The sequence below is a fragment of the Lentibacillus daqui genome (assembly GCF_027186265.1).
Taxonomy (GTDB): domain Bacteria; phylum Bacillota; class Bacilli; order Bacillales; family Amphibacillaceae; genus Lentibacillus_C; species Lentibacillus_C daqui.
Map to the genome: position 1 here is coordinate 1,556,339 of NZ_CP114176.1, position 57,671 is coordinate 1,614,009.

56 protein-coding genes, 1 other RNA gene, 1 pseudogene and 2 other annotated features (2 of these 60 running past the window's edge) are annotated in these 57,671 nt (G+C 40.7%); of the genes and pseudogenes, 51 read left to right on the plus strand and 7 right to left on the minus strand.

Annotated elements, in window-relative coordinates; translation table 11 throughout:
- The 3 genes from O2S85_RS07815 to dtd form a co-directional block, all read left to right on the plus strand.
- Positions 1-341: the 3' portion of an adenine phosphoribosyltransferase gene (locus O2S85_RS07815; RefSeq protein ID WP_269412103.1), read on the plus strand. 172 nt of this gene lie to the left of the window's left edge; the window shows 341 of its 513 coding nt (coding positions 173-513); its start codon lies off the left edge, out of view; it ends in the stop codon at positions 339-341.
- Between the two features lie 184 nt (positions 342-525).
- Positions 526-2,730, plus strand: coding sequence for a RelA/SpoT family protein (locus O2S85_RS07820; protein ID WP_269412104.1), 2,205 nt, complete (start codon positions 526-528; stop codon positions 2,728-2,730).
- Between the two features lie 62 nt (positions 2,731-2,792).
- Positions 2,793-3,239 carry a D-aminoacyl-tRNA deacylase gene (gene dtd, locus O2S85_RS07825; protein WP_269412105.1) on the plus strand — a complete coding sequence of 149 codons (447 nt, stop codon included), beginning with the start codon at positions 2,793-2,795 and terminating at the stop codon, positions 3,237-3,239.
- Positions 3,240-3,280: 41 nt separating this feature from the next.
- Here the strand turns inward: dtd and O2S85_RS07830 are convergent, their stop codons facing one another.
- The gene (locus O2S85_RS07830; RefSeq protein ID WP_269412106.1) at positions 3,281-4,000 is read right to left on the minus strand and encodes an N-acetylmuramoyl-L-alanine amidase family protein; all 720 of its coding nucleotides are present in this window, start codon (positions 3,998-4,000) and stop codon (positions 3,281-3,283) included.
- A gap of 90 nt (positions 4,001-4,090) precedes the next feature.
- Here O2S85_RS07830 and O2S85_RS07835 point away from each other — a divergent pair, with 90 nt between their 5' ends.
- The 4 genes from O2S85_RS07835 (at position 4,091) to ssrS (ending at position 8,038) form a co-directional block, all read left to right on the plus strand.
- Positions 4,091-4,264 (plus strand): sigma factor-like helix-turn-helix DNA-binding protein, encoded by a 174-nt coding sequence (locus O2S85_RS07835; RefSeq protein ID WP_269412107.1) that lies wholly within the window; start codon positions 4,091-4,093, stop codon positions 4,262-4,264.
- Between the two features lie 86 nt (positions 4,265-4,350).
- Positions 4,351-4,633, plus strand: a binding site (T-box leader).
- A gap of 49 nt (positions 4,634-4,682) precedes the next feature.
- Positions 4,683-5,966: a histidine--tRNA ligase gene (gene hisS / locus O2S85_RS07840; protein WP_269412108.1), complete on the plus strand. Its 1,284-nt coding sequence runs from the start codon at positions 4,683-4,685 to the stop codon at positions 5,964-5,966.
- Positions 5,966-7,738 carry an aspartate--tRNA ligase gene (aspS, locus tag O2S85_RS07845; RefSeq protein WP_269412109.1) on the plus strand — a complete coding sequence of 591 codons (1,773 nt, stop codon included), beginning with the start codon at positions 5,966-5,968 and terminating at the stop codon, positions 7,736-7,738. The genes hisS and aspS overlap by 1 nt, the downstream gene beginning before the upstream one ends.
- 112 nt (positions 7,739-7,850) lie before the next feature.
- A non-coding RNA gene (gene ssrS, locus O2S85_RS07850) (6S RNA) lies at positions 7,851-8,038 on the plus strand.
- Positions 8,039-8,088: 50 nt separating this feature from the next.
- Here ssrS and O2S85_RS07855 read toward each other — a convergent pair.
- Both O2S85_RS07855 and O2S85_RS07860 read right to left on the minus strand, forming a co-directional pair.
- Positions 8,089-8,760 carry an RsfA family transcriptional regulator gene (locus O2S85_RS07855; RefSeq protein ID WP_269412110.1) on the minus strand — a complete coding sequence of 224 codons (672 nt, stop codon included), beginning with the start codon at positions 8,758-8,760 and terminating at the stop codon, positions 8,089-8,091.
- A gap of 101 nt (positions 8,761-8,861) precedes the next feature.
- Complete coding sequence (locus tag O2S85_RS07860) at positions 8,862-10,142, minus strand: replication-associated recombination protein A (RefSeq protein WP_269412111.1); 1,281 nt, start codon at positions 10,140-10,142, stop codon at positions 8,862-8,864.
- 372 nt (positions 10,143-10,514) lie between these two features.
- On the opposite strand from O2S85_RS07860, the gene cymR reads away from it, so the two are divergent.
- The 22 genes from cymR (at position 10,515) to O2S85_RS07970 (ending at position 32,576) form a co-directional block, all read left to right on the plus strand.
- Entirely contained in the window at positions 10,515-10,934 is a 420-nt protein-coding gene (cymR, locus tag O2S85_RS07865) for a cysteine metabolism transcriptional regulator CymR (protein ID WP_269412112.1), read from the plus strand.
- Positions 10,935-10,998: 64 nt separating this feature from the next.
- Entirely contained in the window at positions 10,999-12,141 is a 1,143-nt protein-coding gene (locus O2S85_RS07870; protein WP_269412113.1) for a cysteine desulfurase family protein, read from the plus strand.
- A gap of 17 nt (positions 12,142-12,158) precedes the next feature.
- Positions 12,159-13,271: a tRNA 2-thiouridine(34) synthase MnmA gene (gene mnmA, locus O2S85_RS07875; RefSeq protein ID WP_269412114.1), complete on the plus strand. Its 1,113-nt coding sequence runs from the start codon at positions 12,159-12,161 to the stop codon at positions 13,269-13,271.
- Between the two features lie 25 nt (positions 13,272-13,296).
- A complete protein-coding gene (locus O2S85_RS07880; protein ID WP_269412115.1) occupies positions 13,297-13,965 on the plus strand; it encodes a tetratricopeptide repeat protein in 669 nt (222 codons plus the stop codon).
- 18 nt (positions 13,966-13,983) lie between these two features.
- Positions 13,984-16,353, plus strand: a complete 2,370-nt coding sequence (recD2, locus tag O2S85_RS07885; protein ID WP_269412116.1) for an SF1B family DNA helicase RecD2 — start codon at positions 13,984-13,986, stop codon at positions 16,351-16,353.
- 122 nt (positions 16,354-16,475) lie between these two features.
- A complete protein-coding gene (locus O2S85_RS07890) occupies positions 16,476-16,670 on the plus strand; it encodes a YrzR-like zinc ribbon domain (protein ID WP_269412117.1) in 195 nt (64 codons plus the stop codon).
- Between the two features lie 45 nt (positions 16,671-16,715).
- Complete coding sequence (locus tag O2S85_RS07895) at positions 16,716-17,792, plus strand: AI-2E family transporter (protein WP_269412118.1); 1,077 nt, start codon at positions 16,716-16,718, stop codon at positions 17,790-17,792.
- 37 nt (positions 17,793-17,829) lie between these two features.
- Positions 17,830-18,045: a binding site (T-box leader), on the plus strand.
- 52 nt (positions 18,046-18,097) lie between these two features.
- Positions 18,098-20,734: an alanine--tRNA ligase gene (alaS, locus tag O2S85_RS07900; RefSeq protein WP_269412119.1), complete on the plus strand. Its 2,637-nt coding sequence runs from the start codon at positions 18,098-18,100 to the stop codon at positions 20,732-20,734.
- A 123-nt stretch (positions 20,735-20,857) separates the two neighbouring features.
- The gene (locus O2S85_RS07905; protein ID WP_269412120.1) at positions 20,858-21,124 is read left to right on the plus strand and encodes an IreB family regulatory phosphoprotein; all 267 of its coding nucleotides are present in this window, start codon (positions 20,858-20,860) and stop codon (positions 21,122-21,124) included.
- 3 nt (positions 21,125-21,127) lie between these two features.
- Positions 21,128-21,544: a Holliday junction resolvase RuvX gene (gene ruvX / locus O2S85_RS07910; RefSeq protein ID WP_269412121.1), complete on the plus strand. Its 417-nt coding sequence runs from the start codon at positions 21,128-21,130 to the stop codon at positions 21,542-21,544.
- A gap of 147 nt (positions 21,545-21,691) precedes the next feature.
- Positions 21,692-21,979: a DUF1292 domain-containing protein gene (locus tag O2S85_RS07915; protein ID WP_269412122.1), complete on the plus strand. Its 288-nt coding sequence runs from the start codon at positions 21,692-21,694 to the stop codon at positions 21,977-21,979.
- A gap of 159 nt (positions 21,980-22,138) precedes the next feature.
- A complete protein-coding gene (gene mltG / locus O2S85_RS07920) occupies positions 22,139-23,254 on the plus strand; it encodes an endolytic transglycosylase MltG (protein WP_269412123.1) in 1,116 nt (371 codons plus the stop codon).
- A gap of 401 nt (positions 23,255-23,655) precedes the next feature.
- The gene (locus tag O2S85_RS07925) at positions 23,656-24,327 is read left to right on the plus strand and encodes an O-methyltransferase (RefSeq protein WP_269412124.1); all 672 of its coding nucleotides are present in this window, start codon (positions 23,656-23,658) and stop codon (positions 24,325-24,327) included.
- Entirely contained in the window at positions 24,309-24,950 is a 642-nt protein-coding gene (gene udk, locus O2S85_RS07930) for a uridine kinase (RefSeq protein ID WP_269412125.1), read from the plus strand. Before O2S85_RS07925 ends, udk begins: the two co-directional genes overlap by 19 nt.
- Positions 24,951-25,107: 157 nt before the next feature.
- Positions 25,108-25,584, plus strand: coding sequence for a transcription elongation factor GreA (greA, locus tag O2S85_RS07935; RefSeq protein ID WP_269412126.1), 477 nt, complete (start codon positions 25,108-25,110; stop codon positions 25,582-25,584).
- A gap of 205 nt (positions 25,585-25,789) precedes the next feature.
- On the plus strand, positions 25,790-26,518 hold the full coding sequence (locus O2S85_RS07940) for a YrrS family protein (protein WP_269412127.1): 729 nt from the start codon (positions 25,790-25,792) through the stop codon (positions 26,516-26,518).
- 26 nt (positions 26,519-26,544) lie between these two features.
- Entirely contained in the window at positions 26,545-27,234 is a 690-nt protein-coding gene (gene mtnN, locus O2S85_RS07945; RefSeq protein WP_269412516.1) for a 5'-methylthioadenosine/S-adenosylhomocysteine nucleosidase, read from the plus strand.
- 73 nt (positions 27,235-27,307) lie between these two features.
- Entirely contained in the window at positions 27,308-27,535 is a 228-nt protein-coding gene (locus tag O2S85_RS07950; protein WP_269412128.1) for a YrhC family protein, read from the plus strand.
- Between the two features lie 380 nt (positions 27,536-27,915).
- Positions 27,916-28,677, plus strand: coding sequence for a hypothetical protein (locus O2S85_RS07955; protein WP_269412129.1), 762 nt, complete (start codon positions 27,916-27,918; stop codon positions 28,675-28,677).
- Positions 28,677-29,918, plus strand: a complete 1,242-nt coding sequence (locus tag O2S85_RS07960; protein WP_269412130.1) for a glycosyltransferase family 2 protein — start codon at positions 28,677-28,679, stop codon at positions 29,916-29,918. Before O2S85_RS07955 ends, O2S85_RS07960 begins: the two co-directional genes overlap by 1 nt.
- Positions 29,919-29,973: 55 nt before the next feature.
- Entirely contained in the window at positions 29,974-30,894 is a 921-nt protein-coding gene (locus O2S85_RS07965; RefSeq protein ID WP_269412131.1) for a hypothetical protein, read from the plus strand.
- Positions 30,891-32,576 carry a polysaccharide deacetylase family protein gene (locus tag O2S85_RS07970; protein WP_269412132.1) on the plus strand — a complete coding sequence of 562 codons (1,686 nt, stop codon included), beginning with the start codon at positions 30,891-30,893 and terminating at the stop codon, positions 32,574-32,576. Before O2S85_RS07965 ends, O2S85_RS07970 begins: the two co-directional genes overlap by 4 nt.
- A gap of 136 nt (positions 32,577-32,712) precedes the next feature.
- On the opposite strand, the gene sigK is transcribed toward O2S85_RS07970, so the two are convergent.
- Positions 32,713-33,420 (minus strand): RNA polymerase sporulation sigma factor SigK, encoded by a 708-nt coding sequence (gene sigK / locus O2S85_RS07975; protein WP_269412133.1) that lies wholly within the window; start codon positions 33,418-33,420, stop codon positions 32,713-32,715.
- Positions 33,421-33,696: 276 nt separating this feature from the next.
- Positions 33,697-33,837 (minus strand): sporulation histidine kinase inhibitor Sda, encoded by a 141-nt coding sequence (locus O2S85_RS07980; protein WP_269412134.1) that lies wholly within the window; start codon positions 33,835-33,837, stop codon positions 33,697-33,699.
- Positions 33,838-34,306: 469 nt separating this feature from the next.
- Here O2S85_RS07980 and O2S85_RS07985 point away from each other — a divergent pair, with 469 nt between their 5' ends.
- The 11 genes from O2S85_RS07985 (at position 34,307) to O2S85_RS08035 (ending at position 43,320) form a co-directional block, all read left to right on the plus strand.
- A complete protein-coding gene (locus tag O2S85_RS07985; RefSeq protein ID WP_269412135.1) occupies positions 34,307-34,822 on the plus strand; it encodes a YqeG family HAD IIIA-type phosphatase in 516 nt (171 codons plus the stop codon).
- Between the two features lie 2 nt (positions 34,823-34,824).
- Positions 34,825-35,925, plus strand: a complete 1,101-nt coding sequence (gene yqeH / locus O2S85_RS07990; RefSeq protein ID WP_269412136.1) for a ribosome biogenesis GTPase YqeH — start codon at positions 34,825-34,827, stop codon at positions 35,923-35,925.
- Positions 35,926-35,940: 15 nt separating this feature from the next.
- Positions 35,941-36,789, plus strand: a complete 849-nt coding sequence (aroE, locus tag O2S85_RS07995) for a shikimate dehydrogenase (RefSeq protein WP_269412137.1) — start codon at positions 35,941-35,943, stop codon at positions 36,787-36,789.
- Between the two features lie 2 nt (positions 36,790-36,791).
- The gene (gene yhbY, locus O2S85_RS08000; RefSeq protein ID WP_269412138.1) at positions 36,792-37,082 is read left to right on the plus strand and encodes a ribosome assembly RNA-binding protein YhbY; all 291 of its coding nucleotides are present in this window, start codon (positions 36,792-36,794) and stop codon (positions 37,080-37,082) included.
- 69 nt (positions 37,083-37,151) lie between these two features.
- A complete protein-coding gene (locus O2S85_RS08005; protein WP_269412139.1) occupies positions 37,152-37,721 on the plus strand; it encodes a nicotinate-nucleotide adenylyltransferase in 570 nt (189 codons plus the stop codon).
- Entirely contained in the window at positions 37,708-38,280 is a 573-nt protein-coding gene (yqeK, locus tag O2S85_RS08010; RefSeq protein ID WP_269412140.1) for a bis(5'-nucleosyl)-tetraphosphatase (symmetrical) YqeK, read from the plus strand. The genes O2S85_RS08005 and yqeK overlap by 14 nt, the downstream gene beginning before the upstream one ends.
- A 2-nt stretch (positions 38,281-38,282) precedes the next feature.
- Complete coding sequence (gene rsfS / locus O2S85_RS08015) at positions 38,283-38,642, plus strand: ribosome silencing factor (protein ID WP_269412141.1); 360 nt, start codon at positions 38,283-38,285, stop codon at positions 38,640-38,642.
- A gap of 3 nt (positions 38,643-38,645) precedes the next feature.
- Positions 38,646-39,401 carry a class I SAM-dependent DNA methyltransferase gene (locus O2S85_RS08020; protein WP_269412142.1) on the plus strand — a complete coding sequence of 252 codons (756 nt, stop codon included), beginning with the start codon at positions 38,646-38,648 and terminating at the stop codon, positions 39,399-39,401.
- A gap of 170 nt (positions 39,402-39,571) precedes the next feature.
- Entirely contained in the window at positions 39,572-40,171 is a 600-nt protein-coding gene (locus O2S85_RS08025) for a helix-hairpin-helix domain-containing protein (protein ID WP_269412143.1), read from the plus strand.
- Between the two features lie 285 nt (positions 40,172-40,456).
- On the plus strand, positions 40,457-41,008 hold the full coding sequence (locus tag O2S85_RS08030; RefSeq protein ID WP_269412144.1) for a ComE operon protein 2: 552 nt from the start codon (positions 40,457-40,459) through the stop codon (positions 41,006-41,008).
- A gap of 20 nt (positions 41,009-41,028) precedes the next feature.
- On the plus strand, positions 41,029-43,320 hold the full coding sequence (locus O2S85_RS08035; protein ID WP_269412145.1) for a DNA internalization-related competence protein ComEC/Rec2: 2,292 nt from the start codon (positions 41,029-41,031) through the stop codon (positions 43,318-43,320).
- A 270-nt stretch (positions 43,321-43,590) separates the two neighbouring features.
- On the opposite strand, the gene O2S85_RS08040 is transcribed toward O2S85_RS08035, so the two are convergent.
- A complete protein-coding gene (locus O2S85_RS08040; RefSeq protein ID WP_269412146.1) occupies positions 43,591-43,725 on the minus strand; it encodes a YqzM family protein in 135 nt (44 codons plus the stop codon).
- A gap of 285 nt (positions 43,726-44,010) precedes the next feature.
- Here O2S85_RS08040 and holA point away from each other — a divergent pair, with 285 nt between their 5' ends.
- The gene (holA, locus tag O2S85_RS08045; protein WP_269412147.1) at positions 44,011-45,042 is read left to right on the plus strand and encodes a DNA polymerase III subunit delta; all 1,032 of its coding nucleotides are present in this window, start codon (positions 44,011-44,013) and stop codon (positions 45,040-45,042) included.
- 100 nt (positions 45,043-45,142) lie between these two features.
- Here the strand turns inward: holA and rpsT are convergent, their stop codons facing one another.
- A complete protein-coding gene (gene rpsT / locus O2S85_RS08050) occupies positions 45,143-45,406 on the minus strand; it encodes a 30S ribosomal protein S20 (RefSeq protein WP_269412148.1) in 264 nt (87 codons plus the stop codon).
- Between the two features lie 240 nt (positions 45,407-45,646).
- Here rpsT and gpr point away from each other — a divergent pair, with 240 nt between their 5' ends.
- From gpr to prmA, 10 genes and pseudogenes are all read left to right on the plus strand, one after another.
- Positions 45,647-46,750: a GPR endopeptidase gene (gpr, locus tag O2S85_RS08055; protein WP_269412517.1), complete on the plus strand. Its 1,104-nt coding sequence runs from the start codon at positions 45,647-45,649 to the stop codon at positions 46,748-46,750.
- A 164-nt stretch (positions 46,751-46,914) separates the two neighbouring features.
- Complete coding sequence (locus O2S85_RS08060) at positions 46,915-47,226, plus strand: hypothetical protein (RefSeq protein ID WP_269412149.1); 312 nt, start codon at positions 46,915-46,917, stop codon at positions 47,224-47,226.
- Positions 47,227-47,347: 121 nt separating this feature from the next.
- Positions 47,348-48,645: pseudogene (locus tag O2S85_RS08065) on the plus strand (IS91 family transposase).
- 359 nt (positions 48,646-49,004) lie between these two features.
- The gene (lepA, locus tag O2S85_RS08070) at positions 49,005-50,813 is read left to right on the plus strand and encodes a translation elongation factor 4 (protein ID WP_269412150.1); all 1,809 of its coding nucleotides are present in this window, start codon (positions 49,005-49,007) and stop codon (positions 50,811-50,813) included.
- 97 nt (positions 50,814-50,910) lie between these two features.
- Positions 50,911-52,077: a radical SAM family heme chaperone HemW gene (gene hemW / locus O2S85_RS08075; RefSeq protein ID WP_269412151.1), complete on the plus strand. Its 1,167-nt coding sequence runs from the start codon at positions 50,911-50,913 to the stop codon at positions 52,075-52,077.
- A 76-nt stretch (positions 52,078-52,153) separates the two neighbouring features.
- Complete coding sequence (hrcA, locus tag O2S85_RS08080) at positions 52,154-53,185, plus strand: heat-inducible transcriptional repressor HrcA (RefSeq protein WP_269412152.1); 1,032 nt, start codon at positions 52,154-52,156, stop codon at positions 53,183-53,185.
- Positions 53,186-53,470: 285 nt separating this feature from the next.
- Positions 53,471-54,055: a nucleotide exchange factor GrpE gene (gene grpE / locus O2S85_RS08085; RefSeq protein WP_269412153.1), complete on the plus strand. Its 585-nt coding sequence runs from the start codon at positions 53,471-53,473 to the stop codon at positions 54,053-54,055.
- 29 nt (positions 54,056-54,084) lie between these two features.
- Positions 54,085-55,923 (plus strand): molecular chaperone DnaK, encoded by a 1,839-nt coding sequence (gene dnaK / locus O2S85_RS08090; protein WP_269412154.1) that lies wholly within the window; start codon positions 54,085-54,087, stop codon positions 55,921-55,923.
- Positions 55,924-56,097: 174 nt separating this feature from the next.
- Entirely contained in the window at positions 56,098-57,222 is a 1,125-nt protein-coding gene (dnaJ, locus tag O2S85_RS08095) for a molecular chaperone DnaJ (protein WP_269412155.1), read from the plus strand.
- 127 nt (positions 57,223-57,349) lie between these two features.
- A protein-coding gene (gene prmA / locus O2S85_RS08100; RefSeq protein ID WP_269412156.1) for a 50S ribosomal protein L11 methyltransferase crosses the window boundary here: on the plus strand, positions 57,350-57,671 show its start. 614 nt of this gene lie beyond the right edge of the window; the window shows 322 of its 936 coding nt (coding positions 1-322); it begins with the start codon at positions 57,350-57,352; its stop codon lies beyond the right edge, outside the window.

Here is a 57,671-nt window from a genome sequence, read left to right on the forward strand (position 1 = left end):
GAGGATTTATTATCGGTTGTCCGGTTTCGTATGCCTTGGGGGTTGGATTTGCACCTGTTCGAAAGGAAGGAAAGCTGCCACGTGAAGTGATTAAGGTGGACTATGGGCTGGAATACGGTAAAAATGTTCTGACCATCCATAAAGATGCCATTGAACCAGGACAGCGTGTATTAATAACAGATGATCTACTTGCCACTGGTGGTACAATAGAAGCAACGATTAAATTAGTTGAAGAACTTGGCGGGGTTGTTGTAGGCTGTGCCTTTTTAGTTGAACTTACCTATTTAAATGGACGGGATAAGCTTACCGGCTATGAAGTTTTGACTTTGATGGAATATTGATAGGTGTTTTTGAAGATATAATAGGTCTGGCGATTGTTATACATTTTCGTCAGACTTCTTAATTTATAGCTCGTGTTCAAAAAGGAGGGCTTGTACAGGACACAGGACGCGGCCGGTTTAGCGGAAGTTCCCCCTTTATACAACCTCTAAAAAGAATGCTAAAGCAGCGAATAAAGGTGATTACATGGCAAAAGAAACAATAATGACAGTGGAGAATGTGATAAGTGAAGCGGAAAAGTATCTTGATGAAGAAGATATTGCGTTCATCCGCCGTGCATACGAATTTGCATACGAGGCGCATCGGGGCCAATTTCGCAAGTCAGGGGAGCCGTATATTATTCACCCGGTTCAGGTTGCTGGGATCCTTGTTGGTTTGGAAATGGATCCGGAAACGATTGCCGGTGGGTTTTTGCACGATGTGGTAGAGGATACAACGATTACGCTTGATCAAATTGAAGAAGCGTTCAATCATGAAGTCGCCATGCTTGTTGATGGTGTAACGAAGCTTGGCAAAATAAAATATAAATCAAAAGAAGCACTTCAAGCCGAAAATCACCGTAAAATGTTCGTAGCCATGGCAAAGGATATACGTGTTATTCTAATCAAATTGGCGGATCGGCTGCATAATATGCGGACATTAAAGCATTTAAAACCGGAAAAACAGCGTCGTATCTCGAATGAAACGCTGGAAATTTTCGCACCGTTGGCCCATCGATTAGGAATATCTACCATTAAGTGGGAGCTGGAAGATACTGCTTTACGTTACTTAAATCCGCAGCAATATTATCGGATCGTTCAATTAATGCGGCAAAAAAGAGACGAACGTGAAAAGTATGTCAAAGAAGTAATGGATGAGGTGAATGAACAGCTGGAGGATGTGCATATTAAAGCGAATATTTCCGGCAGACCCAAACACCTGTATAGTATTTACCGAAAAATGGTTAAACAAAACAAACAATTTAACGAAATTTATGATTTGCTTGCCGTCCGTATCATTGTAAATAGTATTAAGGATTGTTATGCAGTATTGGGTATTATTCATACCTGTTGGAAACCTATGCCGGGCAGATTCAAAGATTACATTGCCATGCCCAAGCCAAATCTATATCAGTCATTACACACAACGGTTATCGGGCCAAAAGGAGATCCGTTGGAAGTACAAATACGAACGAAAGAAATGCACGAAATAGCTGAATATGGTATTGCTGCACATTGGGCCTATAAGGAAGGCAAACAGGTAAACAAAAATAAACAGTCATTTGAAAAAAAATTAACCTGGTTCCGGGAAATTCTCGAGTGGCAAAATGAAGCGCATGATGCCGAGGAGTTCATGGAATCCTTAAAGGTCGATTTGTTTTCGGACATGGTATATGTTTTTACCCCAAAAGGAGACGTTATTGAATTGCCATCTGGTTCTGTTCCGCTGGATTTTGCCTATAAAATCCATACAGAAATCGGCAACCAGACAATTGGTGCAAAGGTTAACGGGAAAATGGAGCCGCTTGATTATCAGCTAAAAAACGGCGACATTGTTGAAGTGATGACTTCGAAACATTCCTATGGACCTTCACAAGACTGGCTAAAGGTTACCCAAACATCGCAGGCTAAAAACAAAATCAAACAGTTTTTTAAAAAGCAACGCCGGGATGAAAATATTGCCAAAGGAAAAGAATTAGTTGCCAAAGAAATTAAGGCATTGTCGTATGAGCCAAAGGATGTATTAACAACAGAAAATCTTCAACGTGTTTTTGAAAAATTTAATTTCGCGAATGAAGATGATATGTATGCTGCAGTTGGTTATCAGGGGATAACGGCAGCACTCATTGCAACACGGCTGACGGATAAACTGCGGAAAGAAAAACAAAAGGAGCAGGAACTTTCGCAGACACTTGAAGAGGTGAAAGCGGATGTAAACCAGAAGAAGCCTGCACGCAAACGGGATTCAGGTGTCAAGGTAGAAGGCGTCGATAATGTCTTAGTGCGGTTGTCCAAATGCTGTAATCCGGTTCCGGGTGATCCGATAGTCGGTTATATTACGAAAGGTCGCGGTGTCTCTGTTCATCGTGCAGATTGTCCCAATGTACAGACAGAGGAAGCGAAACAACGTTACTTGCATGTGGAATGGGAAAATCATCAGGTAGACAAAAAGCAGTATCATGTGGATTTGGAGATATCCGGATATGATCGACGAGGCTTGTTAAATGAAGTATTACAGGCAATCAATGAAACAAAAACCAATATTACACAGGTTAATGGTGGCTCAGACCGCAACAAAATAGCTAACTTTACCATTACCATTTTGGTCCATAATACAGCTCATTTACGGAAAATTGTCGAACGAATTAAACAAATCAAAGATATTTATACAGTGACTCGAACATTACAATAGGTGAAGTAAAGTGTTCCAGGTCGGACTTTTGGAACATCTTTGCAAAAGGGGGAGCACAATCGTTGAAGGCTGTAGTTCAACTGGCACATCGAGCGAGTGTCTCGGTGAATAGAGAAATAATTGGCGAAATAAAAGAAGGGTTGGTCGTTTTCCTGGGGGTGACCCACGGGGACACAAAGGCAGATGCTGAATATCTCGTTCGTAAAATTGTTCATATGCGTATCTTTGAAGATGAAGATGGAAAAATGAATAAATCGCTAAAGGATGTTTCCGGCGGGTTACTGTCGATATCCCAATTTACCTTATACGGAGATACGAGAAAGGGAAGAAGACCTAATTTCATGCAAGCGGCAAAACCGGATCAGGCAAACGAGCTATATCATTATTTTAATGAGCTTGCAGGTGCAGAAGGTGTTCTCGTTGCCACTGGTCAATTTGGTGCAATGATGGATGTATCATTTACCAACCCCGGCCCTGTAACCATGATTATTGATAGCAAAGACAGGTAGCAAAGGGATGATGGTGGTAACGCTATTCCTTTGCTCAAGGATCAATCGGTTGCGTGTTCTTTTGAGAAAAATGTAAGTAATCCTTTCGTGATTCCGTCAACCATCAGCTGCTGGTAGTTTTTGTCCAGGAGCTTTTGTTCTGTTTCTTGATTGGATAAAAACCCTAGTTCCAAAAGAATGGCAGGTTTTATGTTATCCCTAAGGACCTGAAAGTCAGCAAAGGAAATTCCTCGGTCATTCGCCTTTGTTTCCCCAATAATGTTTGTTTGTACTACTTCAGCCAGCTGTTTGTTTGCTTTATCATAATAAAAAGTACTAATCCCTGTTACTTCAGGCAACTCTTGTACACTGTTATAATGAATGCTGATGAAAGCATCTGTTTCATTCATATTGGCAAGATTCGCCCGGGTTGCCAACGTTATATAATCATCATGTTCCCTGGTCATGATAACGTCTGCACCTATTGTAGTTAGGATCTTTTTTAATAATGAGGCAGTTTCATATGTCAGGTCTTTTTCAAAAACTCCGGAAGTACTAATAGCCCCCGTATCCGTTCCGCCATGACCCGCATCAATTACGATCGTTTTGTTCCTCATTCGTTCATCTGTCTGTGAAGGATTATCGTTTGTGATTTTCGGTGATGGCTCATTGGTATTCATGTCAGTTTCTTGTTTGCTTGTTTCTATTCGATAAAAATAAATAATAAAGGCTAAACCGCAAACAATTCCAAAACAAAACACAAGCTTTAACCAAGTGCGCAAGTAGATTCCTCCTTGTTTAAGCTGTTAGTATGCCATTTTCATTCATAAAAAATGCATTAATCGGCAAAACTAATTGCAGGAGGAATGAGTATGCGATATGCCGATAAGCATTGGAATGCACAACAGAACAAAGATATATATGGAGTGGATCTTCATCGGTTCATGGAGTTGGAGAATAGTTTGAACCATCTGGAAATAGCCCAGGAGTTGGGAATTTCACTAGGTGAGGTAAAAATGTTAAAGAAGAAGATCATTCGCGCTTGACTTTCTATTTCACACCGCTTATGATTATAATCATTCGAAACAATATCGGAGCATGAATTCGTGATTTACGGACAATTTCTAATTAATACACACCGCTCGAGGGAAAGAGTAATTGAAAACCAGGTGAACAGAGAGAAAATGCCAGTGGCTGAAAGCATTTTTACATGATGGTCCAATGAAAGACATTCCTTAGGTTCGGTATCGAAATGAATAAATCCGTTCGGCCAAATATGATATAAAATTGATATATGGTGAAAAGACAGGATTTATTTAGTAGGTATGGACGTTTTGCAGGCGTTAACTGTGAAAGGTGGATGCATAGGTTTGCATCAATCAGGGTGGCAACGCGGGTTAGCTCTCGTCCCTTTTATTTAGGGACGGGGGTTTTTATATTATGTCAGGATTTGGAGGTATAACCATGAGTATGAAAGCACCGAGGGGAACAAACGATATTCTTCCTGAAGATGCAAAGAAATGGCAATACGTTGAAAAGGTAATCAAAAACATTTGTGATCGATTCCATTATGAGGAAATTCGTACGCCATTATTTGAACATACCGAGGTATTCCAACGCGGGGTTGGTGATACTACCGATATTGTGCAAAAAGAAATGTATACGTTTCTTGACCGGGGCGGGCGAAGTATCACTTTACGTCCGGAGGGTACAGCAGCAGTCGTACGAGCATTTGTTGAGCACAAACTATATGGTTCAGCAATCCAACCGGTAAAATTATTTTATTTTATGCAAATGTTTCGTTATGAACGGCCACAGCAAGGTCGGATGCGGCAATTAAATCAATTTGGTGTAGAGGTACTTGGCAGTGCTGATCCAGCAGTTGATGCCGAGGTGATATCACTGGCCATGACTTGTTACCAGGAGCTTGGATTAACATCGCTTAAGCTGGTTATCAATAGTTTAGGGGATAAGGAGAGTCGCGATCATTATCGACAAGCGTTAGTTGATCATTTCACACCACATAAGGATGAACTTTGCACAGATTGTCAAACACGCCTGACCCAAAATCCATTACGCATTCTGGACTGTAAGAAAGATCGGGATCACCCGGCAATGAAAACAGCCCCGTCCATACTTGATTATTTAAATGAGGAGTCGGCAACTTATTTTGAACAGTTGAAAGACTACTTAACAAGAATGGGAATTTCATACACGGTTGATAAAAATCTTGTTCGCGGATTGGATTATTACAATCATACTGCATTTGAAATTATGAGTGATGCAGAAGGATTTGGTGCGATTACAACATTATGTGGTGGCGGCAGATATAACGGCCTTACCGAGGAATTAGGCGGACCTGATACACCGGGAATTGGTTTCGGTATGGGGCTTGAGCGATTGCTGCTGGCGATGGAGGCGGAACACATCGAGATTCCCATTGATAATGATTTGGATTGTTATCTTGTTGCGGTTGGGGATCAGCCTAAAAAACAGGCAGTTTCACTTGCTCATGAGCTAAGGAAACAAGGAATCCAGGTGGATCAGGATTATCAAGGGCGAAAAATGAAAGCACAATTAAAATCTGCTGACAGGTTGCACGCAAAATTTGTTCTGATTCTTGGAGAAGAAGAATTGGCAAAGCAGGTGATAACGGTTAAAACAATGAAAACCGGTGATCAACAAGAAATTGCACTTTCCCGGTTAGCTGACGAAATGAAAGATTTGCTTGAGGGAGGAAGTAACTAATGCATGAACGGGTTCAAGCAGGTACATTAACAGAGAAGCATATAAATTTTGATATTTTATTGAAAGGCTGGGTACAAAAACGACGGGATCTGGGTGGTTTAATCTTTATTGACTTACGGGATCGTTCAGGTATTGTTCAGGTTGTGTTCAATCCCGCAGTTTCTCAGGATGCACTCGCCGTTGCAGAGGATGTACGTAATGAATATGTAGTTGAAATAACAGGAAAAGTAGTAAAACGGGATGAATCAACGGTAAATGAGGCGATGGCAACCGGGCATATTGAGGTCCTTGCCTCCAGCCTGGTTGTGCTAAATAAGGCGAAAAACCCACCATTTATGATTCAGGATGAGACAGATGTGAGTGAGGATTTACGCCTGAAGTATCGGTATTTGGATTTACGCAGGAATACATTGCAAAAGACTTTTAAGCTAAGGCATCAGACAACTCAGACAGTAAGGAACTTTTTGAACGATGAAGGTTTTTTGGAAATGGAGACACCTATTTTAACCAAGAGTACACCAGAGGGGGCTCGAGATTATTTAGTACCAAGCAGGGTACATCCAGGCGAATTTTATGCTTTGCCGCAATCACCACAGTTGTTCAAACAATTAATCATGATGTCCGGGTTTGAAAAATATTATCAAATTGCCCGCTGTTTTCGTGATGAGGATCTACGTGCGGACCGGCAGCCGGAGTTCACGCAAATTGATATTGAAACATCATTTATGTCAAGTGACGAAATTATGGAAATGACCGAGCGAATGATGAAAAAAGTAATGAAGGAAGTAAAAGGTCTGGACGTTTCGTTGCCTTTTCCCCGTTTATCTTATGATGAAGCAATGCAGCGTTATGGCTCGGATAAGCCAGATACAAGATTTGCGATGGAATTGATTCATGTATCTGATATTGTTCAGGATTCCTCTTTTGGTGTTTTCAAGCAGGCAATTGCCAATGGGGGAAAAGTATGTTTGTTAAATGTAAAGCAGCAGGCAAACAATTTTTCCAGAAAAGATATTGATAAACTGACTGAATTTGCCAAGATCTATAATGCCAAAGGATTAGCCTGGCTCAAGCTGGAAAACGATGGAGTCAAAGGACCAATTGCCAAATTTTTATCTGATGCTGAAAAACAAAATCTAATCAATCGGGCAGAAGCGACTGAAGGGGACTTACTGTTATTTTGCGCTGATAAGACAAGCATTGTTTATGACAGTCTTGGTGCATTACGATTGAAGCTGGGCAAGGAATTGAACTTAATCGATGAAACGCAATTTAATTTCTTGTGGGTGACAGACTGGCCACTTCTGGAGTACGATGAGGATACGGAAAGATATTCTGCAGCCCATCATCCATTTACGATGCCGCAAGAAGCGGACTGGGATAAGTTAACGTCTGATCCCGGAAATGTTCGGGCAATCGCCTATGACATTGTATTAAACGGTTATGAGCTTGGTGGCGGATCCCTCCGTAATTATAAACGCGAACAGCAGGATAAAATGTTTGAGGTGTTGGGATTTAGTAAAGAAAAAGCGGAAGAGCAATTTGGCTTTTTACTTGATGCCCTGGAATATGGCGCACCTCCCCATGGTGGAATCGCACTTGGATTAGACCGGATTATTATGCTGCTCGCAGGATGGACAAATATGCGGGATACGATTTTATTTCCAAAAACAGCATCTGCTTCCGACTTATTAACGGAAGCGCCAAGTGAGGTAAGTACAAACCAATTAGATGAGCTCTCTATTCAACTACAGAAGAAATATGAAGATTAAAGTAAATTGTTGTGATATCGAAACAAAAGTAATTAATTTTTCATATTCTTAAATATTGAAAAAGTTAACTCCTTATGATATTATTATTTTTACAAACAATTAGGTTTGTTGGTCAATCCTGATGTGTACGTTTGGTATATTGTTTTGACCGAACATTAATATAACCGGGAGCTTGCAGGTTTCCATGTTGCGTGCATGCCTCTACTTACATGAAGCGGGGACGTACAATGTATGGAACAGAGCACCCACCTGCGTAGAGCGGGATCAAAACCAGGAATTAAACGGCACATTGGGATTGATCTTACATAGTTAACAATCAATAAAAAACTCTTCCTGTAGGGAAGAGTTTTTTATTGATTGGAACTTTGGGCAATTTGTTGCAAATTACCATTTTTGTCCATCCTAAATGCGGGTGGCTTCATATTACCCTGATCTTCAAAAACAGTCATTTTTCTAGCGCGATCCATAATTTGCATAAACACTTGATAATCCTCCTGAATAGTTGCCAGCTGTTTCTCGGTTTGTGCCAACTTCTGTTCCAATTCATCCACCTGTTCGTTTAACCTGGCGTTTTCCTCTTGCATAGCTTCCAAGCTTTGTTTTGATTGATTGGAAGCATGATAGTCTTTTTTTACCTCATTCAGGTATTGGATCACCATATCTAAAGTAAGTGCGGATGTATTCGCTGGAACACTATCTGAACTAGTTTCCGTTACAACCGGTCTCTCTTTGTTTGGCTGCGGTAATGAAATTGCTGTTTTTCTAGACTTCGGTAAGCTTTGTGCTATTGCCCGTTTCTTTTCTTTTCGTTGTCTTTTTGCCAAATCAATAGCATGATCATATTTCCTTCTTACCTCGGCATTCCAACGAAACCCGCATGCTGCCGATGTACGATTTAATTTATCCCCAACTTCTTCAAATGCGTTAAGCTGGGTGCTGCCTTCCCTGATATGCCGTAATACGGTTTCCGCTAATAATAGATCATCCTCATGTGACCATGCATCCTGTCTAACCTTAACCAATATCATTCATCTCCTTTTTCGATTCACGAGATATCATCATAATTCCATAGATTGATTATCTAGTAACTATTATGACCGGTTGAAAAAGGAAATATACGTGACTAGTTTGTATTATTTGCTGCCTGAATTTTTTCATATACTTGTTTTAATGCCTGTTCAAATTTACCTGACCCTTTTGGCTTGTAGTACTGCCTTTTTTTAATTGAATCAGGTAAATATTGTTGCTTGACCCAGCTGTTTTCATAGTGATGCGGATATTTGTACGCTACGCCGCGGCCGATAGTTTTGGCACCTTGATAATGTGCGTCCTTTAAATGAAGCGGGATCTCACCACTTTTACCATTATGGATATCACTTAGAGCAGCATCCATGGCTTCGTAGGCCGTGTTTGATTTCGGTGATAATGCCAATTCTGTAATGGCTACCGCAAGCGGGATACGAGCTTCCGGAAAACCTAATCGTTCGGCTGCTTGTACTGCCGCAACTGCGCGGGGTCCCGCCTGCGGATTTGCAAGTCCAATGTCTTCATAGGCGCAGACAATCATCCTTCTGGCAATACTGTCCAAATCACCAGCTTCGATTAGTCTTCCTAAATAATGCAACGCGGCATTGACATCACTACCTCTAATGGATTTCTGAAAGGCTGACAAGACATCATAATGGGCATCCCCATCCTTATCATGGGAAAAACTTTTTTTCTGCATGCATTCTTCCGCAATTGCAAGTGTAATAATGATTTTTCCATCATTATCTTTTGGTGTCGAGGCAACAGCCAGTTCCAGTCCGTTTAATGCTGACCGCATATCTCCATTGGCGGCAAAAGCAAAGTGTTCGACTGCATCATCGGTCAATTCGATATTCTGATCTCCAAGTCCGTTTTGTTTATCGATAATCGCCCGTTTAATGGCTGTTTTAATGTTTTCAATGGTCAGCCCATGGACTTCAAATAGGTGGCAGCGGCTACGTATCGCCGGATTGATCGAGTGATATGGGTTACTTGTTGTACAACCGATTAACGTGATCAGGTTGTTCTCCACGTGTGGCAGCAGAAAGTCCTGCTTCGCCTTGTCCAAGCGATGGACCTCATCTAACACGAGTACAATTTGCCCGGACATTTTTGCTTCCTCAACAACAATTTCCATATCTTTCTTTTTGTCGACCACCGCATTGAGCATTTTAACCCGGATACCAAGTGTTTTGGCTAATGCTACTGCCATCGATGTCTTTCCGGTGCCTGGAGGGCCAAATAAAATCATGGAGGCAAGCCGTTTGGCATCAATCATGCGTCGTAGAATTTTCCCCTCACCAACTAAGTGTTCCTGGCCGATTATCTCTTCAATATGTGCGGGCCGCATTCGATAGGCAAGTGGTTTTTGTTTCATTTTAATCTTCCTTTGTATATAATAATGATTTATGCACAAAGCATTGTTAATCAATTGGGTTGGTTGTAATGCCTTTCTTTTAGTGCGTGTTCAAAAAGGAGGATAAAAAGGACCGAGAAGTTCTAGGCGGCGTGGCTTTGAGCACCGGAGTGTACATAAAAAGTACATGAGGAGCGGAAAAGCAAGCCAACGACGAAATTCGACGTGTCATTTTTACCGGACTTTTTGAACATCCTCTAATAAGCCTAATTGTGAATGTATGAAAATGCAAGGAACTACCATTCGTGCTATAATAGCAAGTATCTGGAACGAAAATGAGCGATGTATGCTAAAATACGAAAAACGTTATGAAGAAATATTGAGGTGTATATAATGAAAATATCAACAAAAGGTCGATATGGTTTGACGATCATGATTGAATTGGCGAGAAACGCTGGGGAGGGTCCCATCTCACTTAAACAAATTGCCCGGGAAAAGGACTTGTCGGAACATTATTTGGAACAATTGGCTTCCCCATTGCGCAATGCCGGACTGGTAAAAAGCGTGCGCGGAGCCTACGGAGGATATGTTTTGGCAAAACAGTCAAAAGAAATAACTGCTGGTGATATTATTCGTGTGTTGGAAGGACCGATTACGCTTGTGGAAGGTATTGAAAACGAAGAGCCTGCTCAACAGGCATTATGGTTACGGGTCAGAGATGCGGTTAAAAATGTGCTTGATACAACGACATTAGAAGATTTGAAAAACCACGAAAATGACCAGCTGCAAGATTCGTATATGTTTTATATTTAGGAGGTTAAAACAAAAGGTGTCTGTTTGACTGGACGCCAGAGCTAGACAGGAAGGAAAGGTAAAGATGGAACAAATTTATTTGGATCATGCTGCAACAACTCCGGTTACCAAAGAGGTATTGGATGCCATGTATTCCATTTATGCGGATGTGTTTGGCAATGCGTCCAGTGTTCATTCATTCGGACGCAAAGCGAGAAGCTATTTGGATGAGGCCAGGCATGTTTTGGCAGATAGTATTGGCGCAAATGACAAAGAAATTATTTTTACAAGCGGTGGAACTGAAGCAGACAATCTGGCCCTGATTGGAACGGCACTTGCAAATCAGGAAAAAGGAAACCATATTATTACGACAGCTCAGGAGCATCATGCTACATTGCATACGGCAAAGGCACTGGAACAAAAGGGATTTCAAGTAACCTATTTACCGGTTTATCAGGATGGGAAAATTGCGATGGATGATTTGCAGCATGCATTGACCGATGATACGATTCTTGTTTCGGTGATGACCGTAAATAATGAAACAGGTGTGCCCCAGCCGGTTGCAGAAATTGGCAATTTGCTTAAGGAACACCAGGCGTATTTCCATACGGATGCGGTGCAAGCTTATGGACTGTTGGATCTCCCGGTACATGAACTGGGGATTGATCTGCTGTCAACATCTGCCCATAAATTAAATGGGCCAAAAGGGATCGGCTTTTTGTTTGTTAGAAATGGAGTTCCTCTGAAGCAACTGCAATTTGGTGGTGAGCAGGAACGCAAACGCCGTGCTGGCACTGAAAATGTTGTTGAGGCAGTTGGTTTTCAAAAGGCGGTTGAACAAAGCATTGCTGCAAGAACGGATCGGATCGAACAGTACAAGCGGTTTAAGCAATTATTTCTCGATATTTTAACCGAGGAAGGGATTTCTTTTCAAGTAAATGGCGATTCGGAATTGGCTGTTCCAACAATCGTAAATATCAGCTTTTCGGGTATGCATGTGGAAACATTGTTAACCAATTTGGATTTAGCCGGGATTGCCGCTTCAAGTGGCAGTGCATGTACAGCCGGGTCAGTGGAACCTTCCCATGTGTTAACGGCAATGTATGGAGCAGATAATGAACGGGCAACAAACTCCATTCGTTTTAGCTTTGGCACATATAATACAATGGAGAATGTAACGACTGCAGCAAAACGTGTTGCAGCAATCATAAACCGATTAAAATCATAATAAGGTGGTGAATAGATATGAAAACAAATGAAAATACCAGAGTCGTTGTTGGCATGAGTGGCGGTGTTGATTCCTCGGTTGCGGCATTGCTTTTAAAAGAACAAGGTTATGATGTAGTAGGCATTTTTATGAAAAACTGGGATGACACGGATGACGCCGGTGTATGTACCGCAACTGAAGATTTTGATGATGTTGTCCGGGTGTGTAACCAAATTGGTATCCCTTATTATGCGGTTAACTTTGAAAAACAATATTGGGATAAAGTATTTACCTATTTTCTGGACGAGTATAAAGCAGGAAGAACGCCAAACCCGGATGTTATGTGTAATAAAGAAATCAAGTTCAAGGCATTTTTAGATCATGCCTTATCCCTTGGTGCCGATTATGTAGCGACAGGACATTATGCACGAATCCGTTTTATAGATGGCCACTATCAAATGCTGCGAGGAGTGGATGATAATAAAGATCAGACATATTTCCTCAATCAATTGACAGAGGATGTACTCAGCAAAGTTATGTTTCCGCTGGGTCATTTACCAAAAAGTGAAGTACGCGAAATTGCCAAGCAACATAATCTGGCAACTGCAACGAAAAAAGATAGTACAGGCATCTGTTTTATTGGAGAACGGAATTTCAAAGAATTCTTGAGTGAATATCTACCAGCTCAGCCTGGGGAAATGCGTACGTTGGCGGGCGCAGTGAAAGGTAAGCATGATGGTCTGATGTATTATACAATCGGGCAGCGCCAAGGTCTTGGAATTGGCGGTGCTGGAGATCCGTGGTTTGTTGTGGGAAAAAATCTTAAAGATAATGTGCTTTATGTTGAGCAAGGTTTTGCCAATGATGCATTATATTCTGATAGTCTCATTGCTTCAGATATGAATTGGATTGGCAGTGTTGATTTGTCCGAACCATTAACATGCTCAGCCAAATTCCGTTATCGTCAGCAGGACAGTGGTGTAACCGTACACCCATTGGCGAACGGGAAAGTACAAGTGATCTTCGACGAACCAGAACGTGCAATTACTCCAGGCCAATCCGTTGTATTTTACGATGGTGAAGTCTGCCTCGGCGGCGGTACGATCGATGAAATTATCAAGGACGAGCAGTATCTTGATTATGTAGGCTAAACCTATTCAACAGGGGTGAATAGAAATGAATAAAAACCAGCAGGCAATTGTCGAAATGAGAGATGGAAACTATGAGACGGCGGCAAAACTATTCAATGAATGGATCGAGGAACATCCCGAAGATCCGGTTGGCTACATTAATTTTGGGAATTTATTAATGCATATAAATGAACTGCCTCGTGCTAAAGCATTTTTTGAAAAGGCGATCGCTCTCGATGAAGATGCGGCTACAGCATATTACGGACTGGGAAACCTATTTTTCGAACAATCTGTATATGCCAGGGCGCAGGAGAATTTCCAAAAGGCAATAGAACTGGGACTGGAAGAAGCGGACGTTTATTATATGCTCGGCCTAACATTGCAAAAGGAAGAACAGTTTAGATTGGCGTTACCCTATTTGCTTCGGGCTACCGAGCTGGATCAAAATGATGATGAATTGTTGTTTCAATATGGCCTTGCTTTGGCGCAAAGCGATTATGTGACCGAGGCTGAGCCTGTGTTCAGAAAAGTCCTGGATCGTAATGCACAGCATAGCGATGCCCATTATAATCTTGGTGTGATTGATTTGTATCATGACAAACCAAAAAGTGCACGACAACATTTTGAAGAAGCGTTACAGTACCAGCCTGACCATGTTTTGGCTGCAAACGGAAAGAAAAAAGTCGATGAGCTGATCGGTCATGACCACAAGTAAGATGGCGGGGTAGTTGTGATGACGAACGAAACCAATGCCGAAATGAATAGAAATGAAGGAGGGTATATAACAGGGGAACTGTTGTATACCATTTTCCATAATGAGGCGGAGCATTTTTCGATTGCCAAAATAAAAATAAAAAGCACCAATGAGGATTATAGCAAAAAGGATATTGTGGCCAAAGGATATTTTTCCAATTTAATAACAGGGAAAAATTACTGCTTTTACGGGAAATTCGAACGCCATTCCAAATTTGGACTGCAATATAAAGTCCATTCCTATCAAACCATCATACCTGACACAAAGGATGGTTTAATTGCCTATTTATCCAGTAACTTATTTCATGGCATTGGAAAGAAGACAGCTGCTAAAATCATCGATCACTTAGGTGAAACCGCGATTTCCACTATTTTAAATAACCCATCGGTATTGGATGCAATTCCGGGACTCAAAAAAGAAAATAAAGAATCACTTGTAAAAAACTTACAAGAAAATGAGGGATTTGAACATGTAGCGGTTCATTTGGCGAAATATGGTATTGGCTTAAAAATGGCGCAAACGATCTACCAGGTTTATCAAGAAGCGACCATAGATCAGCTGCAGAAGGATCCTTACCAATATGTCTTTGATGTGGAAGGGTTTGGCTTTCAAAAAGCAGATGAAATCGCCAGACAAAATGGTATCCCCTTAACACATCCAAATCGAATTGGTGCTGCGTGCATTTACATCTTGCAAAAAAGCGTGCCGGATGGACATGTATATTTACCACTAATGGAGTGTATCAGACGGGTGATGCAACTACTTCATCATCCTGGTTCCCCATTAATGGAAGATGACGTCAAGGATCGTTTGCAGGAATTGAATAAGGAAAAGCGGCTGATTTTAAACCAGGGAAATGTTTATTTGCCCTCGTTATACTATGCGGAGGACGGTCTTGCTTCCCATTTAAAGCGACTTATTGACAAACCTGTTGAGCATCAAACACCACTAGCCGAATTAATGAAAATTACTGGTGAAATTGAAGATCAGGAAATATTAAGTTACGGAAAGGAACAGTTTGAAGCGATTCACCAGGCACTTGATTCAAAGATCATGATCCTTACCGGGGGGCCTGGTACGGGGAAAACAACGGTTGTCAAAGGCATTCTAAAGGCATACGCTACTATCGAGGATCTATCACTTCAACCTAAAGACTATGATAAGCCATCGAATTTTCCATTTATTTTAACAGCACCAACAGGTCGGGCAGCCAAACGGTTAAATGAATCGACTGGACTTCCGGCAACGACGATTCATCGTTTGCTTGGCTGGGATGGTGATCGTACGTTCGAAAAAGATCAGAAGGAACCATTGAACGGGAAATTTATTATTATTGATGAATTTTCCATGGTGGACATTTGGCTGGCCAATAATCTGTTTAAAGCTATTCCAGATGATATGCAAGTCCTATTGGTAGGTGATGAAGATCAGCTGCCATCTGTTGGTCCTGGACAGGTGTTAAGTGATTTGCTCGGCAGTTCTCTGATTCCGTTCGTCCGGTTAAATGAGGTCTACCGGCAGAAGGAAGGTTCGAAAATTATTCAGCTGGCACACCAAATCAAAGATGATATGTGTACGGAATCATCATTAGAGCAGGCGAAAGATTTTAGTTTTATTTCCTGCTTTGAATCACAGGTCATTACTTGTATTGAAACGATCTATCAAAAAGCACTGGATAAAGGCATTGATTTGCGGGATATCCAGGTTCTTGCTCCGATGTATCGAACGCAAGCCGGGATTACGATGATCAATCAGCACTTGCAGCAGTTGATCAATCCGCAAACAGAGCAGAAACGGGAAGTGAGAACACAGGATGCGGTTTTTCGGGTTGGCGATAAAGTGATTCAGCTGGTCAATCAACCGGAGGATCGGGTATTTAATGGAGATATTGGCGAAGTCGTGGCGATATTTAAAGAGGATGAAAATGAAGAACAGGTGGAACAGTTGATTATTGATTATGATGGACATGAGGTTGCTTATGAGCCTAATGAGTATGTGAACATCATGCACGCTTACTGTATTTCCATTCATAAATCGCAAGGAAGTGAGTTTCCTATCGTTATTATGCCTGTCGTATCCGGATACAGTCGGATGCTTCGAAAAAACCTGCTATATACGGCGATTACCAGGAGTAAACGGTCATTGATTATTTGCGGGGAGATGGGTGCATTTCTTCGCGGGGTACGAACAACAGACACCAACATCAGGTATACCTCACTTCGGGAACAATTGCAGGAGCGGCTGATAAAACCAATGGCAGAAACGGACAATGGGGAGGAAGAGCCTACTCCCCCAGTGGATGAAATGGATAGCGGAGAGGAAGAGCTTACTCCCTACGATTTTATGTAACGAAAAAGGTATATTTTTTCCAATTCGGGGTTACGCTACATTAATAATCTATATTATGAGCGTAGTGTACACTTTCATGTGCTGGTACTGGTACTTATGCTCGTTCACAAAGGAGTATCAGGATGTTGCAGTGTCCGAATTGCAAAGGAAAAGATATTGGGAAAATCGGTTCACAGCAGTATTATTGCTGGAATTGTTTTATTGAGCTATCCATTACTAGTGATAACGAACTTACAGTACACCAGATTGAAGCAGATGGTTCGCTGAGTTCTTTAAATGATCTATTTACGGAAGAGGAAAGGAAAGTACAGTGGTAGCGCTAATTTTTGTTTCGTGCAGCATACGGAGAAGGGGCGCAACCCATGTTTAAGCAGAAAACACCACTTCCATTCCTCTACTGGGTCATTACCGGTATTTTTGTCTTATTATTTATCTATTTACTTGTTAAACTTTTTCCCATTTACCGTGTTATCCTTGCTTTTCTATGGCATTTGTTTGCACCATTTATTATCGCCGGCTTGATCGCGTATCTTCTTTATCCAATTGTCAAAAAAATCAATAGCTACCATATTCCCAAAGGTCTTGCTATTCTTTTGATTTATTTGGTGTTTTTCGGTAGTTCCGGTTATGCCATTTACCGCATATATCCGGCCATGATTCACCAACTGAGTGATTTACAGGCGCAATTACCACAACTAATCCAGATGTATCAAGACTTGGTTTATCAACTTTATGAATATACATCCTTTTTGCCGGAAGTGGTTCATGACAAGATGGATCACTTAATCGCCGGAATGGAAACAAGGGTTGAAAATCTGGTCGGTAAAGCGGTTAACGGATTCACCAAGGTTTTTGACATGATTGTTTTCCTTACGGTGATTCCCGTTTTGGTGTTTTACTTCCTAAAAGATTTTACAAGAATAAAGGACTATATCAAAAAATGGATACCGGTAAAATATCATCGTGATGGCAGTGATCTATGTGCAAAGATTGACAAAAGTCTTGGTGACTATATTCGCGGGCAACTAATTGTTTGTTTTTTTGTTTTTCTGGCAACGTACATTGCTTTTCAGCTACTCCATATTAAATATGCATTGCTGCTTGCCATTATTATGGGTTTGACAAATATTATTCCGTATTTTGGTCCGATAATTGGTGCTGTTCCAGCGGTGGCTATTACCTTAACCGTGTCGGCAAAATTAATCATTTTTGTGTTAATCGCGGTCTTTGTCATACAATTAATTGAAAGTAATTTACTATCACCGTACATCGTTGGAAAGAGTATTGCCATTCACCCGATTGCCATTATTTTTGCCCTGTTATTAGGTGGGGAACTCGGAGGCGTTATCGGCATGATTGTGGCAGTACCGGTTTTAACGATACTTAAAGTCGTTGTATCCCATGTGATGGCAATCAGAATGATGAAACAGCAACGTTGACATTTCATTGATTATTTTTTATAATATCGCTAAATAAGCTAACACGTTTGAAAGTTCCAAGTACATGATAACCTTGTCTACAAGAGATGGATGCCAGTTGCTGAAAGGAATCCTTAGAACAAGCGTCATGGAAGCTAAACTGGAGTGCGGAAAAAACTCCGCCGGTACCCACACCGTTATCGTGCAAAGTGATAAATGATCAAATTATTTTCATTTATAAATAGGGTGGTACCGCGAACATCTCGTCCCTGCATTATGCAGAGAGGAGATTTTTTAATGGGGAAAGAAAATATGGAGGCAGTAATATGAAACAGTTAACATCAGCACAAGTACGTCAAATGTTTTTGGATTTCTTTAAAGAAAAAGGTCATCGGGTAGAGCCAAGTGCCTCCCTGGTACCGAAGAATGATCCAACACTACTTTGGATCAACAGTGGAGTTGCCACATTAAAAAAGTATTTTGATGGTAGTGTCATTCCGGATAATCCGAGAATTGTCAATGTACAAAAGGCAATCAGGACAAATGATATTGAAAATGTTGGTTTTACAGCAAGGCACCATACTTTTTTTGAAATGTTGGGTAACTTTTCGATAGGTGATTATTTTAAAAAAGAAGCCATTTTATGGGCGTGGGAATTTCTGACCGATGAAAAATGGATTGGCTTTGACCCGGAATTGTTATCAGTTACGGTCCATCCGGAAGATGATGAAGCGTATGATATTTGGTTGCACGAGATAAAACTGCCAAAGGAACGGATCATCCGACTGGAAGAAAACTTCTGGGATATTGGTGAAGGACCAAGCGGACCGAATACAGAAATTTTCTATGACCGTGGTGATAAATACGGAAATGATCCAACCGATCCGGAATTATATCCTGGAGGTGAAAACGAACGTTATTTGGAAATTTGGAATTTGGTATTTTCCCAGTTTAACCATAACCCGGACGATACGTACACTCCTTTACCCAAAAAAAATATTGATACCGGTATGGGGCTTGAACGAATTGTTTCCGTCATTCAGAATGCACCAACCAATTTCGAAACGGATCTATTTATGCCGATCATCAACAAGATTGAAGAAATTGCTGCAGTTCGGTATGGAACGGATCATGTAACAGATACGGCCTATAAGGTGATTGCTGATCATATTCGTACAGTTGCATTTGCGATTGGTGACAATGCGTTGCCGTCCAATGAAGGAAGAGGTTATGTGTTACGCCGTTTATTGCGCCGGGCTGTACGATTTGCCAAACAACTGGGGATTGAAAAACCATTTATGTACAAGCTGGTGGCAACAGTCGGGGAGATAATGAACGCCTTTTATCCAGAGGTTTTAAAACAAAAAGATTATATTGAGACGGTTATTAAAACAGAAGAGGAACGCTTTCATGAGACTTTAAATGAAGGTCTGGGAATTCTTCATTCGATTTTAAAAAAGGAAAAGGAAAATGGCAGTCAGGTATTCCCTGGCAAGGAAGTTTTTCGTTTATATGATACCTATGGATTTCCCAAAGAATTAACTGAAGAATATGTGCAAGAGGAAGGGTTCACTATTGATGAGGCTGGTTTTGCAGAAGAAATGAAACAACAGCGTGAACGGGCCCGAAACGCACAACAAAAAGTGGATTCGATGCATGTGCAAGATGAGCTACTGGGAAAAGTTGATGTGGTGAGTGAATTTGTTGGCTATGACCGGTTAGAAACAGATACAACCATTGAACAGATCATATACGGCAAGGAACTAACGGACGTTGCCAAATCTGGGGATGAGGTGGTTGTATTTCTTAGAGAGACGCCGTTTTATGCGGAAAGCGGAGGGCAAATTGCAGACAAGGGGTGGATATACACCGATCAAGTGTCTTTGTATGTTGAAAATGTACAAAAGTCGCCAAAAGGCCAACACCTTCATTATGTTAAGGTAAAGGATGGAGAAATAAAGATTGGGGACTGTGTGAAGGCTGCCGTTGATACAGAATTCCGCAACATGATTGTCAAAAACCATACGGCCACCCATTTGCTGCATCAGGCACTTAAAGATGTGTTGGGAGATCATGTTAACCAGGCCGGATCATTAGTAACCCCGGAGCGATTGCGCTTTGACTTTTCCCACTTTAATGCGATTAGTCAGGATGAATTGCAGCAAATTGAACAAATCGTTAATGAAAAAATCTGGGCATCGCTGCCGGTTGTCATTAATACCATGAAAATTGATGAGGCAAAAGAAATGGGTGCCATGGCATTGTTTGGCGAAAAATATGGTGATATTGTTCGTGTTGTTCAGGCAGGGGATTACAGCATCGAACTTTGTGGTGGCTGTCATGTGAAAAACACGGCTGAAATCGGTATATTTAAAATAGCCGCTGAAACAGGAATCGGTGCGGGAACCAGACGGATCGAAGCCGTGACAGGCAAACAGGCTTACACTTTCTTTAACCAAAAGTTGGCAATCATTGCTCACGTATCACAACTGTTAAAAACAACAGATAATCATATACCTGAGCGAATTGATGGATTGTTTAAAGAAATCAAAGCGCTACAGAAAGAAAATGAATCACTCAGTGCAAAATTATCCAATTTGGAGGCATCCTCTATTCAGGATAAGGTAGAAGAGGTAAAAGGAATTCCGCTGCTGGCGCAAAAAGTAGACGTAAAGGACATGAATCAGTTACGTAATATGGTTGATGAGTTAAAACAAAAACTGGGAACGGGTGTTATTTTACTTGCTTCTGAAAATAACCAAAAAGTCCAATTGGCAGCAGGTGTTTCCAAGGATCTTGTCCAAACGGGGATACACGCAGGAAATTTGATAAAACAGGCAGCCCAGGCATGTGGTGGTGGAGGTGGCGGTCGCCCTGATATGGCCCAGGCCGGGGGTAAAGACCCACAAAAAATAACGGAAGCATTACAGGCAGCAACAAACTATATAGCGGAAAATGTGTAAATAGTTGTGATTATCTTGCCGAGCTTTCCGATGAATGGCGTTTCATATTGGAAAAAAGTATAATATTAGATCCAAACATGTTAGAATAATGACAGAAAGCAAATTATGGAACGAGGTGTCACGATGAGCTCGATTGATAAGACGATGAAATTTAATTTTTCAGAGGAACCATTTGATCAGGATATTAAGGAAATTTTACTGACTGTTCATGGCGCACTAAAAGAAAAAGGATATAATCCAATCAATCAAATTGTAGGCTATTTATTGTCAGGTGACCCCGCGTACATTCCCAGGTATAATGATGCGCGAAATTTGATCCGGAAAGTCGAACGGGATGAGGTCATTGAAGAACTGGTAAAATTCTATTTGGAACACCAACAAGAGGCGTAATTAATGAAGACAATGGGCTTGGATGTTGGATCGAAAACGATTGGTGTGGCTGTAAGTGATGCATTAGGCTGGACAGCTCAAGGGCTGACAACGATTCACTGGGACGAACAGGACATTGGTTCAGCCGATGATGAGCTAGCCCAAATTGTCAGGGAACACGAGGTGGATAAAGCGGTTATCGGCTTGCCGAAAAACATGAATGGCACAATTGGAGAACGCGGGAAAGCTTCAGAATTGTACGCCCGGCATGTTGAGTCAGTGCATCATATACCAGCCGTTCTCTGGGATGAGCGGTTAACAACCATCGCTGCTGAGCGCGTGTTACTTGAGGCGGACGTCAGTCGCAAGAAACGAAAGAAGGTCATTGACAAAATGGCTGCAGTGATGATTTTGCAAGGGTATCTAGATCAAAACAAATAACGACGTGTTCAAAAAGAAGATAAAAAGAATCAAGGTCGGTGGAGGTCTTCGGCGTCCTGTTGCAATGGACACTAGCACATCCCATGCGTCGAAATTCAGTACGTTTTTTACCGGGCTTTTTGAACACCCACTATAAGGAGTGTGGACATGGCATTAGAAGAAAAAGAACGAATTATTATTCCAGATGAAAATGGTGAAGAGCATCTTTTTGAGGTATTGTTTACCTTTGATGTTGATCAAACGAATCAGTCATACATTGCTGTTGTACCAGCCGAGCAAAAAGACGATGATGAAGTAGAAGTTTATGCGTTCCGCTACGAAGAGAAGGACAGTGATGATAATGATCTACAATTATTCCCGATTGATTCGGATGAAGAATGGGATATGGTTGAAGAAATGCTGAATACATTGGCAGACGAGGAAGATGAGCAGTAATGAAAAAGTGCTGGTGTCAAAACATGGCATCAGCTTTATTTATAAAAACCCCCCATAAAAAGCAGGGATTCGCGCTGATAAAGGCGAATTTTAGCGAATCGTGGCATATTCATTCTTTTTTTAGTATAATATACCGGATGGGAAAAAGGGGGATCCTTCATGTTCAAGAAGACAAATAGAGGAAAAGAAAAGGACAAGCTAATGGCAAACGAAGAAGCTAAAACGGTTCGAAAAATTGTTGCAACCATTATTATCGCGATTGTACTTATTCTTCTCGTTGGCGGTATATCAGGATATATGTATGTAAAATCTGCACTCAAGCCGGTTAATCCGGATAGCAAAAAGGAAATTAATGTCCAGATTCCAATGGGTTCTTCCACTTCCGATATCGCTTCTATTCTTGAAGACCAAGGAATTGTTAAAGATGCACGGGTATTCCGTTTTTACATGAAGTTTAAGAATGAATCGGAATTTCAAGCAGGCGATTATACATTTATGCCGTCCATGACGCTAAATGAAATTATTAGTTCGTTGAAAAAAGGCAAGATGGAAAAAGAAGCGGTTTATACAGTCACGATTCCTGAGGGAAAGACGATCGATCAAATCGCGGAAATCTATGCGAAGAAACTGCCGATTTCCAAGAAAGCTTTCCTGAAAAAAGTTAACGATCCCAAGTACGTTAAGCAATTAATCAAACAATATCCTGATGTCCTGTCTGATGAAATCCTTGACAGTGATATCAAAACCCCTTTGGAAGGATACTTGTTCGCGGCAACATACCAGTTTTATGATGAAGATCCAAATATCGATACGATTGTACAAAAAATGCTAAAGAAAACGGTGAAGGTCGTGTCACCACATCTAGAAGAGATTTCCAAAAAGGATCTCACTGTTCATCAAGCATTGACAATGGCTTCTTTGGTAGAAAATGAAGCGAGCTCCGAGGATCAGCGCCAAAAAATTGCTGGGGTTTTCTACAATCGTCTGGATGCAGGGATGCCACTGCAAACCGATCCAACAGTTTTGTATGCGTTAGGGAAGCATAAGGATAAGGTATCGTTAAAGGATCTGAAGGTAAAGTCACCATATAACACGTATTACATTGATACATTACCAGTTGGCCCGATTTCCAATTTCTCAGAAAGCTCACTAACAGCTACACTGGACCCGGAAGATTCCGATTATAAATATTTCCTGCATGATGATAAAGGACATATTTATTATGCAAAGACACATGATGAGCATGTGCAGCTTAAAGAAAAATACATCAAGTAAAATCATTTCACGGATTCGGTGTCCGTTGGCAACCAAACTTTAGAATAAAGGGATAATGGTTATATATGCGGTAAACGTTAATAGTGTGTTCAAGGTTAAGAGTGCGTGTTCAAAAAGGAGGATAAAAAGGACCGAGAAGTTCTAGGCGGCGTAGCTTTGAGCACCGGAGTGTATATAAAAGGTACATGAAGAGCGGAAAAGCAAGCCAACGAGCTTCTTCAAAGGAAGGCCGACTAAAAACGGGCTTGCGCTCAGGCGTCGGCATACCCCTTTTGCAGGGGCATGTCATTTTTACCGGACTTTTTGAACATCCTCTTAAGAGCCTTATTTTTTCTGGACTTTTTGAACACCGTCCAACCAGGCCATTTCCCGCTTTTTTACATGAAATGAGGGCTAAAAAGATGGATGCAAGCTTGAGAAACTATTTAACCAGCTTATTGCCAAAACAGCAAGACTGGGTGAGAAAAATGGAAGAGCAGGCAAAAAAAGATCGTGTTCCAATTATGGAACCAGTCAGTATGGAATTTGTTATGCAGCTTATTCGCCTGCAAAAACCGTCACGGATTTTAGAACTTGGTACAGCAATTGGCTACTCCGCGTTACGAATGCTTGACGCTAATCCAGAATCAATGATTGTGACGATTGAACGGGATGAAGAACGATACCGGCAAGCCGTAACCAACGTGAGAGCGCACAATAAGCAAGGACAGATTGATATCATGCATGGGGATGCATTGGAAATTGTTTCGGATGTATTGGTAAAAGGTCCGTTTGATATGTTATTCATCGACGCTGCAAAAGGTAAATATCAGCAGTTTTTTTCTTTATATTCCCCTGTAGTTGTAAAAGATGGCTTAATTATAACTGATAATGTATTATTTAAAGGGTATGTGGATGATCCGGAAAAAGAACATCCACGGTTCAAGAAATTGGGCCAAAAAATACGTAATTACAATGATTGGCTGATAAGCAATCCTGATTATATAACATCCATTGTTCCTATTGGCGATGGTGTAGCAATGAGCGTTAAAAAAGAAGGGAGCATGCCAGACCCATGGTGGAAAGACCAGTAGTAATTGGTGTCGCTGGAGGAACCGGAAGTGGAAAGACCACTGTAACCCGTTCGATTTCCCAGCGATTTTCTGATAAGACCATTCTTGTCATCGAACAGGATTATTATTATAAAGATCAAAGCCATTTACCCTTTGAAGAACGGTTGAAGACAAATTACGATCACCCGTTGGCATTTGACAATGATTTATTGATTGAACATGTCAAGGATTTGGTTCATCAAAAAGCAATTGAGAAACCTGTGTACGATTATAAAGTTCATAATCGATCACAAGAGGTCATCCATGTTGAACCGAAAGAGGTTATTATTTTAGAAGGGATATTAATATTGGAGGATCCACGATTAGTTGATCTGATGGACATTAAGGTATTCGTGGATACGGATGCTGACCTAAGGATGGTGCGTCGGCTCATGCGGGATATAAAGGAGAGAGGGAGATCGCTTGATTCGGTGATTGACCAATATATTAACAGCGTAAGGCCAATGCACTTACAATTTGTGGAGCCAACCAAACGATATGCCGATATTATTATTCCTGAAGGCGGGCAAAATCACGTTGCCATCGACATCATGGCTACCAAAATAGAAACGATTTTATCCAAAAATCGAAAAATGAATGGTTAAAAGAATTGAAAATTAAAATTAAATCTGCCATAGTATGAAATAGTACATTATTTTATTCTGATAAGGGAATCCCAAGCAATTATGAATCGTATATCATCATAACAACTTGATGTAAAATGTTAAATATTTGGCGATGCAGAAAAAGGAGTGTTTTTACATGGCTACAGAAAAAAGTTATTACATGACAAAAGAGGGGAAAAAGAAATTAGAAGATGAATTACATTATCTAAAAACCGATCGACGTCAGGAGGTTGTCGAACGGATAAAAGTGGCGCGAGGATTTGGCGACCTATCTGAAAACTCTGAATATGATGCTGCGAAAGATGAGCAGGCATTTGTAGAATCCCGGATAACCCAGGTTGAAAAAATGATCCGCAATGCAGTAATTATCGAAAATGATAATGAGGATCCTAATATTGTTTCGTTAGGGAAATCTGTTACTTTTACTGAGCTTCCAGACGGGGAAGAGGAAACATACAAAATTGTCGGCAGTGCCGAGGCAGACCCGTTTGAAGGAAAAATCTCCAATGACTCACCAATCGCTAAAAGCCTGCTTGGTCACGAAGTTGGTGAAGAGGTAACCGTTGCAACTCCAGGCGGTGACATGCAAGTCAAAATCACAAAAGTTGAATAAGCACAATGATCTTTTCGCTGGAACCGGATAAGCAAAAGTCGAAACACATGTATAGTGTCAACAAAAGCGGGAAAACCCCGCTTTTGTTGTTCAAAGTAAAAAATGTAAATAAATCGTAATAAATGTCATCAGAATTTTTATTAATTCTCTACAATATTCTTTTTTTTATATGGTATGATATAAATCGAGTAAGGAGGTTAGGTTAATGGACGATGATAATAATAAAAATTCTCGGGTTGACCGATTTGAAAAACGGCGCAAAAATACCAAATGGCTATCGATCATGCTTGTTGTTGGAGCAGTGCTAGTTGTACTTTTGATTGGCACATTCATATTCGGTGGTAATGATGAAGCCGATAAAACATCTGATGAAAAGCAAACGAGTGCTGAACACGCTTCTGGCACCTCAGATCCCGATACTACCAACAAGGATTCAATGGATTTATCAGAAGGTGAATCGTCAGAAAACGATGAACAGCAAGCGGACGAGCAGGAACATGCTGATAATGATCAGGATGAAGACACTGACAAAGAAAAGGATGAAGACACCGACAAAGAAAAGGATGAAACAGATACTGATAAAGAAGAGGTAAAAACCAAAAAAGTTGAAACATCGGATGACAACAATGTTGCAGAGGCTTATAAAGGTAACTGGAAACCAGTCGGAACCGAGCAAAAGGGATCACATACAACCAATTACGATGAAGGAACCCAAGATCGCAAAGAAATGGAAGAAGCAGCTGCTGTCGGAGCGGGATTGGATCCGGAAAATATGACCGCATGGTGGCTTGGGCGTGCCGGAGACCAAAAGGTGACTGCAACAGTTTCAGGTAAAAATGATCCCAAGACCTACAGGGTACACTTAACATGGGTTGATGACCAAGGATGGAAGCCAACAAAAGTGGAAGTATTAAAAGAAAACGATAAAAAATAACCGGATGCGAATAGGGCGTGTGAATGTTGACAATCGGAATTATCGGCGCAATGGATGAGGAAATTGCCACTTTAAAAGCTAATATGAAGAATAAACGGGAAATAACTGTTGCCAATTGTTTATTTGTACAAGGTAACTTAGGTAATAAGGATGCTGTTCTCCTAAAGTCCGGAATTGGTAAAGTGAATGCCGCGATGGCTGCAACCATATTGCATGAACGTTTTTCTCCATCACACGTAATTAATACTGGCTCTGCCGGTGGATTTGCCAAGGAATTGGACGTTGGCGATGCTGTCATTTCGGCACAGGTTGTCCATCATGATGTTGATGCAACCGCTTTTGATTATGCATATGGACAAGTACCAGGAATGCCTGCTATGTACGCGGCTGACACGGAATTAATGGAAGCAGCAAAGCAAGCAATGGATAATCTGCATATACGATCAAAAATTGGAGTGATCGCGACAGGTGATTCTTTTATGGATGACCCGGAACGTGTTGGTTTTGTCCATGACAAGTTTCCTGACATGCTTGCCGCAGAAATGGAGGCAGCTGCCATTGCTCAGGTTTGTTATCAATATGAAACGCCATTTGTCATTACAAGGGCATTATCTGATATCGCTGGCAAACAATCATCGATATCATTTGATGCATTCCTCGACAAAGCTGCAAAAAATGCCGCCCATTTGGTCATGGCTATGCTGGAACAGTTATAATTGTTCCAGTAATTACCGTCTTCGTAACCTATTCATCTATGATATGATGCGATATAGGGAAGGAGAGGATAACATGATCTCAAGACAAAAGCTTAAGGAAAAATTGAAAGATTATCGGCGATTTAGTGTTACATTGTTAATCATTGGTATTTATTTTTACCTGGGCGGGATCATGGATACGTATATGGAACCCATGGCTGATGGGGGCATACTCACTTTATTATCCCTGATCATGGTAATTTGCTCGGGATGGTTTATGTTTAGATCCCGTAAAATAAAAATGATGTTGGAAAATTGGTAAGCGCGTATGATGTTTAGATCATACACGCTTTTTTATTGTCAAAAAGGACTTGAATATCCCCGTAAAACACATCCACATTTCTTGAGGAAGGTAAGAGATTTATCCCGCAGACATTTGCTAGAATAACTTCGATTTTTTGTTCTTTATAATAGACATTACATTCTTTATATAATATAATGTAATCAGATATACCCATAATGTCTTTTTATTTTGAATGCCTTGAAACCCTTTGAACCTTATACACGTTATTGTCATAGTTATTTTTTATCAATAAAGGTAAAAGAACGAACGGGCATATTTAATCACGAACATAATGAAAATAGGTATTTATAACTGTGGACATTTTTGAAACATTACATAACAAGAAGGAGTAGGTTCGGATGAACAAAAATTTTGTATTGACGCTACTCGTTTTGCTAATCTGCTTCAATAGCTGGGGAATCTATTTTTTGCAACTGCCATTCTATCAGGAGGTATTGATGATTGCGGGGATATCCTTTGTGCTTATGAGTTTGATTAAGGAGCGGTTTATCTTTTTGTATGCCCTTAGCCTGATTTTAAGCTATGGTTTCTTTTTAATTTTGTACGCATTTGTAAATAAACATGCTTCATCAGAAATGCAGGTCATGTACATACAGAGCCACCTGCTGTTTACCAGCTTGACTTTGCTGTTCTGGGTGCTGCTCAATTTTATCAAAAAGATGGGAGAGGAAAATGAACAGCTCATCCAAAAAAATGCACAATTACAGAAATACAAGGAAGATACCAGTATCCTTACTGTTCAAGAGTTTGTGGAGCAGGCTAAATGGGCGCTTACTGCGTCCAAAATAAACCGTACGGTGACCTGGATGGTGCAACTGGAAATAGCAAACAGGCACCCCGAGATTGAAATGAATATTCAACAAGTCATAGAAGATATTTCTCAGTCGCTCATCCGCAAGCGTTTTGACCTGGTTACCTCAACAGATGGCCATATTTATATTCTGCTTAAAAATGCAGATCAGCGGTATGTCGATGAAATGATCGATATGCTATATGATAGGATGCGAAAAAAATTTAACCTCATTGTTCCGCCTATTATCGTCCATGCAGCACCGGTCGAAGAAGAAATTTCTGTTGGGGTTGTCGAGGAGGTACAGTAATGAGTGTGTTGCTATATATCATCACGGTATTTTTTTGGGGGATGATCTTGTTTTATTCTCTGTTGACAACTGCGGGGGTGAAACAACGGAGTAGTAAACAACAAACGATACAGTTGGAACATTACCCCAGTGTGGCCGTGTTGATCCCGGCACATAATGAAGGAGTTGTTATCACAGATACGTTGCGAGCCATGAGCGAGTTGCGCTATCCTGGGAAGCTGGAAATTTATTTGCTCGATGATCAGTCGACCGACAATACAGCGGAAATTGTGCAGGAGTTTTCCTCAGTGTTTTCTCATATTCATTATATTCCTGTGCCGGATGGCAAACCAAAGGGAAAATCACGCGTTCTGAACTATGGATTACACATCTCGGATTCGTATTATTTTGCTGTCTATGACGCTGATAACCAGCCTGAACCGGATGCGCTTGTTCGATTGGTCGAAGCAGCAGAAACCACGGGAAAGGCTGCCGGTGCGGTCGGTTACGTAAAAACGAAGAATATGTTCACCAATGTACTTACCAGGATGATCGGGCTGGAGTTTCAGGTCTTTCAGTTATTGATGCAATCCGGCAGATGGGCTCTGTTTAAACTGGGCTCGCTCGCAGGAACGAATATGCTTTTAAAGCGGGCGGTGTTGAAGGAATTGGGGGGATATGATGTCCATGCGCTGGCGGAGGATGCGGAATTGACGGTCCGGATCACTGCGGCCGGCTATCTCCTGCCTGTTGTGGCAAATTCCCGGACGTTTGAGCAGGAACCGGAAAAGCTTCGAACCTTTATTAAGCAGCGCACCAGGTGGCTGACAGGTAATATTTATTTGTTGGAAAAGTCACTTCACGATTTCAGTCATTGGAAAGGCAAAACATTTTTCCTGTCGATACAGCATCTCATGACCTATTTGTTGTTTGTTCTGTTGCTGTTAGTTTCCGATGTGATGTTTGTTATCGGTTTGTCGGGGTACGAGATGCCCAACATTCAGGTGCCCATCATATTGCTATGGTCAATGAGTTACATCGTTTATACGTCGTATTTCCTGGCTGCAATCGCTGTCGACCGCAATGTGTCTCTTGCAAATATTGTTTTTGTATTTATCATGTATTTTACGTATGCGCAACTGTTTATTCTGCTGTTACTCAGAAGTCTGAAACAGTACGTCTGGAGCAGGTTGAAAGGAACGACCATTGAGTGGGATAAGACGAAGCGGTTTAAGCAAAAGGGACAAACGAATGAGAAATAGGCCTGTTCTTGCTTTGCTATTATTCGCAGCAACCATAGGGGGGATATTCTTCACTATGTTTAATAAGATGGATTCCGTGAAGCAAATCGTAGAGAAACACTATACAGATACTACAGGGTGTATTCATGCATATCCGGATGATATGGACAGTCCTTGTCTTTCTGAAAGCATCGGTTTGTACATGGAGTATTTGCTTCAGACTAATGACGAGGAAGGCTTCGACGAGCAATTTTACGTATTGACCGAGCAATTTTTGCGGAAAAAACGCGGGTCATTTCTTATTCGATGGGAACTGAAGGAGGATGTTTCGGCCAATGCACTAATTGATGATACCCGTATCATCAATGCATTAAGGGTTGGTGGGAAACAGTTTAACAAGCCTGCCTACACTACCCTTGCCAACAGTCTGACTACGACTTTAAAGGCTTTAAGGCAAGGTGATGTGTATGCTGATTATTACAATTGGCAAAACAAGGATATCGCTCCACAGATCACACTAAGTTATATCACAAACGAATTTGCTATAATGCTTCCTGGTACGCAAAAGACAGTACATATCCTGGGTGGGGTAAATACGGAGGAGACATTTTTCCCGGAAAGTTATCAATTACGGGAGAAGCAATACAAGAAGCAGAAAGAGATACATATGGTGGATCAATTATTAATCGCTATTAATCGAAACCATGCCGGCTATACTTCTGATCGATTTAATCAATGGTTGAAAGCACAATGGGATCAAGGTATTTTGTACGGAAGGTATGATCGGAGCACCTTGGAGCCTACAGTGTCCTATGAATCGCTGGCCGTTTACTATTACTTGTACCGTTATTTCCTGCAGATGCACGAAGATCAGCTCGCCATTGAAGTAGCCGATCATGCCAGTGAATTGGCAAAGGAGCATAAACTGAAGGAAACACATTTTTTTGATTTTATCCATTACCAGCAAATGAAATACGAAACGGAGGGGATGCAATGACGAAACAGCTTATAGGTTTTTGTTTGCTCATTGTATTGCTTTGTTGGCTGACACTGCCCTCTACTGGCTTGGCTGCGGATAAAACAAAAGTATTAATCGTTTACGATCTGAAAGATAATGAACATGATGAGCAGGTCTATATGACTGACTTGCTGGTGGGGCATTTTACGCAGGACATTACGACATTGCGCGCAGATAAACTGGATGAAGCAGAACTTAATGATTACTCGCACTTGGTCTATATCCATACGAACGAGAAGAAACCATCGGGGGCAACCATTGCAAAGCTTGATGGATTTAAAGGAGGGATTTTCCATATTGGGAGGTACAGCGAGATGTTCAAGTTTGGCTCCTTTCTCTCTTTTCAAGGCGTGGGAACAGCCACCCATATTATTGATGATCAAGACGAATTGGAACTGGATTCTGCGCAAACCGCTATAAGGTATGAAACCGACAGTAACACGGATGTACTGTATGATGGAAAAAGCGGCAACACCCGTTTTCCTCTTATCTTTCGGCACGATGATGATATGGTTGTTGCAACCGACGGAGTCACTGAAATGATAGGAAACTTTGCCGGTGAAGCTATGTTTGATTTTTTTGATGCAAAAAAAAGAGGGCCGCAGCGCTACATTCGCCTGGAAGATGTCCATCCCAAAAGCGACAAGGAGAAACTAAAAGAAATCGGGGACTATCTGGAGCAGAAGGGCATTCCCTATATGATCACTCTGATTCCTGTATACACAAATCCCAGAACGGGGGAAGAAATCCATTTATCCGATGAGCCGAAATTGGTCAAAATTCTCCAGAACATGCAGAGTCATGGCGCCAGTATTATCCTTCACGGCTATAAGCATCAGTATCGTAATACAGAAACTGGCGAAGGCTATGAATATTGGGATGAAAAAAACGACCGGCCGATCTATCAAAAAAAGAATGAAAAAGCACTGTTGCGCAATGACTTTGGCAGCGAGAAGGCTTTTCAGGAATTTATTAAAAAAGGAGAGGCGTTTGAACAGAAGTATATTTCCGGGACCCTTGATAAGGGCATCAGAGAACTGAACGAGCAAAAGCTGTATCCGCTTGCTTTTGAACCATCTCACTATGCCATGTCACTGGAAGGATACAGGGAAGTAGCTAACTATTTTTCTACTTATGTCGGTGAGGCACAAATTTCTAACAAAACGAATGAGATTACATTTACTACTGTCTTTACCAGCCGGGCATCCTTTTTACACGGAATGAAATTGGTTCCGGAAACGTTAGGCTACGTAGATCCGGGTAATAAGGATGCGATCAAGGATATATTGGATAATGAAGCTTATTATTCTCGCTTTTCCGATAGCCAATTAGGGCTGTTCTACCATCCTTATTTGGGCCTGGACAAACTGAAAACAATCATTGAAGAGTTGGAGCAGCGGGAAAACTACCCTTGGTTCGATTTAAAGCAGACACAAAATAAGGCAGAAACGGAAGGGATAGTTATTACATCAGGCAAAAGCGGAATCGACGTATCTATGTCTGGAAAAGAAAAGGCAAGAAGCATGTTTGTAAGAACGTGGTGGGTTATCCCGCCAGCGATCATTTATTTGCTGATTGTGATTATTTCCATTCGAGGCAAAAAGAAAAAAACAAACAGCTTGACAGGTTCGCAGCACGGATCGTTGTTTGCGGAGCAGTAGGGATACAGTTAGCGACAGACTCCATGAAATGAAGATACTCATATAGAATAACAACCGCAAAAAACAGTTGCTACAAGTTTTTTGCGGGTTTTTGTTTATCTATGGACTGTCAAATTAGAGGGAAAGAAAGGGAGGATTATTGATCGCGCCGTTCTTTACGGAAGTATTCATGAAAAACCTTCATTAATGCCCGTTTTTCAATTCGTGATACATAACTTCTGGATATGTTTAGTTTTTTCGCTATTTCTCTCTGGGTTAACTCTTTATAATCATTCAAACCATATCGGTACACAATGACTTCTTTTTCCCTGTTAGTGAGGATAGTAAGATAATCTTTCAGCTTGTCAATTTCCATGTTTAATTGAATATACTCGATCACATCGGTATTTTCAGCTTCTAAAATGTCAATTAAGCTTATTTCATTTCCTTCTTTGTCCTGCCCAATTGGATCATGGAGGGAAACGTCTTTCTTCACCTTTTTCAGCGCACGCAAATGCATCAGTATTTCATTTTCAATGCACCGAGCAGCATAAGTTGCAAGCTTCGTTCCTTTTTTGACTGAGAAACTTTCAATTCCCTTAATCAATCCAATTGTGCCGATTGAAATCAGATCTTCCATATCTTCACCAGTGTTTTCAAACTTTTTAACGATATGGGCGACCAAACGTAAATTATGTTCTATAAGCTTATTTCTGGCGTCAGCATCACCATCTTGCATCAACTTGATATACTTTGCTTCCTCTTCGGGCGGGAGAGGTTGCGGAAAGGCATGATTTTTCACATAAGATACAAAAAACAGTGCTTCTTTAACCAATAAAGCAAGCACACTTAAAATTCCAGACAAATGCATGCACCTCCTGAAATGTTGGCTGGGCTTTTGCCTATATAACATTCTTATGAGGCGTTGCATCCATTTGTGTCTGTCCTTATTTGAAAAATTTTTATTCCCGAAAATCCAGTTATGAGCTGTATGATAAAAATTAGCAGTATGACATTACAAAGCCATATGACCAATCCGGCTGTTGAGATAGTCGGACGAACGTGGTACACTTCAGTTCATCATACAATTGACATGTTTTTGCAAAAAGCGGCATATTGTTCAATGCATGACGTCATCGATTTAACTGGAACATTCTTTTTTAGTTAGTAAAGACCTTCTTTGAATTTCCTGTTCAATTAAGCGGATAAAATCAGGGCTTAGATTTAATTCATTTGCTTTTTGGTAAGATTCCAACAATAATTCATCTGACAAATGCTCCATCAATATGCCCTCCTGGTCAAATAATAGGATTCTCATGTAATCTATTAATAATTTATCACGAAAAATAAGGCTGAACAAGATGGTAGTTATCTACAATGACCTGTAGATAACTTGTGTATAATTAAAAGAAAATAGGGTTGAACTACTATTCTGTACATGTGGATACTGTTAGTAATGTTATCCACAATGCAAAAAATGAAAGAAATTGTCGAACGGTTTTTGTGGGGAAGCGGGTGAAATCATGCATATTTTTTAAAAATTGACATAAGCAGACAAAGGAATACTGCATTTCATTTGGATTTTTGAACATCCTCTTAAAGGTACCTCTTTCATATTGTGGAAAGTTATTATAGGATTAAGGTATAATATTACACTGCAAAGGAAATTCAAACAGTCTTAATGCTTTTCGTTTGGCTGTTTTTATATCATTTAGCTAAAAAGCAGGGAAATTTGTAATGAGGTGTGAAAGTTGCTGAAGAAGTTTTTGCCGAATCAACATGTAAAGAGTGTATTTGACATTCATCCTGATGTTTTAAAACAACAAGGAATAAAAGGTATCATTACCGATCTGGATAATACACTTGTTGCTTGGAATGTGAAGGATGCAACACCTGAGATTATTCAATGGTTTCAATTGATGAAAGAAAACAATATCAAAGTAACGATTATTTCCAATAATAATGAGGAACGGGTAAAGATTTTTTCTCAACCACTTGACATCCCATTCTTATTTAGGGCCAAAAAACCTCTTGGCCGGGCGTTTAAATCAGCCGCCAAAACAATGAAGTTGAATAAAAATGAGATTGTCGTTGTCGGCGATCAGTTGTTCACAGATGTATTGGGTGGTAATTTGTGCGGTTTTCATACCATACTGGTTGTCCCAATTGTCCATTCGGATGGTAAACTAACCCGGATCAACCGAAAATTCGAACGCCGGATATTACGTTACATGCGGAAAAAAGGAATGGTAACTTGGGAGGAATAAAATTGGAAAAATTGTATTGTCAAGGCTGCGGGATTATGATTCAAACTGAAAACCAAACAGAACTTGGCTATGCCCCAAAATCAGCTCTGGATCGGGATCCCATTTTATGCCAGCGCTGTTTCCGGTTAAAGCATTATAATCAGGTACAGTCGGTAGCGATAAGTGATGAAGAATTTTTGGATCTGATAAGTCAAATTGGCGAGGCAAGCGGTCTTGTTGTTCATCTTGTAGATATTTTTGATGTTAGTGGAAGCCTGATTAAAAGCCTTCCGCGTCTAGTTGGCCATAATCCAATCATACTGGTGGGAAACAAGCTGGATTTGTTACCCAAGTCAACTAATCAACGAAAGCTCAAGCAATGGCTTCGTTCATCAGCAAAATCAATGGGGATTGATGTAAAGGATGTATTTCTTATTTCGTCGGCTAAAGGACATGGGATCGATGAATTAGCGGAAGCAATCGATGATTATCGCGCCCAAAAGGATGTATATGTGGTGGGGACGACAAATGTGGGCAAATCCACGTTCATTAATCGGCTCATCAAACGGTCAACCGGGGAGAATAATGTGATTACGACTTCTTATTTCCCTGGGACAACACTGGGTTTTATTGAAATCCCTTTGGACGAAACAACGGCCCTGATTGATACACCTGGTATTGTTAATAAACAACAAATGGTCCATTATGTGTCTGATCACGACTTGAAGCTAATTACACCAAACAAAGAAATTAAACCGCGTGTCTATCAGTTGAATAGTGAACAAACCTTATTCTTTGGCGGATTGGCACGCTTGGATTTTGTGAAGGGTGAAAAGCAGTCCTTTGTTTGCTATTTTGCTAATGCACTGCCAATCCATCGAACCAAAACAGCCAATGCTGATGAATTATATCGCAATCATAAAGGGAAATTATTATCTCCTCCTGATCAGGAGACATTGTCACAGTTGCCAGCATTCACGGAAGCAACGTTTCGCCTGACAGAAGAAAAAACCGATATTGTCTTTCCCGGACTTGGCTGGGTAACGATTAACCGTCCAGGTACAACAGTAAGAGCTTATAATCCAAAAGGGGTTTCTGCTTCATTACGAAAGGCACTGATATAAAGGGAGGGTAATCACATGGATTTTAAATTTGCCTTGATAGGCTATCCTGTTCAACATTCCTTATCTCCATGGATTCATGAGCAATTTCTTGAGCGAACAGGCCTGAATGGAAGCTATATGCTGGAAGAGATAGCACCGGAACAGTCATTTGCACAACGTATAACCGATCTGAGGAATCGCTCTGTCAATGGCTTTAATGTGACGGTTCCATACAAACAAAAAATCATCCCTTTTTTGGATGAAGTTAGTGATGGGGCAAAACAGATTGGTGCGGTCAATACGGTCGTCAATCGTGATGGAAAATGGATTGGATATAATACTGATGGGAAAGGTTATGTCCGGTCATTATGCGAACAATACCCGGAGATTTCCCAAAATAAAGCGCTGAAAATAGCTATTATCGGATCCGGTGGTGCGGCCAGGGGAATTTATCATGCGCTTGTAACAGAAGGGTTTCGTTTTATTGATATTGCTAATCGTACCATATCGAACGCAGAAGCTATTGCCAAATTGCAGCAGGATCAAACAAATACAATGGTGTTATCATTAGAAACATTTATGCAGGCAGTTCCTGAGTACGATCTGATCATCCAAACGACCTCGATTGGAATGAAACCAAACCAGGAACAATCCATTTTTCCGACGGATGTTTCCTTTAAACCAGGAAGTATTGCAAGTGATATTATTTATCAGCCGATCGAGACAACTTTTTTGAAACGGGCGCAAAAGCAGGGAGCGCTTGTTCATTATGGCCATACAATGCTTCTTTATCAGGCACAATATGCGTTTGAATTATGGACAAATCGTCAAGTGCCAATCGAGGGTATGGCAGAACAATTACAACGGATTTTGGAAGGAAGATAATCATGTTAACAGGAAAGCAAAAAAGATATTTACGTGCGGAAGCGAATCGTTTAAAGCCAATATTTCAGGTTGGTAAAGACGGCGTCAATGAAAATATGGTGAAACAAATTAGTGAAGCATTGGAAAAACGGGAATTGATCAAGGTTAGTATCCTGCAGAACTGTTTGCAGGATAAACATGATGTTGCAACCATGTTAGCTGACGGTGCGGAAGCGGAAGTTGTACAAATCATTGGGAATAATATTGTGCTTTACAAAGAGTCAGAAGAAAACAAGCACATTCAATTACCATAAAGAACGTGTTCAAAAAATTGACATGTCTTCTTTCCAGGCTTTTTGAACATCCCTATAAAGGAGTAAGCGATGAAACGAGTTGGCATTTTAGGAGGCACATTCGACCCGCCGCATTTGGGACATTTGCTGATAGCCGAGGAGGTAAAAAACCAACTTGGCTTAACAGAAATCTGGTTTATCCCATCTTATGAGCCTCCGCATAAACAAAAGGCAAGATCAAGTGCAAAAGATCGAATGCAAATGCTCAAGCGGGCAATTGCATCCAATCATCAATTTAAACTGAACACGGTAGAAATCGATCGTTTAGGAAAATCTTATACATTTGATACAATGAAGATGTTGCACGATACATATCCCGATATTGAATTTTATTTTATTATTGGCGCTGATATGGTGGAGTATTTACCGAAGTGGCATCGTATTGATGAATTATTGAATATCATGAAGTTCGTTGGGGTGAAGCGTAGTGGCTATAAGCTGGATACGGAATATCCTGTTCTTATCGTGGATATCCCGATGATTGATGTGTCATCTACCCTAATCAGAGAGCGCATTAAAGCAAACCAGTCAATCAAATATTTATTACCGGAAGTTGTGGAAAGTTATATTAAAGGGAAGCGATTATATGGACAAGAATGAGGCGATTAAGAAGGTTAAACCACAGTTGACAGTGAAACGATTCGAGCATACGTTACGTGTTGCAGAAACGGCGGTGGAACTGGCTGAGCGTTTTCAGGTATCACAGGATAAAGCGGAATTAGCAGCTATTTTTCATGATTACGCAAAATTTCGGCCGGCCGAAGAAATGCGCCGGATAATTTTAGCAAGTCCGCTGCCAAATGATTTGTTATTTTATCATCAAGAATTATGGCATGCTCCAGTTGGTGCAATTTTGGTAAAAGAAGAACATGGAATTCAGGATCAGTTGGTACTTGGTGCTATTCACAATCACACGACGGGAAAAGCACACATGAATAAACTGGAAATGATTGTTTTATTGGCAGATTATATTGAACCAGGCCGGTCTTTTCCCGGATTGGATGAAGTAAGAAACATGGCAAAAGAGGATCTCACTCATGCCTGCTGGTTATCCATTAGAAATTCAATTCAGTTTTTAATGGGGAAAGGATCACGTATTTACCCGGACACGATTCATGCATATAATGATCTAACGAGACATGTAAACGGAGGTTACTAATTTTGGAAGATACTTTGGAATTACTGGAGAAAGTTGCACAAGCGTGTGATGATAAACGCGCTGAAAACATTATTGCTTTAGATATGAAAGAAGTGTCATTAGTGGCAGATTACTTCTTGATTTGTCATGGAACGAATGAGCGACAGGTGCAGGCGATTGCCCGATCCATTAAAGATATGGTGGAAGAAGGCGGATTGACTGTTAAACGTCTGGAAGGGTTTGAACAGGCGCGGTGGATATTGGTCGATATTGGCGATGTTGTATGCCATATTTTTCACAAAGATGAGCGTTCCTATTATAACCTGGAACGATTATGGGGCGATGCTGCACAGATTGAATTTAATTTTGGACGGGAAGAATAACTAATGGAATATCAACAATTGGCCAACGTCTATGACCGGTTGATGGATGATGCCCCATATGATGATTGGCTGGGTTTCACGGTTGGAATTTTTCAGCAATCAGATAAACCGATTCATCATGTAGCCGATCTTGGTTGTGGCACAGGACGGATAACAACAGGTTTAGCGCAAATGGGATACCAAATGATTGGTGTGGATTATTCGGAAACGATGCTGAGTGTTGCCCAGCAGCACGCTTCGGATATGGGAGTTCCTGTCCAATGGATTCATCAGGATTTGAGGGAACTGCAAGGGTTGTCAGAACTTGATGCAGTGGTCAGCTATTGTGATGTGATGAATTATATCACAACCGAAGAGGAATTAATGACTGTCTTTTCGCATGTAAAGAACATGCTCGCCGACGGAGGGATATTTATCTTTGATGTTCATTCCCTCTATCATTTGGATAATAATCTGGCCGGGGAAACATTTGCAATGGTAGACGATGACCTGGCCTATATCTGGTTTTGTTCTCCAGGTGAAGTATCTGGAGAAGTTTTTCATGATTTAACTTTTTTCGTACAACAAGGTAAAACATATACTCGATTTGAAGAATATCATCATCAACAGACATTTCCTATAAAAATTTATCAAAAATTATTACAAGCTTCCGGCTTCAACATTCGTCATTTATATGGTGATTTTTCGCCAAAACCGGAAAGTCTAAAGGATAATACGGAAAGAATCTTCTTTGTGGCTGAAAAACAACCGGGAAAATAGTATTTTCCCGGTTGTTTTTTGCTGGCAGGAGTTTGCGGTTTTATGTCGAATAGATATAAAGGAACCCGGATTACGACCCCGTTCTCCCTCGAATTACTCCATTAACAACTTTAACGGTCGTAATACCTCGACTGAATGGAATTTCACTGTTAAGGAAGGATATGATAGACATGATTATGGAATTCCTGAAAAAAAGTTTTTTCTTTATTTTAATCGGAGTGGCGATTATTGTTTTCCTTCTGTTTAACCGTCATGATACCCCCGATACCGATGCTAAGCTAACACCAGTACCCGACCCGATAAAAGAAGAAGCAAAAGCAAAGGATGATGAAACAGCCAACGGCATCGTGATTGTCGACGTAAAAGGCGCGATCAAGAAACCAGGTATTTATGATGTGTCACCAGATGCAAGGGTGCATGATGTTATTGAATTGGCTGGCGGATTTACCAAACAAGCTGATCAGACCATGGTCAATTTGGCCCAAAAGGTTCAGGATGAGATGGTCATCACGATTCCGCAAACAGGAGATGATGCCGATGGATTGTCTGAGGCGACGGGAACAGTTGGTCAAGAATCCAAATTAAAAATTAATCAGGCGACCCAAACAGAAATTGAAACCCTGCCTGGTATAGGACCGTCCAAGGCTCAGGCTATTATTGATTATCGGGAAGAGAATGGCCCGTTTCAAACCATCGACGATTTGTTGCAGGTATCGGGGATTGGCGAGAAAACACTGGAAAATTTTCAGGACGCGATTCAGATCCCATAGTGGTAATTGACTAAATATCATTAGTGCATGTACACTATTGAAGTAATAGTATTAGAGTGTGTTCAAAAGGAGGATAAAAAGGATCGAGAAGTTCAAGGCGGCGTAGCTTTGAGCACCGGAGTGTACAAAAAGGTACATGAGGAGCGGAAAAGCAAGCCAACGAACTTCTTCAAAGGAAGGCCGACTAAAAACGGTCTTGCGCTCAGGCGTCGGCATACCCTTTTTGCAGGGGCACGTCATTTTTACCGGACTTTTTGAACATCCTCTATAAAGGGGATATTTAGGATGGAGAGAATTTCATGGGACCAATATTTTATGGCGCAAAGTCATTTACTAGCATTACGCAGTACGTGTACAAGATTAATGGTTGGGGCAACGATAGTGAGAGATAAACGGATCATTGCCGGCGGTTATAATGGCAGTGTGTCCGGCAGTGTACATTGCATTGATGAAGGCTGTTATATTATTGATGGACATTGCGTTCGTACCGTTCATGCGGAGGCGAATGCGCTATTGCAATGCGCTAAGTTTGGTGTTCCGACAGATGGTGCAGAACTTTATGTAACCCATTTTCCATGTCTGCAATGCTGCAAACAGATTATCCAAAGCGGTATTAAGACAGTCTATTATGCTACTGATTATAAAAATCATCCATATGCTTTGGAATTATTTCAAGAAGCAGATGTAGAAACCAAAAAGGTGGAATTGAATTATTTGGCAATTGATGAAAATGTTAGTGAAAAGACGGAACTGGTAAAAGCATTACTGGATAACCTTACCGATACAGACAAGGCATTTCATCTCAAAGAAGAAGCAGAACGTTTATTTAAAATTTAACAAAACAAGGAGTATCGTGCATGAAAGGCTACTGGCATTTTCCTGCTATCTCGGCGGCTGTATGTGCGGTTACTGTGATGACGCAGACATATTGGTTCGCTGTCGCATTTATTGTCTGGCTGCTTCTGTTGTATGGATTTAAGCGGTTGGGGATGCTCCCGATAGTTGTTTCTCTAACCGTTTTTTTCCTCTTTTATACGTACATACCGGTCATATCAGACGTAGAAATTGAACCAGAAGCAACAGCTGATTCCGCTTCCTACACCGGAAAGATAATTGGTTCTTTTAACAAGACGGATAAGAAAATAGGTTTTGTCCTCCAAGACCATACCTCCAAAACAAACCTTCTCGTTGTTTACTTTCCCGATAAAGACGATAATGAATGGGTCCATCATATACAAACATGGAAACACGGAGCAACATGTGAAGTATATGGAAAAATAGAACAACCGACCAGAAGTACAAATCCCGGTCAGTTTGACTATAGAAGATATTTACAGACAAAAGGAATTATGTATCAAATTAACATGAAGTCAATGGAGGATATTTCCTGCTCCGGTTCCGGTACGCTAGCGGGAGTTTACGATCTGCGTCAGAAGTTAATTCATCATGTCAAACGGCTCGTAGGAAAGGAAACTGCTGCTTGGCTAACTGCATTGGTTATTGGGGATGACTCTTCCATTGACGAAGATACGATCGACTTATTTCAACGATGGGGATTGTCACATATTTTGGCTATTTCCGGCTTACATGTGGGCTTGATTGTATCAATAGTGTATTTTCTGTTTATCAAATGTAATCTGCTTACAAAGGAAAAGGCACAGTGGGTGATGATTATTTTTTTGCCGTTTTACGCGCTTATTGCCGGGGGTGAACCATCGGTATGGCGCGCCTGTGTCATGCTCATGTTGTTTATCATTTTAAACAAATTAAAAGTGCAATTCGGTTCAACCGATGTGTTAAGTATTGTATTTCTCTTATTGATGCTGGCAGATAAATACATGGTGTATCATGTTGGCTTTCAATTTTCATTTTTAGTAACGTTTGGTATATTGTTATCCAGGCATTGGCTGTCGTATACCTCCTCGCCTTTATTACAAATGCTGCAAATCAGTTTTGTTGCGCAAATGATTATATTTCCGCTTCAGGTGGTATATTTTTATATGTTTCATCCACTTTCCATCATCCTTAATTTACTTGTTATCCCGTATTTTACTTTATTTGTTATTCCATTTATGTTTTTTCTTTTATTACTGTCTCCGATTTTGGGAGCTATGACATCAGTAGCCGATATTTTCTTTACAAAGATACATCACCTGTTTCTCTCGCTACTGCATGGAATTGACACCTATTTTTATCATCCGCTTACCGTTGGCTCCATTTCGGTTGTTGGTGCATTATTATATTTCATCCTGTTCTTATTGTTTATGAATCGGCTTCAGCAAAAACGTCATTGGCATTCCTTGCTGTTAGGATGCTTAACAGTGTGCTTAATTATTGGTGTTACCATTAAGCCCTATTTCAATCCGGTCGGTTCCGTAACAATGCTTGATATTGGGCAAGGTGATGCGTTTGTGATTGAACTGCCATATCGCAAGGGTGTGTTTATGGTAGACGCCGGAGCCAAAGCCAGTTTTGACAATAAAGATAATGCGGATCAAAATTACCGGCAAATGATGAAGCCATATTTTATGTCACGGGGAATTACCACAATAGATGCCATTTTTTTATCACACGAGGATTTCGACCATGTCGGCAGTGTTCCATATCTAATTGATGAATTGAATGTTAAATATGTCATAGTAAGTGCATACTATCCGCTAACTGAGCAGGAGATAACCAATTGGCAGGAAAATGGAACGGATGTGCAACAGATAGAGGCGGGGGAAACAACGGAAATGGCGGGACAGGTATTTTCAGCCCTTTCGCCTTTTACAAAACAGGATTCTCCGAATGATAATTCGCTTGTTCTATATACAGAATTTGGCGGACTAACCTGGCTGTTTACCGGGGATATTGGGCAGGATGTTGAACAACAATTGATAAGAGCCTACCCGGATTTAAATGTAGATGTTTTAAAAGTTGCCCACCATGGAAGCAAAACATCTTCAGATTCGGCATTTTTATCAGCAATAGATCCAGTGTATGGTCTGATTTCGGTTGGCCGGCACAACTTATATGGCCATCCATCCCCAGAAATTACAGAGCGGTTGGCGGAGAACGATATTTATGTATTTAGATCAGATCAAGATGGAGCAGTTGTATTTCGATTTCATGAAGATAAGGGAACATTTTTGAAGTTCCTGCCATAAAGTATGAACAAAGGCATAAGCACCCGGTTAGCGGCGTTTGTGCTGGAGCCGGACGGGGCCAATTCTGGCATAAGCAGAATAGGCTTTGAATGTATTTTTATACCTTCTTAACATAGAACACATCCGGTTAGACTGTTAGTATAGCGGCATTCAAGAGAACATAAAAAAATGACCAAAGTGACTATTGCCAGCCTCTTTGGTCATGAATATGCATCAGGCGAAAGATTAATACTTACTGTAACCATTAGCTTTTTTCTAAGTAGTTTCACTTTATGATGCAATAACACTGATTGCTACACCGATAGCAAAAATAAGGATAAAGAATATAAACGAGTAGCCAAATCCTTTCATTGAGTCAACAACATCATTATTTTTTGACTGTACGTCATTTTCGAATTCGTTCACATCTAACCCTCCTAGTTCATTTTTAGTATAAATGAAATACAGAAAAAAATCCACATTCATATGGAAAATGATACAAAAATTATTTCCCCATATTTAGAAAGAGTTAACATCTATAGTTTTGGCACAGATGGTCAATCTACAGGTAAGGGAAAATATCGTTTGAGGAGCAGTAGCCCGGGACTGTAAATCAAGCGTTTATATAGATCTCCTGACAGGGAATTGCCGTGATCGCAATTCCCTTTTTCATGTTTTTACGGTAAAATGGTATACATTGGAGTGAACAACATGGCATATATGGACATTTTAAAACAAGTAAAGAATAAACAAATTTCGCCAATATATTTATTATATGGTACTGATACTTATTTCATACAAAATTTAAAAAAACATATTACAAATGCGGTGTTACCTGATGATGACAAAGAAAACCTGGTCATGTATGATCTGGAAGAAACCCCTATACAGGAAGTCATTATGGACGCTGAAACATTGCCATTTTTTGGTGAAAGGAAACTGATTTTCGCCAACAATCCAACTTTTCTTAAAGCGAAGGCAGACAAGTTACCGTTTGAGCATGATCTCACCTTACTACAGCACTATCTGGAATCACCGGTTGACTATTCAGTTATGGTGTTTATTGCGCCATATGAAAAAATCGATGAGCGAAAAAAAATCAGCAAATTATTAAAAAAGCATGGAGTAGTGGCCGATTGCAGTCCAATCAAGGAGCAGGATGTGCCTGCATGGATTAATGATCAAGCCGACCAATTAAACATTCGCATTTCACCTGAAGCTTATGAAGTACTTGAAGGTGAAGTCGCAACAAACCTCTATTTACTTAAAAATGAGCTGACAAAATTAGCACTGTATGTTGGTGAGGGTGGGACCATTACGAAGGAGATAGCTGAACAGCTGGTTTCTCATACAGCAAACAGTTCTTCACTTAGACTGGTGGATGCCGTAATGGAAGGTAATATTCATAAAGCTATTGCAATTTTTCATGACTTGCAGAAAATGAAGGAAGAACCGATCGCCCTTATTGCTCTTTTGGCTTTTCAATTCCGAACCATTTACCGCGTGAAATTATTAAAGCAAAAAGGCTATAGTTCGTTCCAAATGCAGAAACAATTGGGTGTTCACCCGTATGTTGTAAAAATAGCCGCAAAACGTGAAGCGCGTTTTAGCAACCAAACGTTACAAACAATGATGGACAAACTTACCGAAGCGGACACGATGATGAAACAGGGGAAAATGGAAAAACAGCTTGCATTTGAATTGTTATTATATGAACTTGTTCAAGTGAGACCAAAGCCATAGCTGGACGTGGCACCTCGCAAGAATACCCGAAATTTCATGATTTCCATATAACAAAAAACGATCCGAAACACTGGATCGTTTTGTTTTTTGCAACTATGCGTTATGCAATGTTGTTTATTTTTTGAGCCAAGCGTGCTTTTTGACGATTACCGTTGTTCTTATGGATAATCCCTTTTTGCACTGCTTTATCAATTGATTTTGTTGCTGAATGAAGTGCAGCTTTGGCGTTTTCAGCATCGCTAGCCGCAATAAATTTTTCTACATGTTTGATTTGCGAACGCATTTCTGTTTTCTCTGATTGATTCTGGGCGCGATTTTTATTATTGATATTTACACGTTTAATTGCAGATTTAATATTAGCCATTGTTTCACCTCCTAAACAACCTGTACATACGGTTGAGAACAAAAATCATTTTACCAAACGGCGGCAAGGTTTTCAACAGCTTTGTTATAAGAAAGACGTAAGCGCCCGTTTAGCGACAATTGGCCTGACACCTGATCCAGACAATCACTGCTATTGTTTTTGTATGAATTCTTCCTGTTTTGTATAGCCTAATGACTAATAAATAATGACAGTCTTGTAAGAAGGGATGACATGATAGTCATGGATGAAAACAACATAAATTTCCAAGTGCGAACTGATTTGGCTGTGGAAGCAAAAGATATGTATGTTCAAAAACAAGAAGAGGATAAACAGGAAAGGCAAATAAAAGGGGTAACCATTAAAGATTATAAAGAAGATGATATTGCCATTTCCCAGGTTGAAATTGATGCAGAAGGAGCCGATGTGCTCAACAAAAAGGCGGGGACCTATGTCACCATCTACGCGGACGGGGTTAAAAAGCAAGATACAACAAGACAAGAAGCGGCGGCAAAAATTCTTGCCAAAGAGTTGGAACGGCTATTGGAGAAAAACAATATTCCAAAAGATGCGACCGGATTAGTTGTTGGGTTGGGGAATTGGAATGTTACGCCTGATGCACTTGGTCCAATGGCAATAGAAAAAGTTCTCGTCACCAGCCACTTGTTTCGATTGCAGTATGAAACTGTTGCCGAGGGGTATCGTTCTGTCGCAGCAGTTACACCTGGTGTGATGGGGGTGACAGGGATTGAGACAAGCGACATGATCTTTGGAATAATTGAAAAGTTTAACCCTGATTTTGTTGTAGCTGTTGATGCACTTGCTTCGAGGTCAATTGAGCGAATTAATGAGACTATTCAACTTTCTGATTCAGGGATTCATCCAGGATCCGGTGTCGGTAATAAACGGAAAGAATTGAGTCAGGATACATTGGGAATTCCGGTGATAGCGATTGGAGTCCCAACTGTTGTTGATGCAGTGACCATAACGAGCGACACCATTGATTTGATATTAAAACATTTTGGCAGGGAATGGAATGAAAAAGACAAGCCATCGAAATCACTAGCTCCAGCCGGTTTAAACTTTGGCACAAAAAAATTTACTGAAGAAGATCTGCCCGACGAGGAGAAGCGGAAAACTTTTCTTGGGATTGTCGGAACGTTAACAGAGGAGGATAAAAGGGCATTGATCAAGGAGGTATTAACCCCGGTTGGTTACAATTATATGGTGACACCGAAAGAAGTCGACGGGTTCATGGACGACATGTCGCATGTGATTGCAAACGGAGTGAATGCCGCATTACATGAAAAGGTTGATGTGGAAAACTTCTCCTCATACACAAGATAGTACTTCTAGTTCACTCTATTATTTGACAGGAAAATTAAAAGATTTGGTTCTACTGGTTCTAGTTCATCAAACAGCGACATAGATTTTACTATAAGTGCATTTCGGAATTGGAACTATGGTATTTACCAGCATTATATCGCCAAAAGCAAGGGAGGGAATGGCAGATGGTACGGGCAGTTATCACATTGTTGTTATTGGCAGTTTTCTTTCTGTCGGGAATGCTTTATGGCATAGACCATGGTCAAGAAGCAGAAACTGTGCAGCAGGAGGAGCAGGTACAAGAACAGGATAGCTCAAAAGCGGATGTGAATAAACAAGAAGTTGAGACGATAGAAGTAAGCAACGAGCCCGAACCGGAAATGGATACCTCTGCACATCTTACCCAAAAAACAGCTTCTTTTTTAGGTGATATTATTAAAGGAATTTATGAGATGGTTGTGATGATCTTCTATCAATTTGCCCAAGTATTTTTTTGACTAAAAACCCTCTGTTATTCGCTATTGCAGTGTTATAATAACAGGGGGTTTTTGTTTAAAAGATAGGAAAGTATAAAATTTGGGTCTACCGCAGTGAGTGTTACTGTGGTATTTTTTATGTATGGGGAAAAACATATTAAAAGAAATCTTCTTTGACGAAAATCAACATTGGGAATCATTCAAAAGGAAATACGGAAAGAGAATCCGTCCTATTGTCATAAAGGAGGTAGAGAAATTTCGTGACTGTGGAGATATGAAAAAAGGATTCAAACTTTTTGTTTGCGAGGGCTGCCATGATGTAAAGCGTATTCCCTTCCGATGTAAGGGACGTTTTTGTACAACCTGTTCTGTTGGAGAAAGCGAAGAATGGAGTCGTCTATTGTCTGAGGACGTATTACAAGTGAATCACCGACATGTGATACTCACAATTGATGAAGGGCTACGGGATATATTCCTTTTACATCGTGAGCTTTTAAAGCCACTTATGGATGAAGCAGCCAAATTACTTACTGACTATTTTCAGAAGAAAGCCAAGGTGATACCGGGGATTATAGTTGGATTGCATACGTTTGGTTCCAAAGTGAATTTCAATCCCCATGTACATATGATGGTAACGATGGGGGAATCACGAAAAAAGGGGAATGGAAAGGATACGATTTTATACCATTCAAGATGCTTCGAAAGCAATGGCAGACGGTAGTGTTGAAGCTCATCCGAAAAAACTTGACGAAGCAAGAAAAGAAAAGGGTACAGCCAAGATTACAAAAGGCTTTTTCCGCAAATGGGGAAGGCTTCTATGTGTATGCTCCCAAACAAAGAGGAAAGATAAAAGAGCAGCTTCGCTATATTGGCCGCTATATTCGTCGACCAGCGATTGGAACCAATCGGATCGAGGCATATGATGGTCAAACTGTAACTTTTAAGTATGTGGACAAGACAGATGGGAAAGAAAAACATGAAGTAGTTACAGTAGAAGAGTTTATCATCCGTTTAATACGTCATATTCCGGATGAACAATTTAAAACGATTCGTCATTATGGCATGTACTCAAGAAGGAGCAAGAAGTTAAGTAAAAAGCTGTTGGCTACATGGCAACAAGGAACAAAACGATGGATACTGAAGGTGAAAAAGACATTACGCCGCCAAACATGGAGAGAGCGTATTATTTCAAGTGGACAAAAAGATCCAATGATTTGCCCACATTGCAACAACTATTATGAGTACATGGGTGAAGTCTGTCTTGAGGGAGGACGATTAGAAATAAAAATAGCATTAACGAAAGAAGCAAAAAGCTATCTAGAAAGGGTGATTCATCATCTCGAAGGCAACGGGCAAGAAAAGCAAAAAGAGGAAAAAGGGAACCGACCATCTGCGCCCCAAGAAGACGTTTGTCAATTATCATTGTTTGGTGTGTCATGAGGAGGAGAAGATTCCTTATGATGTCGTACAGGAATTTGATTTGATGGATGGAGGAGATCCAACAACTCCACCCAGATTTAGTTGTGAACAATGTGGGGGAGACATGTATCCGGAGTATTATAAGGGCATACATGGACAGGAATATAAATTATCGGATTTTCTCTAACTATGGTGGATACAAAAGGACCGGGCGGGGTTTGCCCGGTTTTTCTTATAAATGCATGTACCAAACGGGAATGAACATAGAAAACAGGCTCTCCGCCTTTCTTATTGAATGTCAGGGCTGCTATTGCTATAATCTATCCTAGTAAACACATCATGTTTTCACGGTACAATACATGTAGGAGTGAACAGCACTTATGGCGAAAACACAAAGAAACGTCCGCAATTTTTCGATTATCGCTCATATTGACCACGGAAAATCAACACTGGCGGATCGGATTTTGGAAAAGACAAAAGCACTAACGCAACGGGAAATGAAAGAACAATTTCTTGATGCCATGGATTTAGAAAGAGAGCGCGGGATCACGATCAAGCTAAATGCTGTCCGGCTCCATTACCAGAGTAAGGGCGGAGAGGAATTTATCTTTCATTTGATTGATACACCCGGGCATGTTGATTTTACATATGAAGTTTCGCGAAGTTTGGCTGCCTGTGAGGGGGCCATTTTAGTTGTTGATGCTGCACAAGGGATTGAAGCGCAGACATTGGCAAATGTATATCTCGCCCTGGATAATGATCTGGAAATCATCCCTGTAATTAATAAGATAGACTTGCCTAATGCCGATACAGACCGGGTAGCTAAAGAACTTGAGGATGTAATCGGGATTGATAAAGATGAGGTGATTCTTGCCTCGGCAAAAGACAGTATCGGCATCGATGAAATTCTTGAAAGAATCGTTGAAGCAATACCAGCACCAGAAGGAGATGATAACGCCCCATTAAAGGCGTTAATTTTTGATTCGATATATGATCCGTACCGTGGCGTGATTGCTTATATCTGTGTGAAAGAAGGTATGGTAAAAGTTGGCGACAACATTAAAATGATGGCGACTGGAAAGGAATTTGAAGTAAACGAGGTTGGCGTTTTTACACCAAAACCGGTTCCGCAAACAGAATTGAGGGTGGGTGATGTGGGCTATTTAACAGCATCCATCAAACAGGTTGGTGATTCAAGGGTTGGTGACACAATTACGCTTGCCGATAACCCTGCCGATACACCACTGTCAGGTTATCGAAAATTAAATCCGATGGTCTTCTGCGGCCTATACCCGGTTGATTCGAACAAATATAATGATCTTCGGGAGGCACTCGAACGTTTGGAACTAAATGATTCATCGCTACAATATGAGGCAGAAACATCACAAGCCTTGGGATTTGGCTTTCGGTGCGGATTTCTCGGACTCCTGCATATGGAAATTATTCAAGAACGGATTGAGCGGGAATTTAATATTCAATTAATTACTACTGCACCAAGTGTTATTTATGAAGTTGAATTAACAAATGACGATATAGTAGAAGTGGACAATCCTTCCGAAATGCCCGACCCGCAACAGATCAAAGAGGTCAGGGAACCTTATGTAGAAGCAACTGTCATGGTTCCAAACGATTACGTGGGTCAGGTTATGGAAATTTGTCAGAAAAAACGCGGTCAATTTGTCAATATGGAGTACTTAGATGATATCCGGGTAAATGTTATTTATCACCTTCCATTATCTGAAATTGTCTATGATTTCTTTGATCAGTTAAAATCGCAGACGAAAGGGTATGCATCCTTTGATTATGAGCTAATTGGTTATCAAGACTCCAAACTTGTGAAAATGGACATTCTGTTAAATGGCGAAACGATCGACGCATTATCGTTCATCGTTCATCGGGACTTTGCTTATGCTCGTGGGAAACAAATTGTTGAGAAACTAAAAGAATTGATCCCGAGGCAACAATTCGAAGTCCCGGTACAGGCGGCAATTGGCAATAAAATTATCGCCCGTTCAACCATCAAAGCAATGCGCAAAAATGTTTTGTCAAAATGCTATGGCGGCGACATTTCCCGAAAACGTAAGCTGCTCGAGAAGCAAAAAGAGGGTAAAAAACGCATGAAAATGGTTGGTTCTGTTGAGGTTCCCCAAGAGGCATTTATGGCTGTCCTGGAAATGGGTGACGATTAAACTATTTGAAATGGGTAAAACCTGACAACGGTTTTACCCCTATTTCTGTGCAAATGGGAAGACAACGAAAAGAGCTTTACGAAAAGGGTGAGAAAACATGGATCCACGCGTTCAATCGGTCTATATTCATATTCCATTCTGTCAGCAAATCTGTCATTATTGCGACTTTGCGAAGATTATTTATAACGAAAAGCGGGGAGACAGGTATATCGAAGCGTTAGCCAATGAAATAAATACCCAAATTAAGGGGAAACATAAGCATGTAAAAACGATTTTTATTGGAGGCGGTACACCGACTGCCTTAAACTTGAGACAATTGCGAGCATTGATGGAACTGATCAATAAAAAATTCGTCGTATCAAATTGTGAGGAATTTACGATTGAGGCAAATCCTGGTGATTTTAACAGCGAAAAAATCAAACTTTTAAAGGATTATGGGGTTAACCGGGTGTCACTTGGTGTACAGGTTTTTGATGATGCGATGCTTCAGGAACTTGGTCGCTTGCATCGGGTAAAAGATGTTTATCGTACTATTGATCTGCTTCACCAACAGGGGATTTTTAATATCAGCATTGATTTAATCTATGCATTACCAAACCAAACCATTGAAGATTTTCGTCACACAGTTAATGAAGCGATTCAGTTTCAGCTGCCGCATTATTCCACATATGCCCTGCAAATTGAACCCAAAACCGTATTTTATCAACGTTATAAAAAAGGGAAATTGCATCGTGTACCACAGGAAACCGAGGTAGTCATGTATGAACTGCTGCAGAAAACCATGCGTGACAATGGTGTCTTGCAATATGAAATTAGTAATTTTGCCAAGCCGGGCTTTGAGAGCAGACACAATTTAACGTATTGGAACAATGAATACTATTATGGTTTTGGTGCGGGCGCCCATGGGTATTTACCCGGTAAACGAACTGGCAATATCCGGCCGCTTCCAGCATATGTAAAACAAGCCATGAAAGATGGCAATCCGGTATTAAATACGGAAACAATCGGTTTAAAAGAACGAATTGAGGAGCAGATGTTCCTAGGTTTGAGGAAACTTGCCGGGATTTCAAGGCATATCTTCCAAGAAAAACTTGGGCTGGAAATGGACACGCTCTATCAAACAGAGATCAACCAGCTGATACAAAAAGGGTGGCTGGCAGATGATGGTGATCGCATCCGGTTAACCGATCAAGGCTTATTGTTTGGTAATGAAGTATTTGAAAAGTTTTTATTAGACGATGACGATCTGGTTCATCTTTATTGACAAAAAAAAGGTGATTTGATAATTTAATAATAGAATTAGCACTCGGAACAAGAGAGTGCTAACAGAGGTGATCATCATGTTAACTGAAAGGCAGAAGTTAATTCTACAAGTCATTGTTGATGATTTCATCCAGACAGCACAGCCAGTTGGGTCACGTGCAATCTCCAAAAAAAAGAATATTTCCTACAGTCCTGCAACTGTTAGGAATGTCATGGCAGACTTGGAGGAAATGGGCTTTTTGGAAAAGACACATTCTTCTTCCGGTCGGGTCCCTTCTGAAAAAGGGTATCGTTTTTATGTAGACAATTTGTTAACAATGCAAAAACCTTTAGAAGATGTCACTGTCATTCGACAGATTATGCATGATGGCTTTTTCGAGTTTGAAAAGCTTGTACAAAAATGTGTTGAGGTACTTTCTGATTTAACAAACTATACGTCCATCATATTGGGCCCTGAAATTTTTGAAACGACGTTAAATCAAATTCAGATTGTTCCCTTGGCACCGCAAACCGCTGTGGCCATTTTAATAACAAATAACGGTCATGTGGATCATCATACGTTTTCCATCCCCAAAGAGTTGGATCCGGCTGACCTTGAAAAAATGGTAAATATCTTGAACGATCGATTGTCTGGGGTACCGATTATCGAGTTACCGGAAAAATTGAATACAGAAGTAATGGAACTCATGAAACTGTATGTTAGTGACTTTGAAAAATCCTATGATTATATAAAGGCTGCTTTTTCCAATGAACATCAAGCCAAATTATATATTGGCGGGATGGCCAATATGTTAATGCAGCCGGAATTCAAAGATGTTGAAAAAGTTCGTTCTTTTTATGCCATGATGGAAAAGGAAGAGGAAATCGCCAACCTTCTGAAAACGAAGAAAGACGGGATTAAAGTTTCGATTGGTCACGAAAACAAGGTGGAAGCAATTAAGGATTTGAGCCTAATTACTGCAACCTATCATTTTGGCGATGAACAGATGGGTACGATTGCCCTGCTTGGACCGACCCGGATGCAATACAAAAGAGTCATTAACTTGTTGGATGTGTTATCTACCGAGATGAGCGATGCACTATATACGTGGTACAAAAATAATGATTAACGTCTGAATGACACACGGTTTTTTAAAGGTTAAGAAGGTATAAAATTCACAGCTATATTAAGATTATACTAAGGAGGCCCCGTCCGGCTCCAGCGTCCAGCGACTAGCATCAGTTCGTGGGTAAGGATGTTCGGCTAAAAACGCCGCTTTGCGCGGCAACGCCGAACCACCCGTGTTGCACGGGCGCAGTTTGTACGTCGCTAACCGGACGCTTGCGCCTTTGTACTTTTAATTGCGTAACCTTTCATGGTATAGTCTTACGTGGTATGTAAATAGGAGGTGGCTATGGTGACAGAACAAAACAAGGAAACGGCTGATACAAATGAATTTACTGAAACAGAACCGGAAACTGAAATCCTAGATGAAGAAACAAATGACGAAGAACAAACCCTGGACTCTGATGAAAGTGTAATGGAATCATTAAAGGAAGAGATTGCCAGTTTAAAACAAGAAAAAGAGGATATGTATCAGAGGGTGCTACGAAGTCAGGCAGAATTTGAGAACTTTAAAAAGCGTACGCAAAAAGAACGGGAAAAAGACCGTAAATATAAAGCACAGGATTTGGTGAGTGAATTATTACCTGCGCTTGATAATTTTGAACGTGCACTTAATGAGGAAGTGACGGAAGCTAATAAAAGTTTTGTCGAAGGAATCGAAATGGTTTATAACCAGCTGAAGGATGCCTTGAAGAGTCAAGGTGTTGAGGAAATTGAAGCAGTTGGCAAGCCTTTTGATCCAAATGTGCATCACGCGGTTATGCAAATAGAAGATCCTGAGCTGGAAGCAGGCAGTGTCGTAGAAGAATTACAAAAAGGATACATGCTAAAAGATCGGGTAATCAGACCAGCAATGGTAAAAGTAAATCAATAACAGATGAGCAGTAAAGGAGGAAATCGATTATGAGCAAAATAATCGGAATTGACTTAGGAACAACCAATTCATGTGTATCAGTAATGGAAGGCAAAGAAGCAGTCGTGATTCCTAATCCTGAAGGAAACCGGACAACTCCTTCTGTTGTAGCATTTAAAAATGGGGAACGCCAGGTTGGTGAAGTAGCTAAACGTCAAGCAATTACCAACCCAAACACTATTCAATCGATCAAACGTCATATGGGTACAGATTATAAGGTGAAAATTGACGATAAAGATTATACACCACAGGAAGTATCGGCTATTATCCTGCAGCATATTAAATCATATGCTGAAGATTATTTGGGCGAAACTGTTGATAAAGCGGTTATCACTGTACCTGCCTATTTTAATGATGCAGAACGTCAAGCTACAAAGGACGCTGGTAAAATTGCCGGTCTGGAAGTAGAACGAATTATTAATGAACCAACTGCTGCTGCTTTGGCATATGGTATTGACAAAGATGATCAGGATCAAACTATCCTTGTCTATGACTTGGGCGGGGGTACATTTGACGTGTCCATCCTGGATATCGGTGATGGTACATTTGAAGTTGTGGCAACAGCTGGAGACAACCGTCTTGGCGGAGATGATTTTGACAAAGTTATCATTGATCATCTGGTACAAGAATTCAAAAAAGAAAATGGCATTGATCTATCCAAAGACAAAATGGCCATGCAACGTTTGAAAGATGCAGCCGAGAAAGCGAAAAAGGAATTGTCAGGTGTAACGCAAACACAAATTTCCCTGCCATTTATTACAGCAGGAGATGCTGGTCCATTGCATTTGGAAATGAGCTTGTCCCGCGCGAAATTTGATGAATTATCATCTGATTTGGTTGAGCGCACCATGATACCAACAAGAAAAGCGCTAAGAGATGCTGACCTTTCCGCTAGTGATATTCATAAAGTTATCCTTGTTGGTGGTTCAACACGTATTCCAGCGGTTCAGGAAGCCATCAAACGGGAAACCGGTAAAGAACCGTCAAAAGGTGTGAACCCTGATGAAGTGGTTGCTCTTGGTGCAGCAATTCAAGGTGGTGTACTTCAAGGTGACGTAAAAGATGTACTGTTATTAGATGTTACTCCATTATCATTGGGGATCGAAACAATGGGTGGCGTATTCACTAAATTAATTGAGCGTAATACTACCATTCCAACCAGTCATTCACAAGTATTCTCTACTGCTGCCGATAATCAAACAGCGGTTGATATCCATGTCCTGCAGGGTGAGCGGGAAATGGCACAAGACAACAAAACTCTTGGCCGCTTCCAATTGACTGATATTCCACCTGCACCAAGAGGGGTACCGCAAATTGAAGTATCCTTTGACATCGATGCGAACGGGATTGTTAATGTCCGGGCGAAGGATATGGGGACAAACAAAGAGCAGTCGATTACAATTAAATCCTCATCTGGTCTGTCTGATGAGGAAGTCGATCGGATGGTTAAAGAAGCGGAAGAAAACGCAGAAGCGGACAAAAAACGCCGGGAAGAAGTGGATATCCGCAATGAAGCAGACCAGTTAATCTTTACGACGGATAAAACAATCAAAGACCTTGGTGATAAAGTATCTGATGACGAGAAGCAAAAAGCGGAAACTGCCAAAGACGAATTGAAAAAAGCAATAGAATCTGATGATATCGACCAAATCAAGGAAAAGAAAGATGCTCTGCAAGAACAGGTGCAACAGTTATCAGTCAAATTGTACGAACAAATGCAACAAGATCAACAACAGGCTGGTCAAGGTCAGGAAGAAAGTCAAAAATCCGATGACGATGTCGTTGATGCTGACTATAAAGAAGTAGACGACGATGAAGATAAGAAATAAGTGAAAAGAGGGAGCTCGATGGTTCCATATCCTGAACCTCGAATGAGAGCTAACCCAGACCCAGGAAAAGTCAAAGTCAGGATCCGTGGCTTTGACTTTTCTTATTTGCTATTATCTTGCAGTTGATGGTAAGATAAAACCTATGCAAGAAGTGATTCGGGGAGTGATTAACAAGTGAGTAAGCGTGATTATTATGACGTGTTAGGTGTAAGTAAAGACGCTTCAAAAGATGATATTAAAAAAGCCTACCGCAAATTGGCGAGAAAATATCACCCTGATGTGAACAAAGAAGAGGGTGCTGCGGATAAATTTAAGGAAGTTAAAGAAGCATATGAAGTTTTAAATGATGAGCAAAAACGGGCACAGTATGATCAGTTTGGCCACGCTGGTGCACAGAGTCAAGGATTCGGCGGGTTTGGCGGTGCACAGGACTTCGGTGGCTTTGGTGATATTTTTGACATGTTCTTTGGTGGTGGCGGTCGCAGTCGTGACCCGAATGCCCCACAACAAGGTGCGGACTTACAGTATACGATAACACTTGATTTTGAAGAAGCTATTTTCGGAAAAGAAACTGATATTCGCATTCCAAAAGATGAGACATGTGAAACTTGCCATGGATCGGGGGCAAAGCCTGGTACAAAAACTGAAACGTGTTCACATTGTCACGGTTCCGGCCAATTGAACACGGAACAAACTACACCATTTGGCAAGGTAGTAAATCGCCGGGTTTGTCATTATTGTAATGGAACAGGTAAAATTATTCCTGAAAAATGCCGTACCTGTGGTGGTAAAGGTACAGTAAAAAAACAGAAGAAAATTCATATATCGATTCCGGCTGGTATTGATGAGGGACAGCAAATCCGTGTAGCCGGAAAAGGCGAACCTGGCGTTAATGGTGGCCCTGCCGGTGATCTTTATGTCGTTGTCCGGGTTAAAGCCCATGAGTTCTTTGAGCGCGAAGGCGACCATATTTTTTGTGAACTACCCGTAACCTTTACACAGGCGGCGCTTGGGGACGAAGTGGAAGTTCCAACCGTTCATGGTAAAGTAATGCTGAAAATCCCAGCGGGTACGCAAACAGGTAAAACGTTCCGGCTCAAAGGAAAGGGAGCACCCAATGTTCGCGGCTACGGATACGGTGATCAGCATGTTAAAATCCGCATCGTTACACCACAAAAGTTAACCGACCGCCAGAAAGAACTGCTTCGTGAATTTAACGAGATTGGTGGAAATGATGCAACAGAGGAACAAGATGACTCTTTCTTTCAACGTTTTAAAAAAGCCTTTAAAGGTGATTAATCATGTTTTTTAATGGTGCCCTGAAGACGGGTGCCATTTACATAGTAAAAAAAGAGAACACATGCAGATTATCTCTGGGATGCTTGGTGTCTGACAGCTGCATTTGTTCAAGAAATGGGTGGATGGATTGAAGTGGTCGGAAATATGTGTTCATACAACAAATGAAGCAATTGAACCAATATCGAACATTCTTCATGAAAACGGGGCAAGTGGTGTCGTGATTGAAGACCCACTGGACTTGGTAAAGGTGAAGGAAAATGAATTTGGGGAAATATACGAGTTGAATCCCGATGAATATCCTGAAGAAGGTGTATATATTAAAGCCTACTTACCCGTTAATAGCTTTATAGGTGATACGGTAGATGAAATCAAGCAAGCCATTAATAATTTACTGATCTATGATATAGATTTAGGTCGTAACCAGGTTACCTTAAGTGAGGTAAAAGAAG

Excerpts from the sequence above, each read along its gene's own strand:
- ruvX (WP_269412121.1), top strand. The coding sequence starts at position 21,128 with ATGAAGACAATGGGCTTGGATGTTGGATCGAAAACGATTGGTGTGGCT.
- lepA (WP_269412150.1), top strand. The coding sequence starts at position 49,005 with ATGGCGAAAACACAAAGAAACGTCCGCAATTTTTCGATTATCGCTCAT.
- O2S85_RS07820 (WP_269412104.1), top strand. The coding sequence starts at position 526 with ATGGCAAAAGAAACAATAATGACAGTGGAGAATGTGATAAGTGAAGCG.
- aroE (WP_269412137.1), top strand. The coding sequence starts at position 35,941 with ATGGATTTTAAATTTGCCTTGATAGGCTATCCTGTTCAACATTCCTTA.
- O2S85_RS08025 (WP_269412143.1), top strand. The coding sequence starts at position 39,572 with ATGATTATGGAATTCCTGAAAAAAAGTTTTTTCTTTATTTTAATCGGA.
- O2S85_RS07895 (WP_269412118.1), top strand. The coding sequence starts at position 16,716 with ATGTTTAAGCAGAAAACACCACTTCCATTCCTCTACTGGGTCATTACC.
- gpr (WP_269412517.1), top strand. The coding sequence starts at position 45,647 with ATGGATGAAAACAACATAAATTTCCAAGTGCGAACTGATTTGGCTGTG.
- dnaK (WP_269412154.1), top strand. The coding sequence starts at position 54,085 with ATGAGCAAAATAATCGGAATTGACTTAGGAACAACCAATTCATGTGTA.
- greA (WP_269412126.1), top strand. The coding sequence starts at position 25,108 with ATGGCTACAGAAAAAAGTTATTACATGACAAAAGAGGGGAAAAAGAAA.
- mnmA (WP_269412114.1), top strand. The coding sequence starts at position 12,159 with ATGAAAACAAATGAAAATACCAGAGTCGTTGTTGGCATGAGTGGCGGT.
- O2S85_RS08020 (WP_269412142.1), top strand. The coding sequence starts at position 38,646 with ATGGAATATCAACAATTGGCCAACGTCTATGACCGGTTGATGGATGAT.
- O2S85_RS07835 (WP_269412107.1), top strand. The coding sequence starts at position 4,091 with ATGCGATATGCCGATAAGCATTGGAATGCACAACAGAACAAAGATATA.
- hrcA (WP_269412152.1), top strand. The coding sequence starts at position 52,154 with ATGTTAACTGAAAGGCAGAAGTTAATTCTACAAGTCATTGTTGATGAT.
- yqeK (WP_269412140.1), top strand. The coding sequence starts at position 37,708 with ATGGACAAGAATGAGGCGATTAAGAAGGTTAAACCACAGTTGACAGTG.
- O2S85_RS08060 (WP_269412149.1), top strand. The coding sequence starts at position 46,915 with ATGGTACGGGCAGTTATCACATTGTTGTTATTGGCAGTTTTCTTTCTG.
- O2S85_RS07960 (WP_269412130.1), top strand. The coding sequence starts at position 28,677 with ATGAGTGTGTTGCTATATATCATCACGGTATTTTTTTGGGGGATGATC.
- grpE (WP_269412153.1), top strand. The coding sequence starts at position 53,471 with ATGGTGACAGAACAAAACAAGGAAACGGCTGATACAAATGAATTTACT.
- O2S85_RS07940 (WP_269412127.1), top strand. The coding sequence starts at position 25,790 with ATGGACGATGATAATAATAAAAATTCTCGGGTTGACCGATTTGAAAAA.
- O2S85_RS07890 (WP_269412117.1), top strand. The coding sequence starts at position 16,476 with ATGTTGCAGTGTCCGAATTGCAAAGGAAAAGATATTGGGAAAATCGGT.
- recD2 (WP_269412116.1), top strand. The coding sequence starts at position 13,984 with ATGACGAACGAAACCAATGCCGAAATGAATAGAAATGAAGGAGGGTAT.
- alaS (WP_269412119.1), top strand. The coding sequence starts at position 18,098 with ATGAAACAGTTAACATCAGCACAAGTACGTCAAATGTTTTTGGATTTC.
- O2S85_RS07970 (WP_269412132.1), top strand. The coding sequence starts at position 30,891 with ATGACGAAACAGCTTATAGGTTTTTGTTTGCTCATTGTATTGCTTTGT.
- cymR (WP_269412112.1), top strand. The coding sequence starts at position 10,515 with ATGAAAATATCAACAAAAGGTCGATATGGTTTGACGATCATGATTGAA.
- O2S85_RS07870 (WP_269412113.1), top strand. The coding sequence starts at position 10,999 with ATGGAACAAATTTATTTGGATCATGCTGCAACAACTCCGGTTACCAAA.
- O2S85_RS07880 (WP_269412115.1), top strand. The coding sequence starts at position 13,297 with ATGAATAAAAACCAGCAGGCAATTGTCGAAATGAGAGATGGAAACTAT.
- yhbY (WP_269412138.1), top strand. The coding sequence starts at position 36,792 with ATGTTAACAGGAAAGCAAAAAAGATATTTACGTGCGGAAGCGAATCGT.
- O2S85_RS07980 (WP_269412134.1), bottom strand. The coding sequence starts at position 33,837 with ATGGAGCATTTGTCAGATGAATTATTGTTGGAATCTTACCAAAAAGCA.
- O2S85_RS08030 (WP_269412144.1), top strand. The coding sequence starts at position 40,457 with ATGGAGAGAATTTCATGGGACCAATATTTTATGGCGCAAAGTCATTTA.
- udk (WP_269412125.1), top strand. The coding sequence starts at position 24,309 with ATGGTGGAAAGACCAGTAGTAATTGGTGTCGCTGGAGGAACCGGAAGT.
- holA (WP_269412147.1), top strand. The coding sequence starts at position 44,011 with ATGGCATATATGGACATTTTAAAACAAGTAAAGAATAAACAAATTTCG.
- O2S85_RS07955 (WP_269412129.1), top strand. The coding sequence starts at position 27,916 with ATGAACAAAAATTTTGTATTGACGCTACTCGTTTTGCTAATCTGCTTC.
- hisS (WP_269412108.1), top strand. The coding sequence starts at position 4,683 with ATGAGTATGAAAGCACCGAGGGGAACAAACGATATTCTTCCTGAAGAT.
- O2S85_RS07925 (WP_269412124.1), top strand. The coding sequence starts at position 23,656 with ATGGATGCAAGCTTGAGAAACTATTTAACCAGCTTATTGCCAAAACAG.
- O2S85_RS07860 (WP_269412111.1), bottom strand. The coding sequence starts at position 10,142 with ATGAAACAAAAACCACTTGCCTATCGAATGCGGCCCGCACATATTGAA.
- rpsT (WP_269412148.1), bottom strand. The coding sequence starts at position 45,406 with ATGGCTAATATTAAATCTGCAATTAAACGTGTAAATATCAATAATAAA.
- O2S85_RS08005 (WP_269412139.1), top strand. The coding sequence starts at position 37,152 with ATGAAACGAGTTGGCATTTTAGGAGGCACATTCGACCCGCCGCATTTG.
- O2S85_RS07965 (WP_269412131.1), top strand. The coding sequence starts at position 29,974 with ATGTTTAATAAGATGGATTCCGTGAAGCAAATCGTAGAGAAACACTAT.
- mltG (WP_269412123.1), top strand. The coding sequence starts at position 22,139 with ATGTTCAAGAAGACAAATAGAGGAAAAGAAAAGGACAAGCTAATGGCA.
- O2S85_RS08035 (WP_269412145.1), top strand. The coding sequence starts at position 41,029 with ATGAAAGGCTACTGGCATTTTCCTGCTATCTCGGCGGCTGTATGTGCG.
- O2S85_RS07915 (WP_269412122.1), top strand. The coding sequence starts at position 21,692 with ATGGCATTAGAAGAAAAAGAACGAATTATTATTCCAGATGAAAATGGT.
- aspS (WP_269412109.1), top strand. The coding sequence starts at position 5,966 with ATGCATGAACGGGTTCAAGCAGGTACATTAACAGAGAAGCATATAAAT.
- O2S85_RS07950 (WP_269412128.1), top strand. The coding sequence starts at position 27,308 with ATGATCTCAAGACAAAAGCTTAAGGAAAAATTGAAAGATTATCGGCGA.
- hemW (WP_269412151.1), top strand. The coding sequence starts at position 50,911 with ATGGATCCACGCGTTCAATCGGTCTATATTCATATTCCATTCTGTCAG.
- O2S85_RS07905 (WP_269412120.1), top strand. The coding sequence starts at position 20,858 with ATGAGCTCGATTGATAAGACGATGAAATTTAATTTTTCAGAGGAACCA.